Raw genomic sequence first — 57671 nt, 5'->3', positions numbered from 1 at the left:
TACCTGATTGGAAGGAATGAGCAGAATCTGCTCGAAGCCTTCGGACTCCGGGCGGGAAGTATGGCGCTGGTGCATCACATGAACGGCCATTGCCGCCAGGAAGTATATAAGCAGAATCATAGTCAAATGAGCAACCATGGCAACTGCACCTCCTCGGAAGGTCATGTTCACCCATGGCGAACATCCCTGTATACAGCAGTATATGCCACGTATTCCGAAGGGTTACAGCCAACAAGCAGTCGACGCTCGCTTGAACAGATGTTCAGCACACCCCGACACTTTGTTCGTGTGCAGTGATAAAGTCCATCAACCCGCAAACCAATCCAGCTAATGGAGAGGGCGCGAGTGAGTACGATCTAAGGATTATACCTATTACAGCGTAACCCATCCATATTTGATGGAGTTAATAACAGCCTGTGTACGGTCGTCCACTTCCATCTTCTGCAGAATGCTGCTGACATGGTTTTTAACCGTTTTTTCACTAATGAACAAAAATTCACCAATCATTTTGTTGCTCTTACCCTCAGCCATCAAACGCAATACCTCAGCTTCACGACGTGTCAGCGGGTTATTGTCCCCGGCAACAAACTTAACGCCTGCTTCCTTCGAAGCTCCTTCACTCATCGCACCTGTCTCATTAAGATACGTCATACGACGAAGCTGCATAATCAGTTTGCCAGTCACTTTAGGGTGAATAAATGCATGCCCTTCATGAACCGAACGAATCGCATTGATCAGAGACTCTGCCTCCATATCTTTCAGCAAATATCCGTTTGCTCCCTTACGGAGTGTTTCAAATACATAACTTTCATCATCATGAATAGACAAAATAATAACCTTAACATCCGGGAACAGCTCGCGCAGTTTCTCGGTCGCTTCAACACCGTTCTCCACAGGCATGTTAATGTCCATGAGTACGATATCCGGCTTATCCTGATTACAGAATTCGAGCACCTGAATACCATCGCCACATTCGCCGATGACCTCAATGTCGTCCTCCATATTTAAAATGCGTTTCAAGCCCTCTCGGAACAGCTGATGATCATCAGCCAAAAGAACTTTAATTGATGCTTTTCCAGTATCACGGTTTTCCATCCTGCTACTCCTTTCCCTTATCCACGTTTGTCGGGATATGAATGACTATTTTGGTTCCCTGATTCTCTGCGGATTCAATCTCTATTCTTCCTTCTAACAGTTCAACACGCTCTCTCATCCCGATCAGACCGAAGTGGGTATGATCCTTGCTTTTCTTCGCAAGAAGCTCCGGTTTGAACCCAAGCCCATTGTCCTGTACGACAATTTTGACGAGCTGAGCCTGGTATGTAATTTCTACGACAACATATGTGGGATAAGCATGTTTGGCAGCATTAGACAGACCTTCCTGCACGAGACGATAGATTGCAGCCTCCATTGCAGAAGAGAGACGATGTTCCTTACCTCTTGTTTCAAAAAGCGACCGGATTTTTGTTTTTACTTCAAAATCCTGCACATACTTGCGAAGCGTTGGAATCAAACCCAGATCATCCAGTGCCATAGGACGCAGATTGAAAATAACTTTTCTCATTTCTTCAAGACTTGAACGAACCTGGCCTTTCAAATCTACTATTTCGGCCTGGACCATCTTAAAATCCTGCTTAATGAGCATTCTTTCTACAATTTCCGTCCTAAGCACTAGATTGGCAAGCATCTGCGCAGGCCCGTCATGAATCTCCCGGGCAATACGTTTCCGCTCTTCCTCCTGGGCCAAAATTATTTTCAAACCAATCATTTGTCGATTCTTGGCAGACTCGATAATCCGGGTCACTTGACCCAACTCGCCTGACAAATATTCTAGCACAACGCCCATCTGCGAACCAATCGTTTCGGCACGCTCCACAGAAGCCTCCACATTTTTGGCACGCTTCTGCAGATCATCCCGACGGGCCTTTAGATACATTTCCTTCTCACGATAAATCATCAGATCCAGCTGCAGCTGTGTCGCTTTCTCATACGCCTGCTTGATATCATGCTCTGAATAACGGACAAAGTCACGACTCACCTCTGTCAGCCGGATCCGGGAACGGCGGTAATTCAACTCCAATTGATCTACCTTCTCGATCGTTTCCGCCGTTTCCTTCAGCACTGACTTGAGCTCCTCATTGAGCGTCTTCAGCTCATCGCGAGTGGAGTCCATGATTTCAAACATTTGATATTTGCTGTTTTCCATGACTTGTATGGCGTTTTTTATGACGCGGTCTATGGCATCGGCTTGTAAATCCACGTTTGTTCGACTCCATTTCTATCGTTTCCGGTATATATCATACCATATCACGATGAGATGGTAACGGTCTTCGTGTTCTGTTCCCATTTTACAGTCAGCCCAAGTTGCTCGGATACGAGTCTGAGAGGGACTAAAGTCCTACCCCCACTTACGTAAGGTGCAACCGTTGCGCTCTGTCTTTTGCCGTTCAGAACAAATTCTTTCTGACCTACCACCAGATCGATCAGTTTACTGCCGCGAATTACAGTAATCCGCTGATTTTTGCTGTCCCAGCTTGCCTGTCCGCCAAAGGCATCAAGTACATGTTTGATGGGCACATATGTTGTTCCATTTTTAATGACTGGTGCAGCATCAATGGTCTTTTTTGTACCGTTCACCGTCATCGACTTCTGTCCAAGCACCAGTGAAGCTGTGCCCGCAGGCAATCCAACTTCGCTGGATTTCGAAGGCATCGTGAACGCAATGTTGTCGAACGCAACCATTCCAGTCATCGCGCGCTCATCCTGCCCCTCTTCCACGTTAACAACATATACACGCTTCAGTTTTGCCGGATAAGCCATATTTAGACCATTCAGGTCTACGCTAACCTTCTTCCATCCGTTCCAGTCAATCGCTTTGGCAAGATCGGCATATACCGTTTTGCCTTTGGCATCTGTGAATTCCGCACGCAGCCAGTTCAGGCTTTTGTCGCCCATCACATCCATCGACATCGAGGTTGCCGTTGCTGATACGTCTCTACCTGTTGAACCGTTCAGCTCCGCATAGGCGTACATTTTACCGGTTCCACCCGTCATATCGTAACTGAGTTGCAGTACCTTGGAGCCAGCCTTCTCACCGGTTCCTGCCACAACTGCGGCCGAGCCTGTCACACCTGCTGCATTTGTTGTGAAGTTAATCGGATAATTCGCGTTTTCAAAATCCTCCCAGATGGTTTCACTCGCAGCTGCAGAGAGTACAACAACCGTGCTGTAACCATCATAACGGCCGATCGCATAACCAACCTGTGCTCCATCATTCACAGATGATACCGTCAACTGGTCACCTGCCACTTTTCCTTTGAATCCAATGAATTCCCATGTCAGAGAATCCGCTGGTACAGTCACGCTTTGCCCACTCTTCGTAGTAGCCGTAACTGGAATCGAGACGGTTGTACCCGCTTGGAGCGAACCAAGACCTGATCCGGCTGTCAGAGAAGCCAGCTCGCTGCCACCCAGTACCGTTACTTTGATCGAGGATGAAGCTCCACTGCTGGTAGCCGTCAACGTTGTTGTGCCTGGCTTCACACCTTTGATCGTTCCGTTGCTGACACTGACAATTCCATTATTGCTTGATTTCCAGGTCAACGGAATATCGCCCGTGGAGATCGGGTTGTAATACGTATCATACCCTTTTGCAGAATACTTGCCTTCCTGACCTGCGAGCAATGTCTGGCTACCGCTTACCGCAAAGCCTTTCAGCTTACCTTCCGGTGCTGTTGAGAACACTCCAAGGGTATTGACAACTTGACGCTGCTCGGTACCATACTCGGTATTAAATGTCAGGCTGGCCGATTGGTCACCCAGCGGACGTGTCACCATTGTTGTTGATCCGCCGCCGTCCAGGTTCATGCCTTTCCATACCCCGATACTGGTCATGAACGACTGTAGTTCAGTCAGGGACATACCACTGCTATTCCCATTCTTTTCTGCTGCAATAATGTACACGTAGCGGCCATCCTGAGAGTACCCTACCGCTGTTCTGGCACGGACACCACCAATTCCGGAAGAAGCGATATTCCGCGAGAAGGAAGCAGCCTGGCCTCCGTTCACCAGAATCGTATGACCACCAATCATCATTTCCAGATTACTTGGGTCAACAGACTGTCCTGTCGTTTTGGCAACCAGCCTGTAATCTGCTCCCACTGTCTGCCCAACAGACAGGTGGCTCATGATCCATGTTGCCGCTGTACCATGTGCACGGAGGATATACCCGTCTGGTGGCACAGTCATATTTAACGCCTTTTTATCCGAAATTTGCGTGATGACATTATTCTGTACGAGCACCTCGGTCGGCGTGGTAGAAGGATCATTCGGACGTTTGGTTGACGTCCACGCAGGTGTATAAATATACATGGAGTTCGCATGGCTGTATGAATCCGATCCCGTTTCAGCCGTATAGTCCTCCTTATTTATCCCACGCAGGGCGAAGGTTGAACCATCCTCTGCCTTCACTGTGCCATCAAAGGAATATTCATCGATCATCGGCTTGCCATCCTTGGTTACAGTGAGAGCATACATCCCCTTCAGTTCAGATGGTGTAGACACCAGAACTCCGTCAGAGACTTGACCGCCAATCGGTGACATTTCCCCGGATACGTTAAAATAATCCCCGTTCACCGCAGCCACTGCGCCGTTTTCCTTCGCCATACCGCCAGTGCTCTGTTTGCTGTTTAATTTGTTGCCTCTACCTGTCATCACATCCAGCTTCACATAAGGATTTTGCAGATCTACCTGGATCACATCTGCAAGCACATTCACCTTAGATCCTGAACGTGTTGTCGTATATCTGTATTTCATGAGCTTAGCACCCGAAGTCAGAATCTCTTCTCCGAGCTTGCTCGTATTCGTCGATGCCGCCGCTGCTACGGATTGCCAGGAAGTCCCTGACCATATCTGCCCACCTGCACTCATCACGGGTGCAATCCAGATCACACCTGCCAGCGTTACAATTGCCCATTTCTTTGCCTTGTTGTACTTAACGTCTTCCCGCTGTTTCCCATGTTTCCCCAGCATGTTCGAAACGTCTCTCCCATCTTGTATATCAATCTTAGACATCACACATATGCAGCCGAGCGGCAGTACATAGAACGACCTCTAGCATACCCTTCTATTAATAGACTGTTTTTTGTGGAAAAAGTTACGATTATCATGAATATTAAGGGCTTTTTTGGTAAAAAAAGACCCCGGCATGGAGTGAGTCTCCATACCTGGGGAATGATTCTGCATATTGATCGTTGTTCAATCCAGTTCCGGAAAAAAAATCTCAGACAACGTTCGATTTGTCTCCGCTTCTGTTGGTGTAATATCTAAATCATTTCTATAGTTCCAGTGCCCATTGGCATAATCAAGATAGATCAACGCCTCATAAATAATAGGATACCGCTCTTTGGTATGTGAAGTGAAATCTCTATTCAAGGTAGCATGAACAACAGCTTGTTTTTCACCCAAAAAAACTACACGTTCGTTGGATAAGTGATACGTACTATCTTCGTACGCAAACGTAGATTTCTTACCGTTCTCCCATTTCATCCAATCTTGATCGCCTGCAAGCGTATTAATCTGCTCAATAATAAACGGTGATGTGTATTTATATGTTAAATCAAAATCTTCCTCACTTAATGCTTTGTAATACGTTCTGAGATCAGATAAAATAAACTCTTGCTGTTTACTGGAGTTTTCTCTTATCGCCGCCACAACTTGATCAATATTGTTCGGAATTGTTTGACTCACGGAAAGATATCGATACTGAAGAACTTTCCACTCGTTGTTCTCTTTCCTAATGCGAAACACAACCTCATGTTCATCATTAATTACCTGATTATTATGTATATAGGTAACATATAACAATGCCTGATTTGCAGATTCGTATGTAATACTTGTGATGTTTACATTGTATCTTAGATCCTGAATTTCACTTTTCGGAAGATCGATCATATCTCTCAAATAGGATTTCTCTAAATTATCCGAAGCCAGCAGATTTACAGAAAATGCTCTATCATACGTTGTAAGCAAATCAAGTACTGCTTTTTCTTGACCATAACCGTACTCGACCATTCGTGCCGTATTAGACTCTTTATCGTATTGTACCGCATGTTTAGTTAACCATGCTGCAAAGCGAATGGGTAAATAAAATTTCCCATTGATCTGGATACCTGGTCTTTGTAATTCGTAATAATCTCCTGATCCACTGATATAACCATCATCCGGATAAAAAATAAATGTTGATTCCCCGATTAAAGCTGAAATCTCATGTTTTTCTACTGAATATGCCGTTTGGTATCCCATTCGTTGAAGGAACTCTCGAAACGGAACATATACGGTTCCCGCTTTTCTCATCAACTGAATATCTGTAGGTTTCTCATTTACATATAGTTGTACGGGCGTGTTATTCGTTTGGGCATTAGCCAGTGATGGCCAAGGCATAGAGATTGCTACAGTCACTAGTAGAATGAACACCAGTATTTTTTTCATCTATTTAGCACCCTCTATTCTTTTCAATTAACTTCGTGATTTTTATACTAAAAAAAGCGAAATCAAACAGGTTGTAAATTCAACTGATTGATTTCGCTTTACTAGAGGTACAACTCTTTCATTTCAATTACAGATAACCGATCTGGTTCAACATCCGTTTTAACATCACGGCTGCTTGTTCTCTGGTTGCTTTACCCAAAGGCTTGAAGGTCTTATCCAGGTTTCCTTGGATAATGCCTGTCTGCACAGCTTTGGCTACAAAATCCTTGGATGCTTTGATGTTCGCTTTATCCTTAAACACCTTCAGCGTAACATCTGCATCTTCCTGAAGTGCCGGTTGTTGGTTCACAGATTTCATAGCTTTGATTAACATAATCGCCATCTGTTCACGGGTAATTGGGCTGTTCGGCTGGAACTTCCCTTTGCCTACTCCCTCAAGAATACCTGCCTTCACCGCAGCGCCGATATATCCATTCGTCTCAGGTCTTCTGCCAAGATCAGTAAATGGTGCTGAAGAAGCATCTGGTTTGAGTCCTAACCCTCTCGCAACGAGTTCAGCAAACTCGGCACGGGTGATATTCGTTTTGACATTATACTTGTCCAGATTATCCGAGGTAATAATCCATTTGGAAGCGAGTTCCGTTAATGCTTCTCTGGACCAATCCGATGCTTTCGGGAAACTGACCAGATGGGTAATCGGTGCGATCACGCGATTTCCATCCAGCAGACCTCTTGCTACAATCCCTGTCGAAGAGGTTCGGTAAGACGTTGGTATATACGATAACGATTGTGAGTTAGGATCAATCGCTGTCAAGGTCGTTAACAGTGTCGAAGTGTTTCCAGGCACCTTAGTTATATATTGACTTTTAATATTTTGCTCTACACTTTTTCCCGTGTTGCCGTTAAAGAGTGTAACAAAGGTTTCTGTTGCTTCTCCCAGACTCTGTGCATTGGATCTGGATAACATGAAGTCCATGGCACCTGCGGATAGTCTTGGCACAGCCTCCATCTGAACATACAACGTTGCTGTCCCTGGAGCCGTCGTGATTCCTGCACTTTGTCCCATAGTTACAAATGTGAGGTCTGCAAAAGGGACCATCCATACATTGTCTTTATATTTGACCCCGACCGTACCTGTACGGTATTTCCCTGCCAGTTGAGAGAGCTTGTGGAATGGAATACCCACATAGGCTGCTTCACTCGTTGCTGGAACTTCAAATATGATCGGTTGATTCAACTTAAAGCTATTTGAAGCGTAATTGAATGCCTGTTCAAGCTTATTCTCATCAAGTGTGTACTGCTGTGTTGTACGGTTATAACGAGAGGCTGCTGTTTTGGCCGTTGCGGAATCCGTCCCTAGAACTAACATACTCTGAGCAAAACCGGAGTTATTTGCATTACGTTCCGTTAGCCAAGATGGAAGTCCTGCCGATGTATTATCGGTTGGGGTAGTACTCGCCGACTTCTCCTGCAGCGTCAAAGGTCCGAACGCCCCAACTTCTGTATTCAATGCATCTCTAAGCTGCACACCGCCCGGTGTATACGTCACTGTGCCCGACTGTCCCGCTTGGGCAGCTTTAGAGAGTTTAATGGTCACAACAGACCCGTTAACCGAGGCTGAGCTGGCTGGAATAATCTCATTGCCAATCTGCACTCTGAATTGGGAAGGGGTCAATACCGCTTCTGATTTTAATGCGTTCCGGAAGTTGATCTGAATCGTATCTCCTTGCAGAACGCCGGACAGAATTGTACCGTTTCCGAATGTCTGTGTAACGGGCACAAGATCCAGCAACGCAGCCTGATTGTTACTCAGATCCGTCAACCGAGTTGCCCCCGGCACATAAGATAACGTCACAACTTGTGTACTTGTCACTGGCGTGGTCAGCGTTAGCGTCACCAGATCATCATCAATGTCCACGTTGTTCACAAATATCGGTTTGCCGTCTGCCAGTACCGAATATTGATTGTTCATCGGTTTGTTCAATCGACTGAGCGGCTCATTGTAATAAATCCACAGCTTATTGGCATTAACTTCAGCCTTCTGGAATACAGGTGGCTTCGAATCATTGGTGTTCCGTACATAGAACCCACTGAAACCTGCAAGCGGCTGCCCGCGGCTGTCTTTTACCGGCTCGTTGCCTGGCTGGTACGATACTCGTACCACCTCACCGTTGCTGATCGAAGAACCGAGGTTCAACGTAACCTGTGAACTGGTGTTGGTTGACATGCTGCTTACACCAATATTTTTGTCATCCGCAGTAACACTGAACTGTTTGTATGCATTACTGGAATTGATATATACGGTCTCTGGATAGTAGAGAGTAATGCTGTTTGTGTATGCCACACCTTCACGAGGTTTGGACATAATGGAATCCAGTCCATTCTCCACATCTCTTGCCGAGAAGGAAGCTGCCGCATTCAGGGACAAATCCTGAATTCTACGTGTAGTTGTTGTTGGTGCAGTATAAGCTACTTTCACCACTTGTCCGACAGCGACTCCTGTATCCAGCACAACATGTGCACTATCGCCTGAGACATAAGCCGTGCTTACACTGCGATTTTCACCGTTGACCGTCACTGCAAAGCTGGAAGGCAGCAGGTCATACGTGGATAACCATTCATCATAGGTTAGACGAATAATCGTATTACTGTACATTTTCGCTGTTTTAAGCACCGGAGGTGTCGTATCGACAGACAGGGTTCTGAACGTCCATGAGCTTGTCCCGGTTAGACCTGTGAACAGATTACCGGAACGATCCCGGAAGACGTTACCCGGAATATCGACTGTATACGTTGTATTACTCGTCAGAGCAGATTGTGGAATGATGCGTAGCTGACGGTTATTCGAGCTATTAATGATCGTTGTTGCGTTAACCGTACCACCGTTCGAACTTCTCAGGATGGCTTGAGCAGAATAGCTGGTATCCAGCTCTTTGGTGAAGGTTACGTTCAGCTCTGTAGTAAGACCGACACCTGTTGCCCCATTCGCAGGAAGCAAAGAAGCCACTGTGATTGCCGATGGATCAGAGATCACACTGAACCCCCAGTCGATTCGCTGGATCGCTGCCGTATCATTGCCAAGTGCATCACGGAAATAACCTTCGGGTACAGCTATGTATATGGTGCTGTTATTGGCCCAATTTCGAACTGGATCAATCGTTACCGTCGTTTGGGAACCATTGAAGCTAATCTGTGGAGAACTTGCGTCCACCTCTTCGAACAACGTATTTCCTTGATAGATTTGCAGCTTACCTATGCCTCTGGACATGGCCTGATCAAAGGTCAATGTGATATTAGCTGATGGTGATACTCCCGTAGATGCCGTTTGCGGCGTACGGTTTAGTAGTCTGGCCGGACTTGCAGCAGCTACATGGAATGTCCACTCTTTGTTCAGTCCTTCAAAAAAAGTCTGACCATCCGCATATACAAAAGACCGATTGCCAATGGAAACATAAAAGCTGCCTCCAGGCAATGCCTGACTTGGCGTGATGGTAATTACTTTTCCCAAAGTCGCATCTACAGCCGCATCATCAGGTGTAATAATTACAGTTGGATCGCCGACATTAATGTCACGTACTACCGAATTATCTGAAAGTCGGTGAATGCTGATTTTTTCTTGCGTTCCAGTTACTTTTCTCACCGGGTTGGTGAATTCAATCTTTAGCGGCTGTGTTCCGTCCGCCTGCGTTGCATTTAACAGAGGTAATGTGGCGCTAATTCCCTTCGCAGCCAAGTCATCTGCGGCATAAGCCGTATTTCCGCCTGTCCAGCCGGTTAACAAGCCTTGTGTCATTAACATGACAACGAATAGTGCAATCCATCCCTTACGAGCCCATTTATTCACAAACACCCATCCTTCCCCCTCAATCCTATTTCCTTATGTCTGGTGTACAGACCTCTATATGTATGTCGGTCAAATTGGGAATTAAGTTTAACCATTTGGAAATTATAGGATTTTATTTTTTTAGAAATTCAGCATAAAAAAGCCTTTGATCCCATAAGGAACCAAAGGCTTTGTCATATTTTCCACTTTTATGTTAAACATTGCTTTCGCTTACAGACCTGCCTGCGTTTTCAACAGTTCTACTTTGTCCACTTGTTCCCAAGGTACATCAAGGTCTGTACGGCCAAAGTGACCGTAAGCAGCCGTTTGTCTGTAGATCGGACGACGCAGATCAAGCATACGGATGATGCCAGCTGGACGAAGATCGAAGTTGTTGCGTACAAGCTCCACCAGCTTCTCTTCGCTGACTTTGCCTGTTCCGTAAGTATCCACGTTGATGGATACCGGATTCGCTACACCGATTGCATAAGCAAGTTGAATTTCCACCTTGTCAGCCAGACCCGCAGCAACCAGGTTCTTCGCGACATAACGAGCAGCATACGCTGCAGAACGGTCTACCTTCGTCGGATCTTTACCCGAGAATGCACCACCGCCGTGACGTGCATAACCACCATATGTATCTACAATGATCTTACGTCCTGTCAAGCCTGCATCCCCTTGAGGTCCGCCAATAACAAAACGTCCCGTTGGGTTAATGAAATATTTGGTCTTCTCGTCCAGCAATTCCGCTGGAACGACAGGCAGGATTACATGCTCTTTGATGTCTTTCTGGATCTGTTCCAGTGTTGTCTCTTCTGCATGCTGCGTAGATACCACAATGGTATCCACACGTACCGGCTTGTCACCGTCGTATTCAATCGTCACTTGTGTTTTACCATCTGGACGCAAATATTCGAGCGTACCGTTCTTGCGCACTTCCGCCAGGCGGCGTGCGATACGGTGGGACAAAGCGATTGGAAGTGGCATCAGTTCCGGTGTTTCGTTGGTTGCAAAACCAAACATCAGACCTTGGTCACCTGCACCAATGTTCTCTGTTTCACGTGCCATTTGCTCTGGATCACGATGCTCCAGCGCAGCATTAACACCTTGTGCAATATCAGCGGACTGTTCGTTGAGTGACGTCAGTACCGCACATGTATTATAATCAAAACCGTATTTGGCACGCGTGTATCCGATTTCCTTCAGCGTATTCCGCACAATAGCTGGAATATCCACATATTCAGAAGCAGAGCTGATCTCGCCAATAACAAGCACAAGGCCTGTCGCTACCGAAACTTCGCACGCTACACGAGCATTTGGATCGTTCACAAGAAATGCGTCCAGAACAGCGTCAGAGATCTGATCACAGATTTTATCCGGATGTCCTTCAGTTACAGACTCCGATGTAAAAAGATGTCGGCCTTTAATAGACATGAAGTTTCAACCTCCCATAACAATAGTATGGCGATTGCCCGAACAAAACATAACGGCGATTCGTTCACTATACCCTCGAAGAAGCTTACAGTATAATAAGGACACTGATCCGCATTAACGAAGACAAGGATTTTTCAGGAAATGGCCTTAACAAAAAATCAACCTTTCCCTAGTGGAAAAGGTTGCATACCTCATATGCCATCTTATCGTATTTGTCAAGTGGTGTCAATTCAAGGGCACGTTACGAATGAGTTCTACAAGTGCTGTTCTGCCTGACGGATCAAGCGTTTGGTAATCTCTCCGCCCACCGATCCATTTTCCCGGGATGTGAGATGCCCCCACCCTTTATACTGCCCATATGAATGGTCACTCATCTCGCCAAGCTCTCCGCCAAACTCGGTATCTGCACCTGCCAGACCCCCGCGGCTACCATAGCCTACATTCAAACCAAACTCAGCAGCAATTTCATACTTCATCTGATCGAGCATCTGACGACTTTCCGGTACAACCTTCTTATTACTTCTAGCCATTGTTCCTGCACCTCCGTTTGTGGGTTGTCTACAGGTATAGAGTGAGCAGGAACATGCCTGGCTAGCCGTATTAATGATTGTTAGAACTGGTTAATCTGAGCAATACGTCGCCAATAGAAAAAGAATAATTCCACACCAATCTGCACAACCTATCTCAACGTATATCCACCGCGTACCATGACTGTCAAGCTGTACTTGTTACCATCCAGAACCGTAATACCACGTCCGTCCCTTGGAAAAGAAAGCAGGTGATTGGTCGGCGCTGCCTGACCATTCGTCAGGTCTACCCCGTCCGTCAGATCGGCTACACCATTCGTACCCTCACTGACGATCACCGCTTTACCGCTACGTACAATGAACTCCGCGCCAGATTTACCGAGCAGCTGTTGACCCGGCTTCACGGTTACAATCTCCACGGTATCTGTTGCACCTGATACCAGCGGCGGCAGTCCCGGATCTGTGCTCGATCCGCCTGTGTTGCCTGTTCCCGTCGATCCATTGTTACCAGTGGATGTTCCCGGACTTGTGCCAGCACCCCCGCCCAGCGCCTTCTGAATCTGCTGATCCACATAACTCTTCGTCACCACCGGATCATCTGCGGTTCCCGGCTGACTTGTACCTGCACCAATAGCTGTATCGTTATATACCGCCCCTACCCACACACCAACACCAATGGCCAGTGCGGCCAGAGATACTTTCATATATGACTTCATCTGTAATTTGTTCCTCCTCTGGTAATCTATTAACTTTAACTATAGAGAAAAAGATGAGATGGGACAAGTAAAACCTCGCTCCCCTTCATGGGGAAGCGAGGTTTTCTGTGTTCATTCTCGTAATCGAAGTATGAACTTGGTAGCCTTTGTAAAAGATTAATTTGATCTATCTTATTCTGTTGGCACTTCCTTCGGGAGCTTTGTCAGATCATAACCGTAGGTTTGTTCTGCCAGACGTAAACGTTGTCCCTGGAACTGATCATCCAGGCTCAGACGATATGAACCGCCACGCAGCTTCTCGAAGAAGTTATCTTCAATGCTCCAAGTCAGGGTTTGGTTCTTACCCGCCTTGATGTCTGTGCCCAACGTCAGCTCTTTCTCATACGACTTACCCGCTTGATCTGTCAGTGTGAGAATTAGCTTATGTTCATTTTCAGCCATCTCTGTCTCTTCGTTGCGAGTGAGTGTGTAGTTCATCTCAATCTGCACAGACGCGCTGCCTGCCAGATAAGCGCGCACACTATGTGCTGTCAGATTATAAGGGTAGAGATCAATGTTGCTGAGGGAGCCTAGTACACTGATGGATACGGGTGGCACCTCGAATGCCATAGCATTAACGTAAGCTGTTGCTTCTCCTTCACCAGTTACAAACTTACCATCGGCAACCCCTTCACCTACAACCAGCTTCAAGTCCGAGAACGTTACGGATTTCGGCAGTTTGGCCCAGAACGTCACAATCGACTTCTGTCCAGGTCCTGGCAAACGCTCGGATTGTTTTGCCGTTGCACGATAATACTGACCGTCTGCTGTCTTGTAATAAGCTACCAATTTGCCAAGACCGCTCTGACGCAACGATTTATTCGTCATTTCGAATTCCGTATACACGATATCGGATGATGCCCCTGGATAACGGATCGTTCTGCGTGCGCCCATCTCCGTCTCTTTATCACCCGTACCAGATAGATACGTTTTACCTTTGGAGATGAAGGATACCGGTTGGATCAGACCAGAGGTATTCAGTGTAATCCATTCATTCGTTTCTTCTTCACTTACCTTTTCGTTCAGGCTAAGCTCCAAACGGGACATCCGCAGATCTGATGGGATCTTCGTTAATAGATAAGCTTCCGTTGTCATACCTGCACCCAGCAGTTTACCGGTTTGCATGTAGATTAACTTCTTATCTCCATCAATCTTTGCAGAGTCAATCGTAAACATCCCTTCCAGTTCCGGAAGCTGTACCGTTTTGGTGGATGCATTGCGAATAGTCACCTTAGCGGCAATGATATCGCTATCCAGCCATGGCAAACGTTGCAGTGAACCGAACGATACACCAAATGTACCTTTGTTATTTTTGATAACTGTTTCTGTCGTCAGTCCATCTCCCTCGGACACGGACTCAGGCAGAACATAAACTCCGACAGGATAAGAGAAGACTAATCCGTTTGCCGGAGTTGTCGTTGATGAATCTGTGCCCTCGTTCTTGTCCTTAGGGCTCATCACATACAACTTCATCTTGCTGGTGTCGCCATCCCCTTGGAATGTTCCACTCAGCTTAATGGTCTTGATATCACCCGGATTCAATTTCAAGTTGTCCAATGCTTTGGTTTCGATGGGATTAATCGTTCCATCAGCCATACGTACCTCGAAGGAGTATGTCGGTACCTTGATCGCCTTTTTACCTTCGTTTTTAAGTACCATCTGCATGTTTAACGTATACTCCTCGTCATCTACACGAACTCTGGAGGAGCTTAACAACGTAGACAGAGGCTGTCCATCAATCGAAATAATATTAGGCTGGTTTGCTGCAACACTTACATTACTTTTGCTTGCCTCAGGCAGCTGCAGAGCTGCTACAGGAAGCACACTTTTCTCTTCGCCCTGCTCCTCTACAAGCAGCAGTTCGGACTTTTGCAACTTAACGGATGCAGGAACTGAAGCCATCAGACCCAGAGACTTGTTCGCCTGTGCCTGAATGCTCACCGTTGCACTGTCCTTATCTGGAATTAATGGATAGTTCGCACCACCCGGAGTACGCAAAATCCATTTAATATTCGGATTCTCCAACAATTTGTAGCTAATATTGTTTAAATTCACACCAATTTTCACATACTGATTCTTATCTTCACCTGGATAGACTTTAATTCCGGAGACTTTGACCTTCACGGCAGAGTCACTTAGACGAACCGTCTTAGGTTTACCTACAGGTGTAACAATGCTATAAGAGGCTGGCACATTAAACTTACCCAGCGTACGTTCATAGTTAGCTTGACTGAAATCCCATTTCACAATCAGGAAGTTCAGATCACTAATCTTCACTTCACGGCCCGCTTTCATGACATAAGTCAGCTCTACCGTGGAACCAGGCGAGATTGATTTCTTTTCCTGATCCTTCGTGATCAGTTTAGGGGAGAACACTGTGCCTCCACTCGTCTTCACCTTGCTCCAGTAATCAATCATCATCAGAGGTTTACTGTCATTATTTTGATACGACAGCGTATACGTCACGACGTTAGCATCATCCTGAGCCAGGATGTTCACATCCGTTAATCGTACAGTGCTGCGTGCAGTCACCTTAATAGGGGACAGGTTCCCCAGGGTATGTACAACCTGTTTTTTCGGAGCTGTTGTTTTCTTCGTTGCCTTATTATCGCTACTGGCAGCCGTTGACTTCGTTGTTGTATTTGCAGCCATCGCCAGACCCGCCGTTGAACTGATCAACATGGCACTGGCGAGCAAGCTCACAACCATTTTCTTTTGATCCACTTCCAAACCTCCCATAAGTTGCTTGTTGCTATATAGTATAAACGTTTGGGAAGGGAAGAAAGTTACGATGTTGTTGTTTGAATATAAAAAAACTCCCTTACTATTGTAAGGGAGTTCTTCATAGCTTATAAATTATTGTTTTGTGAAAGTAGCTGTAGCAATTACATTGCCATCAGCATCTTTGATGTCACTAACAACAACAGATTCAGCAGAAGCAAAGTTAGCACTGAATTTTACAACAACTGATTTGTTATCAGCTCCTGGAGTTGCACTAACTACTGTTTTACCAGCGCTTGTGTAGTTATCAGTATCTGCCAATGTAGTAGCATCAACAGCTTTGTTGAAAGATACTGTGATCTCATCTTGGTTAGTAGTACCGAAAGTTGCTGTTGCAGTTACTGCATTGTTGATTACGATAGCGTTGTTGTTAACAGCGTCATCTTCAACATTGAAGTTGCTTACTGCGTTCGCAAGAGGTGTAGTACCATCAAAGTCCATACCAGTTGCTTTGTCTGTTACATATTTAGAATCATTGTTGAAAGCAATACGGTAGATTCCGTTGTATCCACTTACTTTAGAACCGCTAGGATTCAATTTAATTGTGACAGTAGAACCAGAAATTGTTGCAGTGTAATCTGCAATAGCTCCGTATTTCAATTCTGTGCCATCAGATTGAGTTACTTTGAAGAGTTGACCAGCAACATCTTCGTTAGCTGCTTGAATATCTTCTGTGAAGTTAACCCAGATTGTGTTTGTAGCGCTGTTAAACACAATACCATTAGTAGTAACATTGGCTGCGTTTTGAGCAATAACGATTTTATCATCAGCATTTTTAACAACGCTAGCTTTGATAGCATCTTTTACATTAATTGCTGCAGCAGCAGGTTTAATTGCAGCGCCAGCAAGAGATTGAGAAGCAGCACCAGTAGCTTTAACATCCACTTTTACGCCAGTAACAGCTGTATTCAAAGTGTTATCAGCCAGTTTCACGTGTACCAAAGTGTTGTCGGAAGCATCTACCCATGCATCTGTAGCAGATTTTGTTACTGCTCCAACAGTTACTACATAATCACTAGCAATAGCAGATGCAGCAGGTTGAGTCAGTTTAACAACAATCTCATTTGTAGCAATTGCTTTTGCATCTTTAACTGTGAATCCATCAACTACAACGCTAGCATCCAGAGCATTAGCAACATATCCGTTCAATACATTACCAGCAGCAGATCTAACACCTTGAACAGTCAAAGCTGTAACTTTAACGTTAGCAGGCAGTTTGATCAGAACGCTCTTTTGATCAGCAAGCGTTTCATAAGATGTACCTGCTGGAAGTTGACCTGTAACAGCAGCGTTACCATCAACATTGTAAGTAGCATAGTAATTAGCTGGGTTCAAGATTGAACCTTCGCCATCCAATGCCATCTTCTTATCAAAATTCAAGATGAAAGAAGAATCAGTTTTCACTGTGGAAACCAATTTAGGTTGAGCAATATCACCTACAGTGATCTCACCAGTGTAAGGAAGAATTGTGTTAGCCAAAGTTGTAGTATCTTTCAGACCAGTCAATTCGAAGCTGTAAGTGCCAGCTTTCAAAGCATTAGAGAAGTTAATAGTCAATGTTTTGTTAGCATCAGACCAAGCTGGTGTGAAGATATTAGTTACCGCTTTACCAGTGCTGTCTTTGATAACTACATTTTTAGCTAAGAAAGTTGCAGTATCAACAGCTTTAGTAAATTTCAGTACAGCACTTTTGTTAGTGTTTGTATTGAAAGTGAAGCTAGCAACTTCTGGACGAGTTTGATCGATAACTGCGTTCACAGTAGTTTTGGAATCTGTAACGATTTGGTTACCGGAGTAATCCTTAACGTTGTTAATGTAAAGATCAGTAGCATAAGAAGGAAGTTTTTTCAAGCCAGTGAATGAGAACTTGAAAGTTTTTCCATCAATTTGTTTTTCATAGCCACTTTCAGCATAACGTTTTTGACTTCCATCTAACCAGTAGATGTTAGCGCCAGAAACTGTAGAAGGATCTACATCTTCACTGAAAGTTACTGTAGCACTTTCGAAAGTAACGTTAGATACACCAGCAATTGTAGGTGCAGTAGTATCTTCAGTTACTGTGAAGTCGAAAGTTTTTTCAAGTACTGGGTAACCAGCGTAGTCTTGAATTGCTTTTTTAGTAACGATTTTGTGATCGCCGTTAGCAAGTTTAGTGAAAGATTTGATGATTACTGTATTGCTGTTTACATCAAGTGTTCCGGAAACAACTTTACCATCGATTTCGAAGTAGTTGCTTGCAGCGGATTTATTAGTGATGTTAACTGGCTCGCTGAAAGTTACTTTAACAGCGGAGTTACCCAAAGCTTCTACTTTATCTACAGTAGGAGCAGCTACATCTGCAGTAGTAAACTTAACATCTTTAGTGGATACAGAAGTAGTACCACCTGTTTTAACACCTGTAGCAGACAATTTGTATGCAGTGTTGTTCAACAAAGCACTGGAAACAGTCAATACAACAGATTTTTTATCAGCAGATACTGTAGCTTTTTCAATAGTGTTAGCTGTAGCACCAGTGATATCTCTTACTACAGAGTACAATGCAACTTGCTCAGCAGATGTTGGGTCAACACTACCGTCGAAGTTTACAGTGATCTCTTTCAAGTTAGTAGCAGTTACGCTCTCAACTTTAGTAGCTGTAGTTACTACATAAGTAACTTTTTCAGTGAATTCTTTTTCTTTGTAAGTGAATTTCACTTCAGTTTCTTTGTTAGCTTCAAGAGCTTTATCCAAAGTTACTTTAACGGATTCACCGTCGCTGATTTTGAAAGTAACAACTTTACCAGCTTCGCTTACTTCATAAGAAGCAACTTTCAAGCTTTGAGCTTGATCAACGGAGTAAGCTGCGCCTACCAACAGTTGACGGGAAGCGTTAGCAGTGAAGTTAGCTTTAGCGTCAATCAGACCAGCGTTGATTGCTGCTTGAACATAACCTTTAGCCCATGCTGGAGCATTGTTGTTCGTTTCAGCTGGAACTTCCAGGTCAAGTGCACGAGTAAGGATTGTCGCCATTTCAGCGATTGTCACTTTACCGTTGAAGTCAAAGATTTTTTTAACTTTGTCTTTACCTTCCATGATACCAGCAGCAGTTACTGCTTCGATGTAAGGTACAGCCCAGTTTTTAGCTGTGTAGTTTTTGTCGTTGTAAGAAAGTTGACCAGTAACTTCTTTCAGGCCGAGCAATTTAGTGATAACTTTTGCGAATTGACCGCGAGTCATCTCTTGATCCAAACCTGCAGTACCGTTAGGGAAACCTTCGAAGATACCTTTTGCTTTCAATGCATCAAACTGTTGTTGCGGGGAAACTGCTGTATCACCGAATGCTACAGAAGCAAACATTGAGAATGCCATTGCTGTAGACAAAGCTACGGATAAAATTTTCTTCATAAACTTTTTTTCTCCTCCTTGGGTGTTCATAACATTGGAATTTTCTTTAATAGGGTCGCTCGTGTTCCTCATTCTATTGTCGCACCCCCTTTCCAGAGTCATGAGCAAGTTAATATAAATGATGTCTGTGAGCATATCACAGAAACTTGTTACCTAGAATAATGATAGAATCACACGTAAATAGAGTAGTTTCCTAATCCTACCTAACGTATTATACAATGGGTCTCTCGTGCCGTAAAGTAATTTTTTCTAATAAATAGACAAGATTCTTCACGAGGTCATTCTTGGTAAGTTCCCCAATGTTTTCGACTCTACATCTTAAACGCAGTAGATTTCAAAAAGTTGCGCATTCCGCAAAAAAAGTTTTGAACTTATTTATGTATTGGTGCAGTGCGGGTTTCTAGCGTGTTCAAAACCAGTTGTACCACCACTTTGCTGATTCGCCATCTGTAATAAGAAAGAGTCAGAAATGTGTGGGACGTTTATTTATACCCGCTAATTATGACGATGAAGCGACAAATTCCACATTTTCCAAAATAAAAAAAGAGAGCCATTTGGCCCTCTTTCACATGTTCAATTCTGTATATTATCGAATTTTCATTGCCAATTCAATAATCTGTGCACGCATCTTCGGATCACTGTTCAACTTCAGATACATGTCATCAATCGCAAGTCTGTTCTCACGATACGTCTTCTCATGTTTCATCGTTATGTGAGACCATTCAATCAGCTCATTCTCTGCCAGAACCAGATTATTATACGCATCATGGAAGCCCGTAGTCTGTACTAGCCCTTCCATCACTTCCTGAGAGATTTCCTGAGTCTTGCGTGTATCTTCCAACTTTTTCTCCAGAATGACTGCTTGCTTCTCGAACTGTGTCTTTGCCTTCATGTAGCCCAGCTGAGCCTTAGAATAAATCGGTTTCATAAGCTAACTTCACCCTCTAGATCATTGTGTATTTACCGCTATTGTATCTTAATCTCTAGCAAATTACAAAAATAGTTATTGGTAAAAAACTGTTTCCTTCTATTATAAAAGGTTTCTATACCATCTCATATTCAGCCGTAAAAATAACCTGCCCCTTCTCATTTAAGGGACAGGTTCTTCCTAAAACATTCTCAGATCTGATACATTAACTTAACGTTTTAGGGAAAAGTTTAGTTCCTTTTTTGAACAGTTCAACGGCAATTTTGCCTGCCTCAGCGCGAGTCAGGTTCCCTTTTGGATTGAAAAGGAATGATTTGGCATTGCCCTGCACTGGACTGCCTTCCATAATTTTCGCCTTGGATACCGCCTGCACCGAAGGACGGGCATAGTACTCAATCAGATTAGAATCCTGGAAGGATTTAGACATCGTTGCTGCCAGCTTACTGTCGTTTGCGGCAAGCTTCATGCTCATCGCACGTGCGATCATAACGGCTGCCTGCTCACGTGTAATTGGATCTTCTACACCAAAGTATCCATCACTGAGTCCTGTAATGATACCTGCTTTGGCCGCTGTCTCAATAGATGCGAAATCCCATGTATCGCTTGCTGTTGTTGGATTTACATCTGTGAAGGTTTGTATATCCTTCGAATAGTTCAGAGGAATATCCAAACCTTTGATCAGCAGGGTAGCAAACTCCCCACGTGAAGTCTGATCGTCTGCACCAAACGCGTTAAAACGCAAATTGTTCATGATTCCTTTGGAGTAAAGAGCATTCAAAATATTTCTTGCCCATGGGTGATTCGTAATATCCGAGTAGCTTTTGCTTAGCTTCATTACTTTGTAATAGCCGAATTCGTCAAAAGACACGGTAATGGTATGTTTCTTGGTATCCACAGCTCCACCAATCGGTTCCCATTGTCCAATATTACTCTTATCGGAGTAACGGAATACACTAATGGTTGAACCCACTTCATCTACAATCGATGGATCATAAGCGAGACTGAGCGTCCCCCGGTTGGAAGGCACTAGAATTCGCTCTGTCGGGAACTGTGTGAAGCTTCCTTCTAGGGAGTACGGTGTTACACCATTCGTTCCTGGTTTATATCCGCTTGAACCTTTGTCTCCAAGTTCACCAATTCCGCCATTAATCCAATACGTATCGGATACCGGAACGAAGTTACTTGTTGTCAGGTTGGAGTTAAACATCTCTGTCAAAATGGTCGGAACGGTGATAGGTGACAACCCTCCAGTACTGCGAGGATCTGCTTGTCCAATATTAAAGCCGTAATCATTCTTACGTTCCAGTACGCCATCCTTCGGATCAACAATACCAAACAGGATTTTGTTGTCCGGATAATACTTGATCACGCCACTGCTTGATTTGGTAGCCGACTGCAGAATGGTTGCTTTCGGGAACGACAATTCAAGCTTTTTATTAAATGCAGAATATTTGTTGGCCACTTTCGGTGCCATATACTGTGCATCTACACCAACGGTGCTTGTATAGAATACGTTAACCGTATCGTTAATCTTGCCGCCCTCTCGCGTAATCTGGATTTTGATCGCATTATTCTTATCTGGCGTCAAACCTACATAATCCAGAACAAAGCGGTTGTCCATATCTGGGCGTTTAACGGCTGCTTCTTTGCCGATCAATACCTGTGATGCACCTTCTGCTTCAATATCAAAGTGTACATAGTTTTTGTTAACAACAATCTGTTGTCCAACGGTTGCTACAGGAGAGAGGATACGATAAGAAGACGGTTCTCTTACAATCTCCAATCGTTGTGTCGTTCTTGCTCCCGTGCTGTTAATTAGCTCTAACGTGTATACATGGCTGCCTGGTGCTTCAAAAATATAGTTCCGAATACGGATCATGAATTGATCTTGATTCCCGGCAACATCAGCGATGTGACCGTCTGAAGTCGGTAGATTCGACTTCGCATCAACTCCAACCGGTATTGCATAGTTATAGATCAGCTTGGAACCGGAGTACAGATTCGCAATTGTTGCACCGCCGCCCTTAAATACCAGATCATATCTATCCTTACTCGTTACATACTTACCATCACGGATGATAAAGTCTGGAGTTACTTTGAAGATGTTGACCATCTCTTCGGGAGTATACAGATTCACATCAGTCTTGATAAATTCGACACGAGAATCCGTTGGAACAGGGACGGGCATGAATTTATCGATGTTGGACACGTTGCTGTCCGAAATATAGATTCTTAGTTTTTTCTCAATGATCTTCGTTTTACCTGCACCGTCTTTATCTGTGCCTGTAATTGTGATTGTATTTTCCCCATATACGAGTTCTCCCGTACCGCCAATAGTCAACGGGAAGGAAAACTTACCGTTGGTGCCCGGGAAACCAGCAGGTGTTCTAGCTACACCATTCACAAATAATTGACTCGTGAATTGAGGAGATGCAAGGGTACTGAAACCAACAAACTCACCATTGACCGTTAAGGACTGGGTCGTTTTGGAGTTGAACGTATAGTTCTGCCCATCATATAAGTTGGCTACGTAAATATAGCTTTTGGAAGCATAGGACACAGTCACATCATAATGCGGATCAGGATTTGTGTAATAGAAACGCATTTTCTGGGTGCCGTTAGCCAGATTTTTTACCAAATACACCTTCGTCTTACCTGTTGCATCTACTGGAACAGTCACACCTGCTGGTGGGTCTGTAATTGTCAGCTTGGTTGTACCTGTCGGCAAATATTCGCCAACTGGAATTTCCGTGCCAATCGCCTGACTGGACTCAACCAAAATGTAGAAATCTCCTGTAGAAATCTGAGCATTGTTCAACGGTACTTTATTCGTAGTAGCTCCGCCAACGTAATCTGGCAGATAGTACATATTAGTAATCGTTTTAACACCTGGAGCGTAAGTAAACTTCCCTGTATATCCGGAACTGAATGTTCCGTGCCCAACAACAACATTAGCTATTTGACTTTTCGCAACTCCGGCAGGAGTCGTCGTTGTCTGCAATGGATATGCAGTCGTTGTTGTGAACTCTACGATCCGATATTCAGGTGTGGAACCGTCAGGACCGGGGATAACGGTTTCTTTAACTGTCCCCAGTGTCATCGTTGTTCCATTCACCGTGAGAGTACCTGAAGTTTGAAATGAAGTAGCGCTCGCTGAATATGGCAACACCACCTGCACTTCAAGCGTAGCATCAGCAGCTGTTGTACTATAGGTCGGGATGTTGTTCAGAACCGAGTTGGTTTCTCCCCCGTTCAGAATGATATTCAGCTTGGAGAACGGCTGATCTTTGTCATAATAATAAACTGCACGTTCGGTAAGGATAGAATCCGAGCCGTTGGCAATTTTGAATTTTATATTGTTTAATCCCGCAGTCAGTTTTAATTGCGGCGTGAAAAATGTTCCATTTTGCAGCAAAGACGAATCCAGTTCTTCTCCGCCGTTCAAAGAAACGGTGACCTTGGTCGAATTCTGTACTTTACCTTGGACAGATACAAACTGTGTATTGACTACCGTCTGTGCTCCTTCATTCAGACCGTAAGACGTATTGGAACCACTGCTTGGATCGGTGAAAATCTTGAAATCTTGGATAAATGGAACTTGATCATACAACACATAGAACGTATCTGAACGTTCTACAGATCCCTGAGTCCCCGTGAAGGTAATCCGGTTAAAGCCAGGGAACAAGGTGATGTTGTTTGCCGTAAAGTTATTTCCATTTGTACTGGCGTTTACTGCCGTTGTGTTGGAACGGGTAGCATCCGGCTCCCACTTCGTTTTGTTGCTTGGTGCGCTAACAGAGTTTAGTTGCTCGACTTTGACACGCATCGTATCTTTGGATACAAAAGCATAAGCACCTGTTATTGTAATTGTCCCTTGAGTCGTCTGATAAGCCAAAGTACGGGACAAAAATTTTGCATTCGCCGAGTCTTCAATGTTGAGATCCGCTGTTTTGCTTATCGCAGTATTATCTGGTGTAAAGTAGGTAGTCAGTGCGTTGGCAGCCGAAGCAACGGATCCACCGAACAGACCTTGTGGGAACAATGAGAGCACCATGGTGACCAACATGATCCAGACCAACGGCCGTTTCTTTTGTTGCATTACGTATCATCTCTCCTCTTTTTAAGTCAGTTACCAGTATTTATCGGCAAAAAGGTTCCAATTATTTAGTAAAAATCTCAAAAAAAACAAAAAACCTTATCCGATTTCCGGATAAGGCCAGGGTTTATAATATGAGATTGAACAATAGCAGAAGATTATCCATTTTGTTTGTTTAGGATTTAGAACGGGTCTGTGGATTCAACTTCACACGCATGCGCATCAGGAAGTTGATCACGGGTCTTCTCGTTTTGCTAACAAGTCCGATGACTTCAGCACCCACTTGCAGGAAGAACATCATGATACAGATCACAACAAAGGTTACCCAGTTTGCTTCAAACATCGCTGCCGAAGATTGGATAATCGCGAGCACACCGAAGAATGCAGCAATACCGTAAATGATCAGTACAGTCTGACGATGGCTGAATCCCAGTTCACGCAGGCAGTGATGCAGATGGCCTTTGTCCGGTGAGAAGATCGGCTTCCGTTGTACCGCACGGCGAATAATCGCAAACAATGTATCCGAGAGCGGCACACCGATAATGATCAGCGGTGTAATGAAGGACACAACTGCAATCTGTTTGAATCCGAGCATCGAAAGCATTGCCAGTGAGAAACCAAGGAAGAGTGAACCGGTATCCCCCATGAATATCTTGGCTGGATGGAAGTTAAAGAACAAGAATCCGATAATGCTGCCGAGCAGCACCAGACACATCAGAGCAATCATGGTATTGCCCATCAGGAAAGACATCATTGCGATCGTTCCAATAGCAATACCGGATACACCAGCAGCCAGACCATCTAGTCCGTCAATCAGATTAATGGCGTTAGTGACACCAACAATCCACAGAATCGTCAGCGGGATGGATACCCACGTCTCGAGTGAAGAATACGCATCCTGAAATGGAATGTTGACGAAATCTACACGGATGTTAAATCCGAATACTACAACAGATGCAGCTACAATCTGTCCGAGCAGCTTTACTTTGGCAGACAGTTCAAAACGGTCATCCAAAGCACCAATCAATACAATGATGGAACCTCCGACCAGAAATGCACTAACAAAACTCATGTCCCGCGTTGTAAACCAGGCAGAGACAAACGGAAGCAGTGCAGCAACCGTAATGATAAAAGCCAGGAAAATACCTAATCCGCCAAGACGCGGCATGATCCGGGTATGCACTTTACGCGCATTCGGTGTATCCATCGCACCGATGCGAACTGCGAACTTTTTAACAAGCGGTGTCAGAGCTAAAGCAAGTCCCATTGACACTAGAAATCCAATGATAAAGATCGCTACCATTTGAACATTCGACCCCCAATTATAATACCTGAACAAAAATTATAAATCCCCTGATCTCTTTTTTTCTATATATGAAAGAAACATTGTTTTTCACTTTTGAAAAGAAATACTGTTGCACTTTTAACGGAGAGGGCAGAAATAACCTATTGAAGCGTAGCGTTCGCATTTATCACCGAATTTCATCCTTGAACAAGGATATAAAGAAATTTGGGGATAAGGGCGATCAGAGGGTTATTCTGACATCGTAGTGCCTAGTGCAACGAAAAAAATATTTTCAACTAGTGACACACGTATGTGCCGGAATGAATTATACGCTGATCATATGCGAAAAGCTATCCTCAATTTCTAGCAAAAACAAGCATTTATCTCGTAATTACCTGTTTTTAACGGGCTTTTGTCACGTTTTCTTTGTCCCTCATTACTTTCAGGGCAAATTTCGGGAGCGCAAGCATACGTCCAGCCCGGCTAGGCTCACGCAACAGACGATAGAACCATTCGAGTCTTAACTTTTGGAACAACTTAGGAGCCCGTTTGCTTCTACCCGAGATTACATCAAAGCTGCCGCCAACCCCCATCATGACAGGAACTTGCAGTGCATGCTTGTGTTTGTGAATCCAGGGTTCTTGGGTATCCGCTCCGCGAGCAACGAATAACAGATCAGGCGCAGCCTGCTGAATCGAAGCTACCACCTGTTCATCCTCAGCCGCACCGAAGAATCCATCGCGGTAACCCACAATACGAATAGCCGGATACTGCTGTTGTAACCGAACCGCCGTTTCTTGAATCACCTCAGGGGTAGAACCGAGCAAATACACGCCCCATCGATAGTTTTCTCCAACCCGCAGCAATTCATGTAAAAGTTCAAAACCCGGTACTCGCTCTGCTACAGGGTCACCGCAGTAGTTAGCAGCCCATACCACACCGGTTCCATCCGGTACGATCATCTCCGCATCCTGCATCACCTTCATCATTGCAGGGTCTTCCAGTGCAGCCATGACCATAATCGGATTGGCAGTGATGATCTGATGTGGCTGTTTCGACAAGACAGCTTCTTCAAGCGTCTTGACCGTTTCTTTCATCGTTCGTTTGGAAAAGGGGATACCGTAGATGGAAACGGTAGGAATCGTTCCGGTCTGAGTCATTGTTATCTCATCCTTTGCGGCCTAAATAGGTAATAATCTGCTTGGCAGGCTCTCTGGCCTCCTGCTTCAATGCAGTAATGCGATCTTCGTTTTGTTTTAGCCACTGTGAACGCTGATCGAGCAGTCCAGCTACCGTTTGGGCAAGCTTATCCCCATCAAGTGAACTCGTATTACCCACAGCATCACTTTCCAGTCGAAGCAGAAATTGATCAATTTTGGGATCGTACGAAATGCCGACGGGCGGGACATACTGTGATGCCGCGTAGATCAGACTATGCAGACGCATACCGATCATCAGATCACAGCGGCTCACTTCCTCCAGCATCTGCTGAGGATCGGTCAGATCTTCCGTGATGCTAACTTCGCTGCCTTTACTGGTCACATCACCGATCAGTTCCATAATAAAACGGGATGCTTGCACATCATCAGGCAGATGGAACGGCATAAAGCGCAGATGTACAGCCTTCTGCGCAGCCAGTTTTTTCAAACCAGCGGCGATAGCGGTAAGCTCCTTGCGATCCGCTTCCCAGAACCGAACAGACACACCAACCACCGGCAGTTCGGCATGTTTATCTGCCGAAGCCTGTGAATGGACAGGTTGTTGATCAATAGAAGCGGTATCCGGCAAGGGTAACCCCATTACCGGATCAGGCACGACATGAATCTGGTTCCATTTGAGTCCAAGACCCCGCAGATAATCGGCGGATTGCTCGTCCCGAACCGAAACATAGGTACAAGATCTGAATACCGATTTGATCATCGGGTTAAAGATTTTACGGTTAACAGGGCCAATTCCCTGAGCATAGATAAATGTAGGCTTTTTCAACCACTGAGCCAGCTTGATGACACCCAGATAATAAGGAATGGACTTCAATCCCGTCGCATCCTGCAGCAAGCTTCCCCCGCCACTAATCAGTCCATCACTTTCCTTGAGTGCCTCGCGAACTTCCTTCAGCTTCATCCGATGAACTGCACGAACACCATACATGGAAGTTGTCCACGCTGGATCGATGGAGAGTACAATCGGTTCAATCGTTACGTTTGACCGCTGGCTCTCTTCCTCCAATGCAGTCAGGATGGATTTCAGCACAGCTTCATCCCCGCTGTTGCGGAATCCGTAGTATCCCGAAATGACTAATTTCTTAGAAGTGGTGACCATTTTTTCCAACATCCTTCCACGACTTGCCACACACCCACAGCAATGATACCAAAGATCAAGCCAAGTCCGAGTCCCATCACCCCACGAATCAGTGACAGTACAGCCGGTGTATGAATATGTGCAAACGTATCAACCATGGACAATTGACCCATCGTAGCGATCATAAGCACAAAGATGACTTTACGGTATTTTAAAGCGGCGAACACGCCAACGATAAACAGCGGGTGTCCCAGCACAAATTCTTTGAATCTAGGTCGTACTCCAAACGTATCCTCCAGCGTCGTACGCAGGAACATCTCGAATGGTGTTACCGTACCCGCATTTCCTGTACGGCTCAAATAATAATATCCAAAAGCGGCAGCAACAAGCGCCAGTATAACCATTAGAATATTGATTGGCATACGCAGCATATCTTTGATTTGTTTCACAGAGATTGAACCCGAACCACGATAGAATACAATATAAATTGCAACCAATCCAATCGGCGCAAAGTGCAACAGGCTAACACCACGGAACTGATTAATAACCAAGCTGTACGTGATGTTGTTCAACAATGCGATCATAAAAGGTACGGCCACAAATGAAAGAATCGATGTTCTCACATATAAAACGAGTGTCTGTGCCAAACGACGACCCGCAGGAGCATCCGGCTGACGCAGTTGTTGCGCATTCACCGTCCGAACAGCCAGCACCATCGCAATCGTTGGTGCGGAAATTGCCGCCAGTAAAGCGATTCCCTGCTCGAGCAGTGTAGGTTTTAACAGGAACAAACCTGCGCTACCCACCAGTCCAAGGAGGAATACCGCAATCGTAAACACAGGTGCAAAATAAGAAACCATCAGTGCAATCAAAGCGATTGCCCCAATAAGCGCGATCAGCTTCGCATAACGTTGAATGGACGAATCTTTCACCGTGAATGCTTCGGCTTGTCCAAGCTCAAAGCCATGTTTAGCCATACGTTCAACGGCATGTCCCGGTTCACCCAGACTTTTGATCAGATTATCGATCGGATCGGTGATGGCCGCTTTGGCCGTATTCCGGCTTGGTGCAGCATTCATATAAATCATGCGAATGTTGCGATCCTTGGCTGCCAGTACAAATCGATCTGCAATGGTATCTTCTTTTAAATTCGCATCCGCATCACTTAGTGAGTACAGACGAGTGACATTGTAATCAATCTTGTAAGCCAGCGTCTGGAACCCATCCTGCGGCTTCTTCAGATTTTCAATCGCAGCCAGACCAATATGATGTTTGTTAAGCAGCTGAGCAAACTGATCCAGACTCTTCATCTCTGCATTATCATTGTACCCTTTCACTGCATCCCCATCAAACAGGATACGTGTCACACCACTCTCTTCGAAGAACGTAAGCATCCGCTCCATCGATTGTTGGTTGTATGGTACGGTGTCGGAGATCCGGGGCAAAATATGAAAACCTTTATCACGCAGCATTTTCACCGCAACCGGATCGGGCTGCATCGGTTGCATGTTGGCATTCTCCGGTGGTGTCTGCAATATTAAGCCGCTGTGACCTTCATACTCCCAGGGTTTAACCGGGATCTGACGTTCAGCGAACGTTTGTTCAATGATAGGGGTATAGGTCTGCGCATTTTCTTCCGACGTGAACAACACATAGGTATAGTTCGCATTGGGAGGAACAAGTTCTTTTGTCATATTCGCAAGATCCTGACCTGAGTAAACCATCAAGCGGCGTGTTTTCTTAAGCTCGTCCAGCGTACTCTCAAACACAGCCATCGTTGTCACACCGGCATCTTTCAGCCTTGTCATCTGTTGATCCATAAAATCTTGTGGATGAGCCTGATACGTGGAGATATCCAACAGCCCTCGATAATTAAAGACCAGTTCTACTTTGTCCGCTGAAGATTCTGTCTGTACCCGATCACGGATAACCGGGATGGATGCTACCAAACCAATAATAACGATGAGCCATAACCACTTCCGGGAAGCGTTATTCCAATAAAGCCATTTTTGACGCACTACGTGTAACCTCCTCAGTTGTTGGAACCAAATGCCCGTTCTGCTCTTATGATTCTTACGTTCAGCATGTGTTAACACGCTCTCTTATATTCCAGCACACTTGCAATTTTATTTCAAAGAAAAACCCCTCCGCCAACCAACCTTACGGTGCGGAGAGGCCTTCTGCATCTTTTTCTTACAGTACCATTTGTTTTATTGTGCGTCTACACGCGACATGACTGCTGAAGCCAAACGTTCGATCCGGCCTTCTGCATCATCCAAACTCTCACCGCGCACAGCGAAGTACACTTTGATCTTCGGCTCTGTGCCCGAAGGACGCAGGCAGAACCATGAACCATCCGCCAAAATAAATTTCAGCACGTTCTCCTTCGGCAGCCCGTCCAGACCCAGGGAATAATCCAGCACATCTTGCACAGCAATGCCCGCCACTTCCTGTGGCGGATTCGAGCGCCAGTCAGTCATTTTTGCTTGAATCTGTGCAACACCGTCTTTGCCTTTGAGCGTACGTGATTCCAGTTTCTCCAGGAAGAATCCGAATTGGTTGTACAGCTCCTGCAACACATCATAGAGTGTTTTGCCTTGGCTTTTATAGTAGGCAGCAGCTTCGGCAATCAACATCGAGGCAAGGACGGCGTCCTTGTCACGGGCATAGTTGCCGGAGAGGTAGCCATAACTCTCTTCATATCCGAAGAGGAAGGTATGACTTCCGGTGGCTTCGAACTGATTCATTTTTTCACCGATATATTTAAAGCCTGTCAGGGTGTTCATCACTTCTGCACCGTAATGCTCCGCAATCACTGCCCCCATCTCACTCGTTACAATCGTTTTGATTACTGCACCGTTGCTTGGCAGCGTACCTGTCTCTTGGAGACGACTAAGCAGATAATGTACCATAATGGCACCCGATTGGTTACCAGACAAGACAAAATATTTACCATCTTTGTCTTTCACGACAGCACCCATACGGTCTGCATCCGGGTCTGTACCGATCAGGATATCTGCGCCTACGGATTCGCCCAGCTTCATCGCCAGTGTGAACGCTTCGCGCTCTTCCGGGTTAGGGGACTTCACCGTCGAAAATTCAGCATCCGGTTGCTCTTGCTCAGCGACAATGTACAATTGCTCGAATCCGACCTGCTCCAGTACGCGGCGAACCGGAAGGTTACCTGTACCGTGCAGCGGTGTGTACACAATTTTGAAATCACGGCCGATGCCGGATTGGATCAGTTCGCGGCTAAGACTGCGGCTTGCCACCGTGTCTACAAATGCCTGATCTTCCTCTTCACCTAGCCAGATCAGCAACCCTTGCGCTTCGGCTTCTTCGCGCGTCAGCTTTTTCACATCAGCCAAGGAAGGAACTTCTTGAATATATTGGATAACTTTCTCTGCTTCATGCGGTACGAGTTGTCCGCCTTCATGGTTGTACACTTTGTATCCATTGTATTCCGGCGGGTTATGGCTTGCCGTTACAACGATACCACCCGTCGCTTGCAGATAGCGCACGCTAAATGACAGTTGTGGTGTAGAACGCAGGGATGGATACAACTTGGCAACAATACCGTTAGCTGCCAGCACCAGCGCGGCATCCAGTGAGAATTCAGGTGAGAAATGACGGGAGTCATGAGCGATAACAACGGAAGGTTTGCCTTCCTTGTCCCCATGCTGCTCCAGCAAATACCGGGCAAAGCCTTGTGTCGCACGACCCACCGTGTATTTGTTCATCCGGTTGCTGCCGGCACCAATGACACCGCGCAATCCACCTGTACCAAACTCCAGATTTCTGTAGAAACGCTCTTCCAGCTCTTTGGGTTGATCCTTCAAATCACGAAGCTCCTGTTTGGTTGCTTCATCAATGGAAGCATCCTCCAACCATTGCTGCAACGTCTCGGCTGCTGCTGCGCTTAACTGTTCCATATCCAATAAGCCCCTTCCGTCTATATAAAATTCTATTTATGCACGTAGCTGTTCAGCGTAGTCATAAGTTGAACTAAAGATATTTACACTTGCACTCCAATGACAGAGTAACCTTCCAATCGCTGTTATCCCCAGATTTTTTGTATTCCCTTTTCTAAAAGGGAAAAATCCGGTGATAAAGGCGAACGCTTCGCTTTTTCAGGTTTTCTCTGTCTCTCCGTTTATGTGTAAAGAATTAGTTCAACTTATCTGCATGATATATACATGCCTATGTAATCAGCTTGGGTCTGACAGTGCAAACATGATTTCGCCTTCAGCGACAATTTTATCTTCCACACGAGCCGTTGCTTTGCCTTTACCAATCGAACCTTTCAGACGTGTGATCTCCACTTCCAGGATCAACGTATCTCCAGGCACAACTTGTCCACGGAATCGGAAATTGTCGAGTCCCGCCAGGAAACCGATTTTGCCTTTGTTCGCTTCCAGGTTAAGCATTGCTGCTGCACCAACCTGAGCCAATGCTTCGGTGATCAATACCCCCGGCATTACGGGATACTCCGGAAAATGACCAATGAAAAACGGTTCATTAATGGTTACATTTTTCAAGCCAACGGCACGTTTGCCATCCTCCATCTCCAAAATTCTGTCCACCAACAGGAACGGCGGGCGATGCGGGATAATGGATTGAATTTGTTTGATATCTAGCACAATATAATCTCCTCTCGGGGTGTTTATACGAAGGCTCTCCATCATGCAATAATGTCGGCGCACTAGCGTCGTTTCGGGAACGGATCGTTCTTTGATCGCCATTGTCCTCTAATTTTTTATAAACCATTTTCCAATGGTTAAAATTCGGGGACAAACGCGAACGCTTCGCTTCTTTTGAACGATTCCGTTCCCTCCACTTACTGTAGTGCGGAAACAATTAAACAAGCATGATCAAGTCGATCCTCATATAAATGAGTTTTCAATTTTAATGTTGTATGAAATGTTGATTTAGGGTTAACACTAGTAATATCCTTCATGACTGCAGTAGTGAAGGTTGAGATAAGGGGTCTCTCTTCGCGATGACAGCATGTCTTTCGCAGGGGAGGCCTCTTCTGACGTTAAACGTCATCCATCATTATACTGTTTTCAACACCAAAAAGAAAACTCCTGCCTGCGCAGGAGTTTTCGCTGTACTCGTTATCTTATGGAGCGAATACCAGATCATAGACATGCTTCCAGGTACTCCATTGCCATACGGAACCGATATCCTGTTTGCCCAGTACCACATATCCAGCGACCATTCCGCCAGCGAGGGCAAGAACAAGCAGAATCGGAATCAGAAACCATCTTGCGATGCGCCACCAACTCTTCTTTTTCTTCTTGACTTCCTTCTGTTCCGGCTTGCTGTTCTGCTGCTGTGTTTCTGTCATCCCATTCACCTTTATGCTCTCATATTATTGGCAAGACCCGCCATGGAATCACTGGACGTAAGCGCCCGCGCTGCCAGTTGATAGGTCCGCTGACCTTGCATCAACAATGCCATTTCCTGCGTCATATCCACATTAGACTGCTCAAGAAAACCTGTACGGATCGATGCTTGTGGCACACGTGTTGCCGCGTTAGCCCCAAATACATCGTTCTCGGTTACCCCGGCGTCCAGACCAAACAGATTATCCGCTAATTGCACGAGTCCTTCAGGACGCTCGATATCCACCATCTGCAACTGTCCTGTAATTACGGCATTTCCAGCTCCCTGACGAATCAGCAAGTTACCCTTATCATCAAAAGCAACCGTGCTATTCATTGGAGCCGTAATCAGCTCCCCCTGACGATTCAGAGCGAAATGCCCGGCGTCATTGACCAGTACCATCCGGTCTGGATCATTAGGATTAACTTTTGGACGCATATCCGGTACAAAATGAAATGCCCCTTGCCGTGTCCATACTTTCTGACCATTCGCCTGAACAGCGAACATCGCGTTGCCCTCAATAGCCAAATCTGTCGGGTTCCCCGTCTCCTTCATGCTACCTTGGGACATATCTCTAGTAAGATTGACCAGACGTGTTCCAAAACCGAGGTTATAACCCATCGGTGTCGAGCGTCCATCCTGCTTGTACTTATCATCTTGCTGCTGTACGCGAGTCAGGGCATCCTCAAAACTTGCCTGTTTGCTCTTATAGCCTGCCGTATTCACGTTGGCAATATTATCGGAAATGACATCCAGTCGTTGCTGAATCGCGGTCATAGAAACCTTGGCACTAATCATGGAATTATTCATGCGGTGGTTTAACCTCCTGCTTTGCTTTGCTTCGCTAAGGGCACTTGAGCCCCTCACTGTACGGTTATATTATAAATGGCGTTATACACGACCAACTTCGTTTACAGCTTTTTCCAAACTGCGGTCATAGAACTGAATGACCTTCTGGTTCGCTTCATATGCACGGAATGCAGCATTCATGTCAACGGTTGCTTGGGAGGCATCTACATTCGACCCTTCCAGGTAACCTTGATGAATCTGAACATTATCGGCAACGGCCATCATTCTAGCGGTTGCTCCATTATCTTCATTCAGGCTAAAGTTGCCGTCACCTTGACGAACCAACTGATTCGGCTGATCAATAACACTGATTCCAAGCGTAACCCCTGTTGGAGCACCCGTAACCGCATTAACAAGGCGGCCTTGCTCATCCACTTTAAATTGCTCCACAGAACCTGTCAATACAACCGGTTGTCCGTTGCTATCGAGCACCTGAGAACCGGTGGAGCTGAGAAGCTGCCCCGTTCCGTTCACTTCCAGGTGACCATCACGTGTATAACGGGTATTGCCATCTGCATCCCGAACCGTAAAATACGCCTGTGGCTGATACGTTACGGTTCCATCTGCTCGTACAAATTTGCCAGAAGCATCAAACGGAACAGGCTGGTTTGTCTGAGGATCATTCACACTTAGATTGGAGGAAATTGCAAAATCACTTTTTCGCTTCGTCTCCATAAGAGCACCTTGAATATTCATGGATAAACTCTCTTCCGCGAATACACCGGAGTTGAGCCTGCCCAGCCGCTTTGTTGGAAGATTGGGATCCCCGCCAGTTAGAGTAATGAGCATTTCCGGGAACGCGCGCTTTACATTGTTCACCTGTTTGTATCCCGTTGTGTTCATATTTACGATATTTTGCGTGGCTGTGTCATGGCGACGTTGCTCTGTAATCATTCCCGCAGCAGCAGTGTACAGACCTCTTAACATGAATGAACCCCTCTCCTCAAACGCTTGTCCCTGCATTGCAGATCGCTGTTTGTCCGTTCTGTTCACCTTTGCAGTGAACCCATTGCTCTTTATATCGGCAGACTAGAACTTTTTCTTAACCACTTGATCCAAATTATTCAGCATAATGCCTGTCCCTTTGACAACGCAGTGCATCGGATCCTCTGCAACCCATACCGGTACATGCAATTCATTGGACAACAGTTCATCCAGTCCATTCAACAATGCACCTCCGCCCGTCAAAACTACACCGCGGTCAATAATATCCGCAGACAGTTCAGGCGGTGTACGTTCCAATACCGATTTGGCTGCAACGATAATGGATTGCACGGAATCCCATAGCGCTTCCTGCACTTCACTACCTGACACAGTCACTGTAACTGGCAGACCGGTAACCATATCGCGACCGCGAATATCCATCTCAGCCTGATGTCCAGCCGGGTTCACGGAACCAATCGCGATTTTGATATCTTCTGCTGTGCGTTCCCCGATCATAAGTTTATATTTGGCTTTGATATACTTGGTAATGGCTTCATCGAACTTGTCCCCAGCAACTTTAATAGAAGAGGCGGTGACTACGTCGCCCATAGACAGGACTGCAACGTCAGTCGTTCCGCCGCCGATATCCACGACCATATTGCCGCTCGGCTGGAAAATATCCATACCCGCACCGATGGCTGCCGCTTTCGGCTCTTCTTCCAAGAATACTTCTTTGGCACCGCTGCGCTCCGCCGCTTCACGGATGGCCTTCTGCTCTACGGAAGTAATATTCGTTGGTGCACAGATCAAAATTCGCGGGTGGCTGTACCAGCTTCTTGCCCCTACACGGCTAATGAAATGTCTAAGCATGGCTTCCGTAATTTCGAAGTCCGCAATAACACCATCGCGCAGCGGTCTAATGGCAACAATGTTACCCGGCGTACGCCCTACCATACGACGCGCCTCTTCCCCGACAGCAAGGACCCGCTTCGTATCGCTTTCAATGGTCACGACGGAAGGTTCATTGAGAACAACTCCGCTTCCTTTCACGTGAATAAGCACGTTTGCCGTGCCAAGATCAATACCGATATCCTTGCTAAACATAAAAGAGCCCCCAAAGTGATATTATTTGGTCAGCGTATCCTGTGAAAAAGTGTCTCTTATCACGTCACCGCTCGTTCGACAAAGTGCAACATATATATGTAAAAATCGGGCTGATAAGATGTCATAATTCGATCCTGTACCAGCTTTTAACATATCATACTTCAGGGGAGGGATTCAATCCATACTGTGAGCTTTTTGGCCTAGTTCTTGAAGAACTAGCTTATGATTTGGCGGAAGCCAGCACCTCACGTTTTTTTCCACTTGTTTTTTTGTACTTGATTTTGGTCGCTTCACCGCCCCGCAAATGACGGATCGACTTATGGTACTCCAAAATGTGTTTGACCTGGTCAGCAAGATCAGGGTTGATTTCCGGCAGACGCTCCGTCAGATCCTTATGCACAGTACTCTTTGACACGCCGAATTCTTTGGCAATGGTACGGACCGTATTTCTCGTCTCAACAATGCAGCGACCAATTTTGATGGTCCGTTCCTTGATGTAATCGTGCACGCTCCCGCCTCCCTACTGTGTGGATAGTTTGGTACATTATATGAGGAGCATGCCTATATATTCGCGGTTTAGAGGAGTGACAAGCTTCGATGGTCCCATTATTTTCTGAAAAGCATAAAAAGAGCAGAGGTTATTCACCCCTGCCCATCATGTTAGTGCGGTAAAAATCATTTTATTTTTCCGGAAGATATCCTTGCGGGTTCACGGGCTGACCATCTTCATAAACTTCAAAGTGAAGGTGGTTCCCCAAGTTTTTACCCAGTTCACTTACTCCAGCAGATGCAATGGCATCCCCTTGCTTCACTTCATCGTCCTGTTTTACTTTGACGTCAGCAAGGCTTTGGTATACGGTTTTCAGGTTGTCGCCGTGGGTAATTTCCACCACTTGACCTGTGAGTGGGTTTTGCTCAACACGTGTAACCTTTCCGCTGAGTGCTGCTTTGACTTCAAACGATTTGTTGTCACCCCGCGCCAGATCTACACCCGTATTCGGAATAAATGTGTCATTGTACTGCACCATTGCAGCCTCATGCTCTTCACTTGAAGCTTCGTTGTCATAGAATGGTTTCACGACCGAAATCTCGGACGGAGATGCTACGGGCCATACGAAATTTTCTGACTTTGCAATAACCTCCACACTTTCCTGTTCTCCGCCTGTCGCTGTTCCCTCAGTACTCGCTGCGCCTGTTTCTACTGCTTCTTTAGCAGAGTCCGGGTTCAGAGCTTTGCCGCCTGTTCCCTGATAGACCCACACTAGAGTTAGTATAATGCCTGCTGCTGCGATGTAGACTGCCGGGAAAACCCAACGTTTGGACATTGCTTTTCTCCATGAAGAGGGCTGAGCGGCCGGTACTCCTTGCGTTGTTTTAGGAGTTTCTTCTTGGACTGTTTTTTTGTTGTTTTGTTCATTCATCTTGATCACCTCAGTAACAAGTGTTACCGGGTGCAACTCTTTTATACACGCGCGACTCTAATTATTTTCACGCAGCTTTCAAAGAATGCTATATACGGGTGGTAGTGCGTGCGCCGCTCCGGGGCCAGAAAACCTTTCGACCGGCTGTTATCCCCGCATTTCCAAATTGATTATATTCTCCCACAGGAGAAATCCGGTGATAAAGGCGGACGCTACGCTTCTACAGGTCTTTTCTGTCCCCTGCGCTCCCCATACGCTCTCACTTCCTTCATATATAGCCAAATTTTGAAAACTCCGGAATGGGTGGTTGATAGAGAACAAGAAGCATGGAAGTGTTTACTTCTCCTGCTTTGAAGCTAACATCTTGGAGGCCTGTCCGAAAGAGATTCCGGTGTAGTAATGTTTCAGAATCTCGGTAGCTGTGCGCCCCTCCTGTGCCATGCCATTGGCTCCCCATTGACTCATACCCACCCCATGACCATATCCATACGTCGTAATTTGCACTGCATCACCTTCCGTTTTCCAGCTGAACTGGCTGGATCTAAGCCCAAGACGTTTGCGGACTTCCGGGCCGCTGAAGGTTTCGCCGGCAATCTGTATTTCCTTGATACGTTTCCCCTTGGTGGTAGATAACACTTTCATCCACGAACCACTCTTTTCAGCAGTCACCGGAATCGCATCCAGGTTCATCTTTTGTAAAATGTCACTGCGTTTCATCGTAATCGTTTCTCTGAAACCTGGAGCCAGTTGTTTATCCCATGGGCTATCCACACTCTTCAGATAGGGAACAACGTTGCCCCACACATCCTCTGCATTTTCCGTATATCCATTGCTAGTTGAGAAGAAGGATGCTGTGATCGCCTGACCTTGATACGTCATGACTGCGTCACGGCTCTCGCGGACAGCTTGCTGTAGTTTCTCCCACTCCTTTGCTTTACCCAGCCGGGTCCAATCGGACTTTACCTGATCAGGTGGAATGAAGACCTGATGACGAATCGTATCCGTCACGTCTGCTGCGCCTGATGGTACGCCACTTGTATCGTTTGCAGCCAGTCTTCTCACAATAAAAGTACGAGCAGCTATCGCTTGAGCCTTCAATGCTTCTAGTCTGAATTCAGCGGGCATCTCTGCAGCAACTACCCCCGTCACATATGCCTCAAGCGGCAACTGTATCGTTGTGCCTTTGGCAGCCAAGTAAACACGTACGTTAGGCTCAGGGTAGGTTACAGGCACTGCAGGTACAGGGCTTGGACTCTTTGAACTCGTACTAGTGCTCACACCTGCAGAAGATGGCGTTGATTTTACCTGCTCGGCAGCTCGCGGCCACACCAGAATGACCGGGATGCTTATCGCCAGAACGAGCAATGCCGAAACTGCTGCTACGGGTTGCCAACGCCACGAATTACGTCCCCAGCGGTGACGACGGCCAAAGGCACGCATACGACGGCGTTTCACCTTGCGAAAGGGATCTAGCTCAATAATGGGGATATTCATATGGTCTGTAGCTTCTTGCTTCAGCTCCTCTGCAAAATGTTGCCCAGGTCTAGCATGTATCGTTTCAGGCTTGCCCCCCGTTATCATCTGTACCTTCACTATCTGTAGCGGTTTACTCCCCTTCTTCGCAGGAGCAGATTGGTCTTTCTCTGCATCCTGGATTGAACTCTCCTCTAATCCCTGAATCCCAGGCCGCGGGACAAGAGGTACTTTTACTTGTACACGAGCTTCTTTCATCTGAGATACCCCTCCGTTGTAATGACCAGGTCATGGCTGGTTCTTTGTCAAATCCATAGTTTAAGATATGAGTTATAGCGATCTGATAGAACCAGGTTTAAGAGAAACGAGAGGCGTACTAATGTAACGATTAACCCTTTCTCCATTCAAGTCGATAACCCGAAAACATCGTTGCTACGCGTATTGAGCAGCGTGTTCTCAGTAATGGATATGAAGCAAATGTTCTTTCATATGGTACAGAAAAGGTAAAGAATCAGATGTTATGTTAGAAGTTAGGATCAGCTATTAATAGAATCAGGTACTTAACGTATTACCATACAATCCGTTTGGAAATATATAAGAGAACACAAAAAAAGCCAAGCCCGAAGGCTTAGCTTAATCAAACACATGCGTTAATGTTCCTTCTCGTTTGCGAAAACCCACAATTTACTGTGGCTCAATATCGACAAGGACACTGTGATATAAATGTATGTTACACCCAAGTTGGTTGTACTTTGAACATTGGAACTTCTTCCTCTACCTTTTCGCTAGGTGCTTTAACTGCATCCAGCTTAGGCTCTTCCACCGAAATGCGGTAGATATCCGCTCCAAGGCCATTAAGCTTCTCTGCCAAATGTACATAACCACGGTCGATGTGATGCACACCACCCACTTCAGTGGTACCTTCAGCAACCAGGCCAGCAATGATCAGAGCAGCCCCTGCACGCAGGTCTGTAGCCGTCACTTTGGCACCTTTCAGCTTTGCATTACCCGTAACGATGGACGAGCGACCTTCTACTTTGATCTCTGCGTTCATCAACTGGAATTCATCAACGTGCATAAAGCGGTTCTCGAAGACCGTTTCCGTCACAACGCTAGTTCCTTCCGATGCCAGCAACAAAGCCATCATCTGGGATTGCATATCCGTCGGGAATCCTGGGTATGGTAATGTTTTGACATCCACTGCTTTGAGTGGACGATCGGCAATGACACGCACACCATTCTCATCCGGCTGTACGGTTACGCCCATTTCCTCCAGCTTCGCAATGACGGACCCCAAGTGATCGGAGATGGCACCTTCAACATATACGTCACCACCAGAGATTGCTGCTGCAGCCATATATGTTCCCGCTTCAATGCGATCCGGGATTACCGTATGTCTGACACCAGACAACTTCTCCACACCTTCAATACGAATAACGCCCGTACCGGCTCCGCGGACTTTAGCTCCCATCCCGTTCAGGAAATTAGCCAGATCCACGATCTCAGGTTCTTTCGCCGCATTCTCCAGAACCGTTACACCTTCGGCCAATGTTGCAGCCATCATAATATTTTGAGTGGCACCTACGGAAGCCACATCTAGATAAATTTTCGCACCGCGCAACCGTCCTTGGCTGCGTGCTTCGATATAGCCTTGACCCAAACTGATCTCGGCTCCCATGGCTTCAAAACCTTTGAGATGCTGATCAATCGGTCGTGTACCGATGGCACATCCCCCAGGTAGTGAGATTCTTGTTTGACCCAAACGCGTCAACAAAGGCCCCATGACCAGAAAAGACGCCCGCATTTTACTAACCCATTCATACGGGGCTTCACAGGAAGTAAGATTCTCCGCATTTACGGTAATCACTTCGTCCCGGTATGTAACTCCCGCTCCCAGCGATTCCAACACTTTGTTAATCGTCATCACATCGTCTAGAGGAGGTGCGTCAATAATAACGCTTTGTCCTTCTTCCCCTAAGAGAGAGGCAGCGATGATCGGAAGAACAGAATTTTTAGCGCCGCTAACTTTGACACTTCCGGTCAACCTTTTGCCACCGCGGACGATAAATTTGCTCATCATGGTTCCCTCCGCGCTTTTATTCCCTTTTCCTCATTCCGGAATACATAAGCCCTACTGTGATAGAAAGGACTGTTGCTGTGTGTGGAATTTCGACAAATTCTGGCATGTATGCTCAGTTGTCTATTCAGAAAAGAATTGGTTTGTATAAATCATATCGATGATACCATGTGTTCTGTGCATCCTGCTTTATGGCTTGTGAAAATCATCAAAAAGACCATCATAGCATCAAAACAGACCCATTGGGATGATTTTTAGCCGGTATCTACCGGATATCCCGTTTATAACCTACATAATAAGTGGAAAATTGTGAATTCCCTAACTTCCATCATAACACTGTTGATTTGTGCGATACAAGCATTTTTTACATAAACACTTCAAATTCGTTCAATTAAACGTTCACATTTTTTTCTTAAGTTTTGGCCGACAACTTATACTCTAATTGTTAACACAATTAATCGATGTTATTCGACAATGAGCCGCTTGAAGAACCTAACAGATGATTAACCAACCATCTCAACATTAAAACAAATTTCTTAACATTTGAGTCCAAGACAAATAGTCAATAACAAAGCCAGCAACAGCATGCCCCAAAATAATGGCGAGCAGCAAATGTAGCAGTCTCCCCTGAGGGCCTTTTGGCTGTCTGATTACCAAATCCAGTTTCAGATTTTGCAGTGACCACCATGTTATCGCAATACATATAAGAGAAACAACGATTGAAATCAGGCTGTTGGTGCTCAATGTCTGGTTTACCTGATTCGCCAGATCATTACCCATATCTTTTACCTCCACCTTGATTGTTGCAATGATCAGCATATCATATGCCTTGCACCCATAACTTGTTAGTATACTGGAATGTTCGAAGCTGAAAAATATGCACGTTCACCTGTGAGTTATACTCCGGATCGCAGGATCACCTGATGCCCATATGACCGAGCAGCAACAATTTGGCTGTACATGATGATTTAAATCTAGTATCCAGCTACTTGCACCTGCTGACTCTATGGAATATAGGCTGTTTCACTATCGCTTGTCAACTACATTGATTTCCACTTCAAAAAACATTTTAAATTTTATTCGCTAGTATTGTGTGACTAAAACGACATAAAAGAGCGTTGCAACGATATCGATTCTGTCATTTCCTCGGAAATAATTCAGCTTCTTTTCGTAAAAATTGGTTCTATCAGCGGAATGCGCCCATATTACTTAAGTCCTATATGTTATTCATGTGTTAATCAAAAGGTGAATCTAATGATGTGGAACGATTCATACTATATAAAGAGAGGACTCTCTAACCTTCAAATTCATAGATAATTTCGTAGCTGTCCTGAAATCAATTGTCCTATTTCGCTGTAAAAGATTAAAAGAACCCGGCAGACTGTGCCGCCGGGCTCCATAAGTTACTTTATTTGCCGTATACGTTAATCCGGTTAACCGCTTTTTGCAAAGCAATCTCTGCACGGCGGTGATCAAAATGGTCTTGGTTGCTTTGGCTGGCAAGCCGGCGTTCTGCCCGCTCTTTGGCCGCACGCGCACGATCCACATCAATGCTTTCCGGGAATTCGGCACTCTCTGCAAGTACAACAACTTTATCTTTGCGGACTTCGATGAAGCCGCCGCCGATCGCGACCTGCTTGTTCTCTTTTCCGTTTTTGATAATGATTGGTGCAATCTGTAAAGGTGTAACCATCGGGATATGACCAGGGAGAATCCCCAGTTCCCCTTCAATACCACGAGCGATGACGCTGTTCACTTGCTGTGAATAGACCAGACGCTCAGGCGTTACGATTTCCAACAAAAAGGTGCTCAAATTCCATCCCTCCTGAAACTATCCGAAGGATAGCTCGCTTCATAAGGACAATCCTGGAGTCAGATTATACCAGTGTTTTGGCTTTCTCCACTGCCTCTTCAATAGTACCCACGAAGAGGAATGCTGCTTCCGGCAGATCGTCATGCTTGCCTTCGAGAATCTCTTTAAAGCTGCGCACCGTTTCTTTAACCGGAACGTATTTACCCGGAATGCCGTTAAATGCTTCAGCAACGTGGAAAGGCTGGGACAAGAAACGTTGAATTTTACGTGCACGATAAACGAGCGCTCTGTCTTCTTCACTGAGCTCGTCCATACCCAAGATCGCAATGATATCTTGAAGTTCGTTATAACGTGCCAAGATACGTTTAACACCTTGTGCAACGCTATAGTGCTCTTCGCCAACAACTTCAGGAGACAAGATCCGGGAACTGGATGCGAGTGGATCTACCGCAGGGTAGATACCCATCTCGGAGATTTTACGCTCCAAGTTAGTTGTTGCATCCAAGTGAGCAAACGTTGTTGCAGGAGCCGGGTCAGTATAGTCATCCGCAGGTACATAGATCGCCTGGATGGATGTAACTGATCCTTTTTTCGTTGAAGTGATACGCTCTTGCAATTGACCCATTTCAGTTGCCAGCGTAGGCTGGTAACCTACCGCAGATGGCATACGTCCAAGCAAGGCAGATACTTCTGATCCCGCTTGGGTGAAACGGAAGATGTTATCGATAAAGAGCAACACGTCACGGCCTTCTTCATCACGGAAGTATTCCGCCATGGTCAGACCTGTGAGGGCTACACGAAGACGTGCGCCTGGAGGCTCGTTCATTTGTCCGAAGACCATTGCTGTTTTGTTGATAACGCCGGAATCACTCATCTCGTGATACAAGTCGTTACCTTCACGTGTACGCTCACCAACACCGGCAAATACGGAGATACCACCGTGCTCTTGCGCAATGTTGTTGATCAGTTCCTGAATGGTTACCGTTTTACCTACACCGGCGCCCCCGAACAGACCGATTTTACCACCTTTAGCGTAAGGAGCCAGCAAGTCGATAACTTTGATACCCGTTTCAAGCATTTCTGCTTGGGTAGTCAGTTCATCGAATGCAGGAGCAGAGCGGTGAATCGGGTTTTTGTGTGCAGCTTCTACAGTACCGCCAGTATCAATTGCTTCGCCAAGTACGTTAAATACACGGCCCAGTGTCGCTTCACCGACAGGTACAGAGATTGGAGCTCCAGTATCTACGGCTTCCATACCACGTACGAGACCGTCCGTGGAGGACATCGCGATACAACGTACACGGTTGTCACCCAGATGTTTCGAAGCTTCGAGTGTAAGATTTACACTAACGCCGCTTTCGCTTACTGTAGTGATCGTAATGGCATTGAGGATTTCCGGCAGACCGCCGCGATCAAACTCGACGTCAACAACCGGACCCATGATGCTCACAACGCGTCCTTTGTTCATCTTAACGTTCCCCTCCTACAAGCCTGCTACTTTGGCAAAAATAAAGTTCCGTTCGTTCATCTTTGCAGTGCAAGCCTTCATTAAATAAAAAACATTTAGCCTTGTGCTGCGTTAGCACCTGCCACAATTTCCGTAATCTCCTGTGTAATCGCTGCTTGACGTGCGCGGTTGTAAGTCAATGACAGGTCGTTAATGAGCTTGGATGCATTTTTGGTTGCATTGCCCATTGCTGTCATTTTAGCACCCAGCTCACTCGCTTTACCGTTCAGAAGTGCACCGTAGATCAATGTTTCCGCATAACGCGGAAGCAACACTTCCAGTACAGCTTCAGCTGACGGTTCATACTCGTAGCTTGCAGTCGGTCCATCTGCAGCTGTTAACTCAGGTGTTTCCATAGGAAGAAGTTTCTCCATTGTCGGAATCTGGGTCAACGCATTTACAAAGCGGTTATAACAAATGTACAATTCATCAAATTCAGCCAGTTCAAATCCATGAACCGCCTCATGAGCGATGGATTTGATATCTGCGAATGAAGGTGAGTCCGACAGATCCGTTGTTGTGGAAGCCATAGCTATTTCACGTCTTCTGAAATAGTCACGCCCTTTACGACCAATAACGAATAATTCGTAATCGTCCTGGGAGTTATGACGCTCTTTCAGAGTCAGATTCACCTGACGCAGAACGTTCGCATTGTATCCACCTGCAAGACCCCGATCTGACGTAATGATCAGATACGCTGTCTTTTTGACCGGACGGCTTTCCAGCATCGGGTGCTGGATACCTTGGGTACTGGAGGCAATACTCGCCACAACTTCTTTTAACTTCTCTGAATATGGACGTGCTGCCTCTGCTTTTTCCTGCGCTTTACGCAGTTTTGCAGCTGCAACCATCTCCATTGCTTTGGTGATCTGCTTGGTACTCTGTACGCTTTTAATTTGACGCTTAATTTCGCGCATACCTTTTGCCATGATTTCACCACCTTAAAGTTTTGACAAAGTCAAAACTACATCGTAAGCACAACCCTACTTTGGCGCAGCCAAAGTTACTTCGTAAGCACCCACTGTAAGTTTTGACAACGTCAAAACTACAGTGTAAGCATAATCCTGCTTTGACCGAGTCAAAGTTTTGCATGCAGACATGCGGAATCGGTTAGACAACTCCGCAGCTACAATCATCTATTTAGACAGAGACTGCGAAGCTCTTTCTGAACTTCTCAATTGCACCTTTGAGTGCATTTTCATTGTCTGCTGTCAGTTCTTTCGTGTCACGAATCGATCCCAGAATTTCCGGGTGGTTGCTCTCCATGAACGCAAGGAACTCATGTTCAAAACGAGTAACATCACCTGTTGGAATCTCATCAAGGAATCCCTTAACTGCAGTATACAAGCTGACTACCTGTTGTTCTACAGGCAACGGCTGGTTAACACCTTGCTTCAGAATTTCCATCATACGCGCACCACGATTCAGACGAGCCTGAGTCGCTTTATCCAGATCGGAACCGAACTGGGAGAACGCTTGAAGCTCACGATATTGAGCGAGGTCAAGACGCAGGGAACCTGCAACTTTTTTCATCGCTTTGATCTGAGCAGAACCACCGACACGGGATACAGAGATACCAACGTTGATCGCCGGACGTTGTCCAGCATTGAACAAGTCAGCTTCCAGGAAGATCTGTCCATCCGTGATGGAGATTACGTTCGTTGGAATATACGCAGATACATCGGAAGCTTGTGTTTCAATGAACGGTAGTGCGGTTAAAGAACCTCCACCAAGTTCATCATTCAGCTTCGCGGCACGCTCCAGCAAACGGGAGTGCAGGTAGAAGACGTCACCCGGATAAGCCTCACGGCCCGGTGGACGACGAAGCAACAAGGACAGCTCACGATAAGCAGAAGCTTGTTTAGTCAAGTCATCATAGATGACCAGAACGTGCTCGCCTTTGTACATGAAATACTCACCCATCGAACAACCGGAGTACGGTGCGATGTACAAGAGTGGTGATGGATCGGAAGCTGCTGCTGTTACAACGATTGTGTACTCCATTGCGCCTTTACGACGAAGAGTTTCCACAACTTGTGCAACCGTAGACTGCTTCTGACCAATAGCCACATAGATACACTTCATGCCGCTACCTTTTTGGTTCAGGATTGCATCAATGGCAATTGATGTTTTACCTGTTTGACGGTCACCGATGATCAACTCACGTTGTCCGCGACCGATTGGTACCATTGCATCGATAGCTTTGATTCCTGTTTGCATCGGCTCATGAACGGATTTACGATCCATTACGCCTGGTGCTTTACCTTCAACCGGACGGAATTCCGTTGTAGCGATTGGCCCTTTGCCATCCACTGGAATACCGAGCGGGTTCACAACGCGCCCAATCAATGCTTCGCCTACAGGCACCTGCATGATTTGACCAGTACGTTTCACTTGGTCGCCTTCACGAATATCATAGTAAGGTCCCAGGATAACGACACCGACATTGCTTTCTTCCACGTTCATGGCGAGTCCCATAACACCGCTTGGGAATTCAACCAACTCGTTGGACATGACGTTCTCAAGTCCATAAACACGAGCGATACCATCACCAACCTCGATAACCGTTCCGACTTCGACTACATCGATATCGGTCTTGTATTGTTCGATTTGGCTCTTAATTAATGTACTGATTTCTTCTGGTTTGATACTCAAGTGTCCTCACCCCAATCTACTGTACTCGTCTGTTAAAAGACTGCTCAAGACGTTCGAGCTTGCCAGCCAAGCTGCCGTCATAGATCGTATCGCCAATGGCGACTTTCAATCCGCCCAGCAGAGTCGGATCAACAAAATTCTCGATACGAATCTTTTTATTCACACGGCCACCGAATTCACGGGCTACCGCTTCTTTTTCCTCATCGTTCAAAGCATATGTTGAGTATACACGGGCGTCAGCGATTCCAAGAGAATCACCTTCAATCTTCACGTAGTCACTCAACAATTCGTCCAACAGTTCAACGCGTCCACGCTCAATCAGGAGCAGAACCGTACGAAGGACAGGTTCGGACACTTTGCCATCCAGGCTTGCACGAAGCACATTTTGTTTGGCTTCATCAGAGATGTTCGGAGATACAATAAACTTGATAATCTCGGCATCTCCAGTTAACGCACTAACTACGGCGCGCAGTTCCTGTTCAACCTCAAGCACCTGCTGCTGCTGAAGTGCAACTTCAAACAATGCTTTCGCATAACGCTTGGCAACAATCGTATCGCGGCTCATTGTCGGCCCCCTACCTCATTGAGGTATTGGTTCACAAGTTCCTCTTGTGCAGGACCGTTCTCAACTTCTTTTTTAATCAATCTGGAAGCAATTTGAACGGAAGCTGTACCCAGTTCGCTGCGAAGTGCTGCGACTGCCTTGTTCTTCTCGCTCTCGATCTCACGTACCGCATCATCTTTAAGACGATTCGCTTCTGCCTTAGCATCAGCCAAAATCGACTCAGCTTGCTTGCCGCCCGTTTGTTTGGACTGCTCAATGATGTCGTGAGCTTCTTTGCGCGCATGTTCCAGAGCTTGTTTTTGCTCCTCCACATAGGCAATAGCCTGTTCACGAGTCTGTGCAGCCTCGTTCATCTGCGTCATCACGAGTTCACGACGCTTTTCCATAATGGAGAACAAAGGGCCGAAAGCGTAGCGGCTAAGCAGCCAATATAGAATTGCAAATGCAACCATCGCAAGAATTGTATTTTCCCATATGAAATTCAATCTGTTCACTCCTTCCTGGAGGTATCCTTAAAACGTTCGCCTGTTAGGACGGACATTTCCCTAAAAAGAAGGCGCGGAGGGCTGTGGCCTTCCCCGCCAAACCTTTATCCATTTAAATTAAGCCATACCGTAGAACATGAACGCGAGTACCACACCGATAATCGGCAATACCTCGATCAAACCTACACCGATAAACATTGTTGTTTGAAGAGTAGATTTCGCTTCTGGTTGACGAGCGATACCTTCCACCGTTTTGCTGATTACCATACCGTTACCAATACCTGCGCCAAACGCGCCAAGTCCTGCAACAATTGCTGCTGCGATTAATGCCATTGCTCCCATTTGTATATCCTCCTTAAAATAATAAATCGTATTTTTTATTGTTCAGCCTGATGAAGATATCTTCTTAGGGCTTGAAACTTAATGTTCTTCGTGCGTCTCGATGCTCTGTGAGATGTATACCATCATCAAAATAACAAACACAAATGCCTGGATCGCGCCGATAAAGATACTAAAGCCTTGCCAAACCATTAATAGTGGTATAGCCGCAATGGCACCAAACACTTTGAATGTGGTCAGCTTCAGGATCGTTGTAATCAGTACCTCACCCGCGAAGATATTCGCAAATAGACGCATACCGTGTGTTAACAGCTTCGATGCCGTCTCGATCAAGTTGATCGGTAAGAACAAGGCAAATGGCTGAAGGTAATGCTTGAGATATCCTCTGGTGTTGCGGAATAATCCAAGTCCATGAGATACAAGGAACGCAACCAGAGCCAGTCCCATCGTTACAGACAAGTCGGCTGTCGGTGATTTCCACCAAGCCAGTTCAACGTGTGGATGTGCATTCGGATCCTTGGCATGGGCCTTCTCAAAGGCTTCCACGGCCGTAACAATCGGTTGACCGAATACTTGCGCTTGTTCTACCTTATCCATCCCGGTTACTGCCTGGAACGGAAGTCCGAGCATGTTCCCTACAAAGATGAACATAATCATGGAAAGAGCGAGAGAGATAAAATGTTTACCTTTCTTCATATCCATTGTACTTGAGATCAGATTGCGGACGAATTCTACTGCCCACTCCATAAAATTTTGCAGCTTGCCGGGGTTTTCAACAGATAATCTTCGTGTCGCCAGTACAGCGAAAATAAAAACAAGGGCACCTGTAACGACCAGCATCAACACAACTGATAAATCCAGTCGAAATCCGCCAAGCATAATAATTGGAGCTTCATGCATATTTTTCTCACCCCTTTCTCGACTTGAAAGCTGCAGCACCTAATTTCATTCTGCTCTGCGGGAATAGATAATCCCTATAATCAGTAAGGAAAATTGCGCAATAACCAGACCACCTGCGACCGCATATGTATTGAAATACTGCGGAAAGCGCATCGATATAAATATACCGAGCACAGCCAGCGCTGCTCTTGTCAAAAATCCAAGGTTCACACGCTTCAAGTTACCTTCTGCCGCATCATCAGACATTTTCCTTACTTTGTAGCCCAGGTAAAATGCATTAATCCAGCTAATTCCTGTACCCAGAGCTAGTCCCAAAGCAATTGTCTCCACTCGTGGCATAAAAGCCGCTGCGAGAAAACAAATCATAAGTACATACATGACGAAAACAGTCATTGATCTGCGGTATCTGGCTAGTTCACTCATCACTTTCCCCCATGATTTTTTTCGCGATAAAGTAAATGCTTACCCCACCTGCCGCAAGAAAAAAGAGAACGCTTACGGCGATCCATATTCCGTTGCCTCCGATGGTCTTGTCCAACCAGGAGCCAGCGTAATATCCGGCAACAGCGAGAATGGCAATCTCGATCCCAAAAGCTGTCACGAGTCCCATCGCTTTCCATACATTATCGTCATGGTTACGGGATGAATTTGGTTTGTTCGAATCGGCCATTTTCCACGCCACCCTTGCAATCCCAGTTAATTTTACTGAATGATGAGAGCCTTTGTCAATTGATTGATTTTAGCGTTTTAAAGGGGGAAACGACAGGCTTATGAACCTCTAAAGCCCATAAACCCGCGAAAACCGTACAGTTTAACTGTATGCTATCCCCTCAGTAAAACCGTCAAAAAATGTGAATTATTTTTTGAACTTTCTGTGAAATGATTCCGGACGATCACTTTTCACGCCAAAATGGTGCAAAATCGCATTGACAATTCTTTCCGACGCATGTCCATCACCGTATGGATTAGCAGCTTGGCTCATGCTTGCATACAGTGCTTCATCCGAAAGCACCGCTTTGGTCCGTTCATATACACGTTCCTCTTCCGTCCCTACCAATTCGAGCGTGCCAGCTTCAATGCCTTCCGGGCGCTCTGTTGTATCGCGCAATACAAGAACAGGCACACCAAACGAAGGCGCTTCTTCCTGCAAACCGCCTGAATCAGTCAGGATCAAGTGAGTGTGCGGGTAAAAGTTATGCAAATCCACTACGTCTAGCGGATCAATTAACTGAATACGGGGATGATTCCCCAAAATCGCGTGAGCCGGCTCCTTCACAGCAGGACTAGGATGCACCGGGTACACGATGGCAATATCTTCGAATTCGTCTGCAATCCGTTTGACGGCCTGGAAAATGTTGCGGTGAGGCTCGCCTTGAGATTCACGGCGATGAGCAGTCATCAGCACCAGGCGTTTGCCTTGTGCCCAATCTAGTACCGGGTGCTTGTAGTCCTCCCGTACTGTATATTGAAACACATCCGTTACCGTGTTGCCTGTGACGTAGGTACTAGACGCCGATTTATTTTCTTTTGCAAGATTGGAAGAAGACCAGTCAGTAGGTGCAAAATGCAAATCAGCCAGTACACCCGTCAATTGGCGGTTCATCTCTTCCGGATACGGCGACAGCTTGTTCCACGTCCGCAATCCTGCCTCCACATGCCCAACTTGAATCTGTTGCAGGAATGCTGCATAGCTGGCTACAAATGTAGTCAAGGTATCTCCGTGAACCAGCACAATATCAGGCTTGGCTTCACGCAAAACTGGCTCCAGACCGCCAAGAACACGAATTGTGATCTCGTTCAACGTTTGACGATCCTTCATGACATCCAGATCATAATCGGGATGAATGTCGAAAACTTCAAGAACTTGATCCAACATCTGACGATGCTGCGCAGTTACGCAAACAATCGACTCAATGGACTCGGGATGTTTTTGCAATTCCAGAATAAGCGGAGCCATCTTGATGGCTTCCGGACGCACTCCGAAGATTGTCATCACTTTAATTTTTTTGGACATTCAAGAAAAGCTCCTTTTCTAATCCGCATGAAAATATGCTTATTTCGTTCCGTACAAACGGTCTCCTGCATCGCCAAGTCCTGGCACGATATATCCGTGATCATCCAGACGGTCATCCAGTGCAGCCACATAGATATCCACATCCGGGTGTGCATCCTGTACTGCTTTTACGCCCTCTGGCGCTGCAACCAGGTTCATCATCTTGATCTGAGTGCAGCCGCGTTTCTTGAGCACGTCAATCGCTGCAATTGCTGATCCGCCTGTTGCAAGCATCGGGTCAATTACAATCAGTTGGCGCTCAGTTACATCTGTAGGTAGCTTGGTGTAGTATTCAACCGGTTGTAGTGTTTCCGGGTCACGGAACAAGCCAACATGTCCTACTTTTGCCGCTGGCAGCAACTTCACAACACCATCCAGCATCCCCAGTCCTGCGCGCAGAATCGGTACCAGTCCAAGCATACGTCCAGAAATCACTTTTCCTTGTGTTGCTGCTACAGGAGTCTGTACATCAATCGATTCCAGTTCAACATCTCTTGTAATCTCGTAAGCCATCAACGTGGCTACTTCATCAACCAATTCACGAAAATCTTTCGTATTCGTACGCATGTCGCGTATAAACGTCAGTTTGTGTTGAATCAGGGGGTGATCACATATTACTAATTTTCCCATTAAATTGTCCCTCCGGTAAGTTCTTCATGAGTTAAGCATTTCCAAATATACCTAGCCATCATTCACAGGCTCGATAAATCCTGTATATTATATCATCACCCACACTGAATTACACCATCAAAGGGCACCTAATCATTACAGAAAAGCGAATCCTACAAAAACAGGACCGGAAAATGATTCATCCGGTCCTGTTTGCTCGTGCTGATGTGTGAATTGAATGCTCAAAATACATCTCCGTCTACGTGTTCACATCTTGAACATCTCAAAATCAAACAGCGCGAGCAATATTTATTAAGTAGTATTAATATTTAAGGTCAGTGTACAGTGGGTATTGGTCAGTCAAAGCAGTTACTTCTGCACGCGCCTGATCAAGGGTTGCTGTGTCTTTTGGATTTTTAAGTGTTTTGGCAATGATCTTACCGATGGATACCATCGCTTTTTCATCCATACCACGGGAAGTCGCAGCAGGTGTTCCGATACGGATACCGCTAGTGATAAACGGACTTGTAGGATCGAACGGAATAGCGTTCTTGTTCACGGTAATTCCGATGGAATCAAGCACATGCTCTGCTTCCTTACCTGTGATGTTCACGCTGCGTGTGTCGATCAGCATCAAGTGGTTGTCTGTACCGCCGGATACGATGTTCAATCCTTCAGCGATCAATGTTTCAGCCAGCACTTGTGCGTTTTTCACCACGTTCTGAGCATATGTTTTGAACGAAGGCTGCAAAGCTTCTCCAAAGGCTACAGCTTTTGAAGCGATAACGTGCATCAATGGTCCACCTTGGGAACCCGGGAACACGGCTTTATCAATTGCGGCTGCCCAAGACTTACGGCACAGGATCATACCGCCGCGTGGTCCGCGGAGTGTTTTATGTGTTGTTGTCGTTACAAAGTGTGCATGTGGCACTGGGTTAGGATGCAATCCAGCTGCAACAAGTCCTGCGATATGTGCCATATCAACCATAAACAGAGCGCCAACATCATCGGCGATGGCAGCCAGCTTTTCAAAATCAATGGTACGTGGATATGCACTTGCACCTGCCACGATCAGACGAGGACGGTGTTTGAATGCTGCTTTGCGAACTTCATCATAATCAATGAGGAATGTATCTTCTTGTACGCCGTATGCAACGAAGTTGTACAGCAAACCAGAAGCATTAACCGGACTACCATGCGTCAAGTGACCGCCGTGTGCCAGGTTCATACCCAGTACCGTATCGCCAGGCTTCAACGCTGCCAGATATACAGCCATGTTCGCTTGTGCACCGGAGTGCGGCTGCACGTTGGCATGTTCTGCGCCAAACAATTCTTTGGCACGATCACGCGCGATATCTTCAACGATATCCACATGCTCACAACCGCCATAGTAACGTTTGCCTGGATATCCTTCAGCATACTTGTTCGTCAGAACAGATCCCATTGCTTCAATTACCGCTTCGCTTACGATGTTCTCGGAAGCGATCAGCTCGATGTTGTTCTGTTGACGTTTCAGTTCAAGATTCATCGCTTCCAGTACTGCAGGGTCATTCTTACGCAATTGTTCCATGATTAAATTCCTCCTAATTATTATGAAGTTATAAAGTGAAATGATGTTTACACGTAAACGGAGAGTACAACACCAATCTGGAGAAGCAGCGCGTTCGCCTGAAAGCTTTCCGAAGGAAAGCTGCATCGGAAGCATACGTTATCACCGGATTTCCCACTTTTAAAAAAGGGATTCAAAGAAATCTGGGGATAACAGCGATCTTAAGATGGTGATGCAATCGAAGTCTGGAGTGTAACCCACTGCTTTCGCTTTATACGTTAGTCACAAAAAGTCGAATCGGGCTCTTCTTCCATTCGATAAACTGCACGTTCGCCGCCAACTAGTTTCGGACGTGTCAGTGCTGCCGTGACACGAGCCTCACCAATGTAACGAAGCGAGGTCCGAAAAGGAACCGCAACATGGCGAAGGTGCATACCTATCATCGTTTCTCCAATATCCAGACCCGCATGAGCCTGAATATGTTCAGCGAGACATGGATCGGACAATGAACGATAGGCGGTAGATGCCATGGAACCACCAGCCTTCGGCACCGGTACAGCGCCAACCTCTGTCAGTCCAAGCCGTTCAAGCAACGCCCGTTCCATCACAAGCGCCCTGTTCAGGTGTTCACAGCATTGGAATACGGTGTCGAAACCAAACTCCGTCTGTACCTCACGAACTCCTGCAAGCAACTGCTGCGCCACATCCACTGCACCGCTTGTTCCAATGCGCTGGCCTGCGACCTCGCTTGTACTTGTGCCAATAACCACAACTTGACCGGAGCCAAGCTTCCCGGCTAGTGCCAGTTCGCGCAGGATTGATGCGGTCTGTTGTTGCAATCCGGGTTGTTCCGAATCCAGTTCAATAGTCATCCTATCGCCTCCCGATAAAATCATGCCAATCTCTTGTGCACATTCGCTCCACACATACGTTGCATGGCATCTCAGGTACTATTATAGCGAAAAATCAGATGAAAGACGAAAAAAAGAGCAGTCTGCGGGTATCGCAGAATTGCTCTTTTGCCCAGGCGACCGGCCGTTTGTTCCGGTGCTCCATTGTGGTTGTGCCCACTTCGTCGCCAGTTACACCGGATCCCTGTTTTCCCCTTCATCATAAATCAACCGACACTTAAAATCAACGGTTAATTTACATCGCTTGTTCTGTTTCTATATCTTTCCTCTGCTTGCCTGAATTATTCAAGCTTATCCAAAAGGCGGGATAATGCCGTCCGAATCTCTGCCGCCGCAATGTTGTAATCATCCCGACTACCGCCAAATGGGTCCGAAATGTCGAAACTTGGAATTCTCTGTCTAATCTCAATCGCACGTTCCCGCTCCGAGGCCAACATCTCTTGTCCAAGTGCCCGCTTCATCTCCAATGTAGCGAACAGGCTGTCCAATTCCTCCAGGTCTTGAAGCACTTGTGCATCGTTCTCTACATACTCTTTCAGGGTGTACGTCTTCTGAATGGAGTCCGGAAACACCTGCATGACATGTTGTTTATGACTCCGGGTCAACGTCAGAATGAGGTCTGCCCATTCAACCAGTTCTGCACTGAGCTGTGTGGAGTGAGCTGGACCTTCTGCACTATGATCTCTCAACACCGCCTCGGCATGACGCGATACCGGCATACCCGATGTTGCGGCTACACCTGCAGAACGAACATGCACCTGGATGCCGCGCTCGGAAGCGAGTTTCCGCAAAAGCCCTTCTGCCATGGGGCTGCGGCACGTATTGCCTGTACATACGAATAAAATATGTTTCATTATGTTAGCCTCCCCATTGGATCAAGATGTGATATGCCTATCCGATGATTTACACGTTTTATTTTAAAATATAAACAAAAGTCCAAAGGCAAGCAAGATCGCCCCGCCTACGGCCTCGCCGTAATCCCCCATATTCTGGCTCACCCGGCGTCCGAGAAGCAGCCCCAAGATGGACATTAAGCCACCGCAAAACCCAAATGACAGAATGGTCAGGACAAGATCACTGCTGAACATGCCAAGTGACACCCCGACAGAGAATGAATCCACACTGACACTGAGTGAAAATAAAATAATACCCAGCAGGGAGCGGTGATCCACCAGTTTGGTGTCCCCTTCGCGGAACGCATTCAAAATCATGTGGGCACCCAGTAACACCAGCAAGCCACCTGCCGCATAGTTCGTAATATCGCCCAGCAAAGAGCTGACATACTTGCCCATGTACATACCAGCAAGCGGCATAATGACATGAAACAGTGCCGTGACCGTACTGATCTTCAATATATCGCGCAGCCGTATGCCTTTCATACCAATTCCAATGCCCAGCGAGAATGCATCAAGTCCAAGCGCAACCGCCATAATCAGAATGGTTACCAACTGCCCCACATGGGCAGACACATCCCACATCCTCATACCCCCAAGTCGCGTAAAGGTTCTTGTACACGATATGCGGACAAGGACCCAAACATGACGGATGCAGGGAAAGTGGAGGGAGGAAGTGTTTGGTTAGATGGGCAGCTCAATCAACTTGAATAAGTTGGTTGCCTGCCGCTTTGAGCAGCCGATTCATGACGGCTGCTCCCAGCCCTTCGCGCGAGCAGGCTTCCGCCACAATATATGTGGCGCCCTGCTCATCGCAGCTGCGCAGCGCGGCGTATAGCCTGCGTGCAGCTTCCTGCAGCTCGCTGGCATCGCCCAGCGAGAACACGGCATCGGCGCGGTACTGCTCCGCGTGCTCGGCGAACGCCAGCACCGCGGTGCGCTCTCCGCGCTGCGCCGCCTCTGCGAGGGCGGCGCTGATCCAGGCCGCCACCGCTGCGGGCGGCCCCTCCACCACGCACAGCGCCCCTGCGGGTGCGTAGTGCGTATACTTCATGCCCGGCGAGCGCGGCGCCGGGCTGGTGCTGTCGCCCCCGGACCCTTCGGCGAGAAGCGCCGGGTCCGTGGCGACACGGGCGGCCACGGCGGACAGCTGCTCCGCCGTGATGCCGCCAGGGCGCAGGATGGTGACGGTACCGTCGTCACCGGCCTGCACCACCGTGGACTCGACGCCCACCCCTGTGGGGCCACCGTCCACGATGCCGCCGATGCGGCCATCCAGATCCTCCCGCACATGTGCGGCGAGGGTCGGGCTAGGCCGCCCGGAACGGTTGGCGCTTGGCGCAGCCACAGGGCATGCGGCCGCCGCGATGAGTGGCAGAGCCACCGGGTGATCCGGCATGCGCACGGCCACCGTATCCAGTCCGGCGGTGACCCGCGGGGACACCGCCCCTGGCCTAACCGGCAGCACCAGTGTCAGCGGACCCGGCCAGAAGGCCGCCATCAGCGCTTCCGCCGTTGCATTAACTTCAGTGACCAGATCATCTAACTGGTCACGGTGCGCGATATGCACAATGAGCGGATTGTCGGATGGCCGCCCTTTGGCGGCAAATACCGCTTCCACCGCTTCTGTGCTGCGCGCATCTGCGCCGAGGCCGTAGACCGTCTCTGTCGGGAAGGCAACCGTCTTCCCTTGACGAAGGCAAGCCGCGGCTGCCTGCAAGTCCACGAGCGCCGCTTCACCGGCGGCGCTCCCCTTTTTCACACCGGAAACCGGGAAAATCTCTCGCCCTTCCTCTGCCTCATCTTGCTCCTGTACCAGTGCTCTGACATCCCAGTAAGCCGTATTTTGTTTACCTTCGGCCGACTCTGCCGCCTCATTGCCATGTTTGTCCTCTAACGAGGTATGTGTTCTCGCTTCATGCTCTCTGTTCATATATATCATCATCCCTAAACTTCAAGTAGGTTCAATTTCAGTACATATAAGTATATCATATCTGTCACGTTTCAGGTTTGATCCAACCACGGAGTACTTCCCCCATAAATTTGTTATATAAAAAAGGGAAGCTCCCTGCAAACCTGCAACGAAACTCCCCTCGCGTATTTATATTCTATCTTGTACTCTAAATTGTACTCCAATTTTAATTATCAACAAATCGTTGTTAGGCGAATAAATTCGTTATCCAATTCCATAACTTCACAGCCACGTCCCACAGGAAGAATCTCGCTTCAGGTGTCTCCCCCTGCACGGAGACTTTCACTTCTACCGCATCCGCAGCTGCCGCAGAGACTGTTGTTGGTTTAGCCAACGCATCTCCTGTGCTCGCATCGATAAAACATAAAGGCGGGAACAACACAC

46 protein-coding genes and 1 riboswitch (2 of these 47 running past the window's edge) are annotated in these 57671 nt (G+C 46.4%); all 46 genes read right to left on the bottom strand.

What is annotated here, in order from left to right:
* Window positions 1–165, bottom strand: partial view of a hypothetical protein gene (locus tag ACR8BL_RS19700; RefSeq protein WP_434756410.1) — the 5' portion only. The gene continues 255 nt to the left of window position 1, outside the view; 165 of the gene's 420 nt are visible here — the first part of the coding sequence; it begins with the start codon at window positions 163–165; its stop codon lies beyond the left edge, outside the window.
* Window positions 166–372: 207 nt separating this feature from the next.
* A complete protein-coding gene (locus tag ACR8BL_RS19695) occupies window positions 373–1095 on the bottom strand; it encodes a response regulator transcription factor (protein WP_024631627.1) in 723 nt (240 codons plus the stop codon).
* Between the two features lie 4 nt (window positions 1096–1099).
* Window positions 1100–2260, bottom strand: coding sequence for a sensor histidine kinase (locus tag ACR8BL_RS19690; RefSeq protein ID WP_434749180.1), 1161 nt, complete (start codon window positions 2258–2260; stop codon window positions 1100–1102).
* 47 nt (window positions 2261–2307) lie between these two features.
* Window positions 2308–5031, bottom strand: a complete 2724-nt coding sequence (locus ACR8BL_RS19685; protein ID WP_434749179.1) for a stalk domain-containing protein — start codon at window positions 5029–5031, stop codon at window positions 2308–2310.
* 225 nt (window positions 5032–5256) lie between these two features.
* On the bottom strand, window positions 5257–6489 hold the full coding sequence (locus ACR8BL_RS19680) for a stalk domain-containing protein (protein WP_434749178.1): 1233 nt from the start codon (window positions 6487–6489) through the stop codon (window positions 5257–5259).
* A 127-nt stretch (window positions 6490–6616) separates the two neighbouring features.
* Window positions 6617–10333 carry a SwmB domain-containing protein gene (locus tag ACR8BL_RS19675; protein ID WP_434749177.1) on the bottom strand — a complete coding sequence of 1239 codons (3717 nt, stop codon included), beginning with the start codon at window positions 10331–10333 and terminating at the stop codon, window positions 6617–6619.
* Window positions 10334–10543: 210 nt separating this feature from the next.
* A complete protein-coding gene (metK, locus tag ACR8BL_RS19670; protein ID WP_434749176.1) occupies window positions 10544–11746 on the bottom strand; it encodes a methionine adenosyltransferase in 1203 nt (400 codons plus the stop codon).
* Window positions 11747–12000: 254 nt separating this feature from the next.
* Window positions 12001–12276: a small, acid-soluble spore protein, alpha/beta type gene (locus tag ACR8BL_RS19665; protein ID WP_434749175.1), complete on the bottom strand. Its 276-nt coding sequence runs from the start codon at window positions 12274–12276 to the stop codon at window positions 12001–12003.
* Window positions 12277–12425: 149 nt separating this feature from the next.
* A complete protein-coding gene (locus ACR8BL_RS19660) occupies window positions 12426–12989 on the bottom strand; it encodes a hypothetical protein (protein WP_434749174.1) in 564 nt (187 codons plus the stop codon).
* A 171-nt stretch (window positions 12990–13160) separates the two neighbouring features.
* Window positions 13161–15752 carry a hypothetical protein gene (locus ACR8BL_RS19655; protein ID WP_434749173.1) on the bottom strand — a complete coding sequence of 864 codons (2592 nt, stop codon included), beginning with the start codon at window positions 15750–15752 and terminating at the stop codon, window positions 13161–13163.
* A 132-nt stretch (window positions 15753–15884) separates the two neighbouring features.
* A complete protein-coding gene (locus tag ACR8BL_RS19650) occupies window positions 15885–19193 on the bottom strand; it encodes an Ig-like domain-containing protein (RefSeq protein WP_434749172.1) in 3309 nt (1102 codons plus the stop codon).
* A gap of 586 nt (window positions 19194–19779) precedes the next feature.
* Complete coding sequence (locus tag ACR8BL_RS19645) at window positions 19780–20121, bottom strand: hypothetical protein (protein ID WP_434749171.1); 342 nt, start codon at window positions 20119–20121, stop codon at window positions 19780–19782.
* A gap of 205 nt (window positions 20122–20326) precedes the next feature.
* A complete protein-coding gene (locus ACR8BL_RS19640; protein WP_434749170.1) occupies window positions 20327–24220 on the bottom strand; it encodes an S-layer homology domain-containing protein in 3894 nt (1297 codons plus the stop codon).
* Window positions 24221–24392: 172 nt separating this feature from the next.
* Window positions 24393–25520 carry a glycosyltransferase family 4 protein gene (locus ACR8BL_RS19635; protein ID WP_434749169.1) on the bottom strand — a complete coding sequence of 376 codons (1128 nt, stop codon included), beginning with the start codon at window positions 25518–25520 and terminating at the stop codon, window positions 24393–24395.
* Window positions 25521–25903: 383 nt separating this feature from the next.
* Window positions 25904–26662: a WecB/TagA/CpsF family glycosyltransferase gene (locus ACR8BL_RS19630; RefSeq protein ID WP_434749168.1), complete on the bottom strand. Its 759-nt coding sequence runs from the start codon at window positions 26660–26662 to the stop codon at window positions 25904–25906.
* A gap of 7 nt (window positions 26663–26669) precedes the next feature.
* A complete protein-coding gene (gene csaB, locus ACR8BL_RS19625; protein ID WP_434749167.1) occupies window positions 26670–27821 on the bottom strand; it encodes a polysaccharide pyruvyl transferase CsaB in 1152 nt (383 codons plus the stop codon).
* Window positions 27797–29818, bottom strand: coding sequence for a DUF5693 family protein (locus ACR8BL_RS19620; protein ID WP_434749166.1), 2022 nt, complete (start codon window positions 29816–29818; stop codon window positions 27797–27799). Before ACR8BL_RS19620 ends, csaB begins: the two co-directional genes overlap by 25 nt.
* A 192-nt stretch (window positions 29819–30010) precedes the next feature.
* On the bottom strand, window positions 30011–31732 hold the full coding sequence (locus ACR8BL_RS19615) for a phospho-sugar mutase (protein WP_434749165.1): 1722 nt from the start codon (window positions 31730–31732) through the stop codon (window positions 30011–30013).
* Between the two features lie 276 nt (window positions 31733–32008).
* Window positions 32009–32440, bottom strand: a complete 432-nt coding sequence (gene fabZ, locus ACR8BL_RS19610) for a 3-hydroxyacyl-ACP dehydratase FabZ (protein WP_434749164.1) — start codon at window positions 32438–32440, stop codon at window positions 32009–32011.
* A 482-nt stretch (window positions 32441–32922) separates the two neighbouring features.
* Window positions 32923–33150: a DNA-directed RNA polymerase subunit beta gene (locus ACR8BL_RS19605; protein WP_221791282.1), complete on the bottom strand. Its 228-nt coding sequence runs from the start codon at window positions 33148–33150 to the stop codon at window positions 32923–32925.
* A gap of 11 nt (window positions 33151–33161) precedes the next feature.
* Window positions 33162–33998 (bottom strand): flagellar hook-basal body protein, encoded by an 837-nt coding sequence (locus tag ACR8BL_RS19600; protein WP_434749163.1) that lies wholly within the window; start codon window positions 33996–33998, stop codon window positions 33162–33164.
* 81 nt (window positions 33999–34079) lie between these two features.
* The gene (locus ACR8BL_RS19595; protein WP_434749162.1) at window positions 34080–34964 is read right to left on the bottom strand and encodes a flagellar hook-basal body protein; all 885 of its coding nucleotides are present in this window, start codon (window positions 34962–34964) and stop codon (window positions 34080–34082) included.
* 102 nt (window positions 34965–35066) lie between these two features.
* Window positions 35067–36065, bottom strand: a complete 999-nt coding sequence (locus ACR8BL_RS19590; protein WP_123065314.1) for a rod shape-determining protein — start codon at window positions 36063–36065, stop codon at window positions 35067–35069.
* Window positions 36066–36285: 220 nt separating this feature from the next.
* Window positions 36286–36573: a sporulation transcriptional regulator SpoIIID gene (spoIIID, locus tag ACR8BL_RS19585; protein WP_024632710.1), complete on the bottom strand. Its 288-nt coding sequence runs from the start codon at window positions 36571–36573 to the stop codon at window positions 36286–36288.
* Between the two features lie 172 nt (window positions 36574–36745).
* Window positions 36746–37486 carry a peptidoglycan DD-metalloendopeptidase family protein gene (locus tag ACR8BL_RS19580; RefSeq protein ID WP_434749161.1) on the bottom strand — a complete coding sequence of 247 codons (741 nt, stop codon included), beginning with the start codon at window positions 37484–37486 and terminating at the stop codon, window positions 36746–36748.
* Window positions 37487–37822: 336 nt separating this feature from the next.
* Window positions 37823–39217, bottom strand: coding sequence for a stage II sporulation protein D (gene spoIID / locus ACR8BL_RS19575; protein ID WP_434749160.1), 1395 nt, complete (start codon window positions 39215–39217; stop codon window positions 37823–37825).
* 472 nt (window positions 39218–39689) lie between these two features.
* Window positions 39690–41036 (bottom strand): UDP-N-acetylglucosamine 1-carboxyvinyltransferase, encoded by a 1347-nt coding sequence (murA, locus tag ACR8BL_RS19570; protein ID WP_434753179.1) that lies wholly within the window; start codon window positions 41034–41036, stop codon window positions 39690–39692.
* Between the two features lie 522 nt (window positions 41037–41558).
* A complete protein-coding gene (locus ACR8BL_RS19565; protein WP_090922880.1) occupies window positions 41559–41816 on the bottom strand; it encodes a DUF1146 family protein in 258 nt (85 codons plus the stop codon).
* A 628-nt stretch (window positions 41817–42444) separates the two neighbouring features.
* The gene (locus ACR8BL_RS19560) at window positions 42445–42849 is read right to left on the bottom strand and encodes a F0F1 ATP synthase subunit epsilon (RefSeq protein WP_434749159.1); all 405 of its coding nucleotides are present in this window, start codon (window positions 42847–42849) and stop codon (window positions 42445–42447) included.
* A gap of 64 nt (window positions 42850–42913) precedes the next feature.
* A complete protein-coding gene (gene atpD, locus ACR8BL_RS19555; RefSeq protein ID WP_434749158.1) occupies window positions 42914–44317 on the bottom strand; it encodes a F0F1 ATP synthase subunit beta in 1404 nt (467 codons plus the stop codon).
* A gap of 95 nt (window positions 44318–44412) precedes the next feature.
* The gene (gene atpG / locus ACR8BL_RS19550; RefSeq protein ID WP_434749157.1) at window positions 44413–45285 is read right to left on the bottom strand and encodes an ATP synthase F1 subunit gamma; all 873 of its coding nucleotides are present in this window, start codon (window positions 45283–45285) and stop codon (window positions 44413–44415) included.
* 211 nt (window positions 45286–45496) lie between these two features.
* Entirely contained in the window at window positions 45497–47011 is a 1515-nt protein-coding gene (gene atpA / locus ACR8BL_RS19545) for a F0F1 ATP synthase subunit alpha (RefSeq protein WP_095291229.1), read from the bottom strand.
* Window positions 47012–47027: 16 nt separating this feature from the next.
* Complete coding sequence (locus ACR8BL_RS19540) at window positions 47028–47576, bottom strand: F0F1 ATP synthase subunit delta (RefSeq protein ID WP_434749156.1); 549 nt, start codon at window positions 47574–47576, stop codon at window positions 47028–47030.
* Entirely contained in the window at window positions 47573–48061 is a 489-nt protein-coding gene (gene atpF, locus ACR8BL_RS19535) for a F0F1 ATP synthase subunit B (protein WP_434749155.1), read from the bottom strand. Before atpF ends, ACR8BL_RS19540 begins: the two co-directional genes overlap by 4 nt.
* A 117-nt stretch (window positions 48062–48178) precedes the next feature.
* Window positions 48179–48403, bottom strand: a complete 225-nt coding sequence (gene atpE, locus ACR8BL_RS19530) for a F0F1 ATP synthase subunit C (protein WP_017691934.1) — start codon at window positions 48401–48403, stop codon at window positions 48179–48181.
* Window positions 48404–48481: 78 nt separating this feature from the next.
* Window positions 48482–49300, bottom strand: a complete 819-nt coding sequence (atpB, locus tag ACR8BL_RS19525; RefSeq protein ID WP_434749154.1) for a F0F1 ATP synthase subunit A — start codon at window positions 49298–49300, stop codon at window positions 48482–48484.
* Between the two features lie 45 nt (window positions 49301–49345).
* A complete protein-coding gene (locus ACR8BL_RS19520; RefSeq protein WP_434749153.1) occupies window positions 49346–49723 on the bottom strand; it encodes an ATP synthase subunit I in 378 nt (125 codons plus the stop codon).
* Window positions 49716–49970, bottom strand: a complete 255-nt coding sequence (locus ACR8BL_RS19515; RefSeq protein ID WP_017691931.1) for an AtpZ/AtpI family protein — start codon at window positions 49968–49970, stop codon at window positions 49716–49718. The genes ACR8BL_RS19520 and ACR8BL_RS19515 overlap by 8 nt, the downstream gene beginning before the upstream one ends.
* Window positions 49971–50156: 186 nt before the next feature.
* Window positions 50157–51314: a non-hydrolyzing UDP-N-acetylglucosamine 2-epimerase gene (wecB, locus tag ACR8BL_RS19510; RefSeq protein WP_434749152.1), complete on the bottom strand. Its 1158-nt coding sequence runs from the start codon at window positions 51312–51314 to the stop codon at window positions 50157–50159.
* Window positions 51315–51353: 39 nt separating this feature from the next.
* Entirely contained in the window at window positions 51354–51983 is a 630-nt protein-coding gene (upp, locus tag ACR8BL_RS19505; RefSeq protein WP_090922856.1) for a uracil phosphoribosyltransferase, read from the bottom strand.
* Window positions 51984–52284: 301 nt separating this feature from the next.
* Window positions 52285–53532, bottom strand: a complete 1248-nt coding sequence (glyA, locus tag ACR8BL_RS19500) for a serine hydroxymethyltransferase (protein ID WP_434749151.1) — start codon at window positions 53530–53532, stop codon at window positions 52285–52287.
* Between the two features lie 257 nt (window positions 53533–53789).
* Window positions 53790–54383, bottom strand: coding sequence for a TIGR01440 family protein (locus ACR8BL_RS19495; protein WP_434749150.1), 594 nt, complete (start codon window positions 54381–54383; stop codon window positions 53790–53792).
* A gap of 142 nt (window positions 54384–54525) precedes the next feature.
* Window positions 54526–54607, bottom strand: a riboswitch (ZMP/ZTP riboswitch).
* Between the two features lie 96 nt (window positions 54608–54703).
* Window positions 54704–55276: a low molecular weight protein arginine phosphatase gene (locus ACR8BL_RS19490; RefSeq protein ID WP_434749149.1), complete on the bottom strand. Its 573-nt coding sequence runs from the start codon at window positions 55274–55276 to the stop codon at window positions 54704–54706.
* A 63-nt stretch (window positions 55277–55339) separates the two neighbouring features.
* Complete coding sequence (locus tag ACR8BL_RS19485) at window positions 55340–55900, bottom strand: manganese efflux pump MntP (protein WP_434749148.1); 561 nt, start codon at window positions 55898–55900, stop codon at window positions 55340–55342.
* A 112-nt stretch (window positions 55901–56012) separates the two neighbouring features.
* Window positions 56013–57260 (bottom strand): L-threonylcarbamoyladenylate synthase, encoded by a 1248-nt coding sequence (locus ACR8BL_RS19480; protein ID WP_434749147.1) that lies wholly within the window; start codon window positions 57258–57260, stop codon window positions 56013–56015.
* Between the two features lie 214 nt (window positions 57261–57474).
* Window positions 57475–57671: the 3' portion of a stage II sporulation protein R gene (spoIIR, locus tag ACR8BL_RS19475; protein ID WP_434749146.1), read on the bottom strand. The gene runs 463 nt beyond the window's last position; 197 of the gene's 660 nt are visible here — the last part of the coding sequence; its start codon lies off the right edge, out of view; it ends in the stop codon at window positions 57475–57477.

It is taken from the genome of Paenibacillus amylolyticus, from assembly GCF_051136285.1.
Lineage (GTDB): Bacteria > Bacillota > Bacilli > Paenibacillales > Paenibacillaceae > Paenibacillus > Paenibacillus amylolyticus_F.
Note: the sequence above shows the minus strand (reverse complement) of the source record. Positions and strands in the feature narration are given on the sequence as shown.

Bases quoted from the DNA above. Each gene is read 5' to 3' on its own strand.
- atpE (WP_017691934.1), bottom strand. From the start codon at position 48,403: ATGGGAGCAATGGCATTAATCGCAGCAGCAATTGTTGCAGGACTTGGC.
- ACR8BL_RS19695 (WP_024631627.1), bottom strand. From the start codon at position 1,095: ATGGAAAACCGTGATACTGGAAAAGCATCAATTAAAGTTCTTTTGGCT.
- wecB (WP_434749152.1), bottom strand. From the start codon at position 51,314: ATGTCCAAAAAAATTAAAGTGATGACAATCTTCGGAGTGCGTCCGGAA.
- upp (WP_090922856.1), bottom strand. From the start codon at position 51,983: ATGGGAAAATTAGTAATATGTGATCACCCCCTGATTCAACACAAACTG.
- ACR8BL_RS19515 (WP_017691931.1), bottom strand. From the start codon at position 49,970: ATGGCCGATTCGAACAAACCAAATTCATCCCGTAACCATGACGATAAT.
- csaB (WP_434749167.1), bottom strand. From the start codon at position 27,821: ATGGTCACCACTTCTAAGAAATTAGTCATTTCGGGATACTACGGATTC.
- ACR8BL_RS19580 (WP_434749161.1), bottom strand. From the start codon at position 37,486: ATGAATGAACAAAACAACAAAAAAACAGTCCAAGAAGAAACTCCTAAA.
- ACR8BL_RS19600 (WP_434749163.1), bottom strand. From the start codon at position 33,998: ATGAATAATTCCATGATTAGTGCCAAGGTTTCTATGACCGCGATTCAG.
- ACR8BL_RS19520 (WP_434749153.1), bottom strand. From the start codon at position 49,723: ATGAGTGAACTAGCCAGATACCGCAGATCAATGACTGTTTTCGTCATG.
- ACR8BL_RS19630 (WP_434749168.1), bottom strand. From the start codon at position 26,662: ATGACTCAGACCGGAACGATTCCTACCGTTTCCATCTACGGTATCCCC.
- ACR8BL_RS19590 (WP_123065314.1), bottom strand. From the start codon at position 36,065: ATGTTTAGCAAGGATATCGGTATTGATCTTGGCACGGCAAACGTGCTT.
- ACR8BL_RS19540 (WP_434749156.1), bottom strand. From the start codon at position 47,576: ATGAGCCGCGATACGATTGTTGCCAAGCGTTATGCGAAAGCATTGTTT.
- atpD (WP_434749158.1), bottom strand. From the start codon at position 44,317: ATGAACAAAGGACGCGTTGTGAGCATCATGGGTCCGGTTGTTGACGTC.
- atpB (WP_434749154.1), bottom strand. From the start codon at position 49,300: ATGCATGAAGCTCCAATTATTATGCTTGGCGGATTTCGACTGGATTTA.
- metK (WP_434749176.1), bottom strand. From the start codon at position 11,746: ATGTCTATTAAAGGCCGACATCTTTTTACATCGGAGTCTGTAACTGAA.
- glyA (WP_434749151.1), bottom strand. From the start codon at position 53,532: ATGGAACAATTGCGTAAGAATGACCCTGCAGTACTGGAAGCGATGAAT.
- ACR8BL_RS19650 (WP_434749172.1), bottom strand. From the start codon at position 19,193: ATGAAGAAAATTTTATCCGTAGCTTTGTCTACAGCAATGGCATTCTCA.
- ACR8BL_RS19480 (WP_434749147.1), bottom strand. From the start codon at position 57,260: ATGATGATATATATGAACAGAGAGCATGAAGCGAGAACACATACCTCG.
- ACR8BL_RS19605 (WP_221791282.1), bottom strand. From the start codon at position 33,150: ATGACAGAAACACAGCAGCAGAACAGCAAGCCGGAACAGAAGGAAGTC.
- ACR8BL_RS19595 (WP_434749162.1), bottom strand. From the start codon at position 34,964: ATGTTAAGAGGTCTGTACACTGCTGCTGCGGGAATGATTACAGAGCAA.
- ACR8BL_RS19635 (WP_434749169.1), bottom strand. From the start codon at position 25,520: ATGGTAGCGATCTTTATCATTGGATTTCTAGTGTCAATGGGACTTGCT.
- ACR8BL_RS19685 (WP_434749179.1), bottom strand. From the start codon at position 5,031: ATGCTGGGGAAACATGGGAAACAGCGGGAAGACGTTAAGTACAACAAG.
- ACR8BL_RS19485 (WP_434749148.1), bottom strand. From the start codon at position 55,900: ATGTGGGATGTGTCTGCCCATGTGGGGCAGTTGGTAACCATTCTGATT.
- ACR8BL_RS19680 (WP_434749178.1), bottom strand. From the start codon at position 6,489: ATGAAAAAAATACTGGTGTTCATTCTACTAGTGACTGTAGCAATCTCT.
- ACR8BL_RS19640 (WP_434749170.1), bottom strand. From the start codon at position 24,220: ATGCAACAAAAGAAACGGCCGTTGGTCTGGATCATGTTGGTCACCATG.
- spoIID (WP_434749160.1), bottom strand. From the start codon at position 39,217: ATGAAAGAAGCTCGTGTACAAGTAAAAGTACCTCTTGTCCCGCGGCCT.
- ACR8BL_RS19615 (WP_434749165.1), bottom strand. From the start codon at position 31,732: ATGGAACAGTTAAGCGCAGCAGCAGCCGAGACGTTGCAGCAATGGTTG.
- atpG (WP_434749157.1), bottom strand. From the start codon at position 45,285: ATGGCAAAAGGTATGCGCGAAATTAAGCGTCAAATTAAAAGCGTACAG.
- ACR8BL_RS19495 (WP_434749150.1), bottom strand. From the start codon at position 54,383: ATGACTATTGAACTGGATTCGGAACAACCCGGATTGCAACAACAGACC.
- ACR8BL_RS19490 (WP_434749149.1), bottom strand. From the start codon at position 55,276: ATGAAACATATTTTATTCGTATGTACAGGCAATACGTGCCGCAGCCCC.
- ACR8BL_RS19565 (WP_090922880.1), bottom strand. From the start codon at position 41,816: ATGGGTAATGATCTGGCGAATCAGGTAAACCAGACATTGAGCACCAAC.
- ACR8BL_RS19665 (WP_434749175.1), bottom strand. From the start codon at position 12,276: ATGGCTAGAAGTAATAAGAAGGTTGTACCGGAAAGTCGTCAGATGCTC.
- ACR8BL_RS19660 (WP_434749174.1), bottom strand. From the start codon at position 12,989: ATGAAGTCATATATGAAAGTATCTCTGGCCGCACTGGCCATTGGTGTT.
- ACR8BL_RS19645 (WP_434749171.1), bottom strand. From the start codon at position 20,121: ATGAAACCGATTTATTCTAAGGCTCAGCTGGGCTACATGAAGGCAAAG.
- murA (WP_434753179.1), bottom strand. From the start codon at position 41,036: ATGAGCAAATTTATCGTCCGCGGTGGCAAAAGGTTGACCGGAAGTGTC.